We start from the raw sequence: 56945 nt of genomic DNA, 5'->3' as shown, positions 1-56945 counted from the left end.
GAAGAATCGGTCGAGAAGGCATTCGCACAAGCCGGCGCAATCGATATCCTCGTCAACAACGCCGGCCAGGCGCAAGCTGCGCCCTTCACTCACACCGACATGGCGCTCTGGCAGCGCATGCTCGACGTGAACCTCACCGGCGTCTTCCTCGGCACGCGCGCCGTGTTGCCCGGCATGCTCGAGCGCGGCCACGGCCGCATCGTCAATGTCGCGAGCACGGCGGGGCAAATCGGCTACGCCTATGTCGCCGCTTACTGCGCCGCGAAACATGGCGTGATCGGCCTGACGCGCTCACTCGCACTGGAAGTCGCGACGAAAGGCGTCACCGTCAACGCCGTATGCCCCGGCTACACGGAAACCGAACTGCTGCACACGTCGCTTGAACAGATCACCAGCAAGACCTCGCGCACCGAACAGCAGGCGCGCGAAACCTTGCTGCGCACGAATCCGCAGCGTCGCTTCGTGAGCCCTGAGCAGGTCGCCAACGCCGTGCTTTGGCTCTGCCAACCCGGCTCGGACGCGATCACGGGGCAATCCGTTTCCATCTCCGGTGGAGAAGTAATGTGACCAAGTTATCGAACCTTAAAAAGACTACGACGGCTGACGCAAAGCCGCCGCGCAAAGGCGTCGCCAAACCAGCGGAGAACGTCGTGGATCTGGAAATGAGTACCGGCGCCGATAGCCACATGGGTCTGCGTTTGTGGCTGCGCATGTTGACCACGACCAATCTCGTGCAAGCCGAACTGCGCAAGCGCCTGCGCAACGAATTCGACACCACCTTGCCGCGTTTCGATTTGATGGCGCAACTCGAACGTCATCCGGAAGGCCTGAAGATGACCGAGCTGTCGCGCCGTTTGATGGTGACGGGCGGCAATGTGACCGGCATTACGGACCAGCTTGAAAAAGAAGGTCTGGTTTCGCGCGGCACCGATCCCAACGATCGCCGCTCGATCAGCGTGTGCCTCACGCCCGCGGGTCGCAAGGCGTTCGACAAGATGGCCATTGCGCATGAGCAATGGGTTGTCGAACTGTTCGGCGGCTTGAGCCTCGACGAAAAATCGCGCACCCATCAACGCCTCGGCAAACTCAAACAACATCTGCTCGACAGTCTGAAAGACTGATCCGCACGGAACTGGAGACATTCATGACACGATCCAACGCCGACGCCCTACTGGCCGGAAACCGCCTGACGCTCGCCGGTTACGAGGCGCGGCACTTCGGCTGGTCGGTCGCCGACAAGGTCGCGACGATCACACTGAACCGCCCCGAACGCAAAAACCCCCTGACGTTCGAATCGTATGCGGAGTTGCGTGATCTGTTCCGGCAACTCACGTACGCGACCGACGTGAAGGCAATCGTGATTCACGGCGCAGGCGAGAACTTCTGCTCCGGCGGCGACGTGCACGACATCATCGCCCCGCTAATCGATCTGCCGATGCCGGAACTGCTGCTGTTCACGCGCATGACCGGCGATCTGGTCAAAGCGATGCGCCACTGCCCGCAACCCATCATCGCCGCGGTCGACGGCGTCTGCGCCGGCGCCGGTGCGATCCTGGCGATGTCGTCCGACATGCGGCTCGGCACCGCGCGCAGCAAGCTCGCGTTTCTGTTCTCTCGCGTCGGCCTCGCCGGTTGCGATATGGGCGCTTGCGCGATCCTGCCGCGCATCATCGGCCAAGGCCGCGCCGCCGAATTGCTGTTCACCGGCCGCTCAGCGAGTGGCGAGGAAGGCCACGCATGGGGTTTCTATAACCGCCTGTGCGAACCGGCAGCGCTCATCGCAGACGCACAGAAGCTCGCCGCCGATCTCGTCGCCGGTCCGACCTTCGCGCACGGCATCACGAAGAAGATGCTGCACCAGGAATGGAGCATGAGCATCGACGAAGCGATCGAATCGGAAGCGCAAGCACAGGCGATCTGCATGAGCACACGCGATTTCGAACGTGCGTATAGCGCGTTTGCCGCGAAGTCGCGCCCTGTCTTCGAGGGAGATTGAATTGAGCACCAACAGCGATCTGGATCTGCACAGCGCACTGGCCTGGCCGTTTTTCGAACCGCGTCATCGCGAACTGGCCGCGGGTATCGAAGCATGGTGCCGCGCGAATCTCTCGCACGTGGAGCATGACGACGTCGATGCAACCTGCCGCCGTCTGGTCCGCGAACTCGGTTCGGCAGGCTGGCTGAAATATGGTGTCGGCGGCGTTGCCTACGGCGGGAATGGCGACACGATCGACACACGCGCCGTGTGCCTGCTGCGCGAGACACTCGCCAAGCATTCCGGTCTCGCTGATTTCGCTTTGGCGATGCAAGGCCTCGGTTCCGGCGCGATCTCGCTCGGCGGCACGCATGAGCAAAAGACGCGGTACTTGCCGCGTGTGGCGAACGGTACCGCTATCGCCGCGTTCGCGTTGTCGGAGCCGGAAGCAGGATCGGACGTGGCTGCGATGTCCCTCTCAGCGCGCGAAGACGGCGACTTCTACGTACTCGACGGCGACAAGACGTGGATCTCCAACGGCGGCATCGCCGACTTCTACGTGGTGTTCGCCCGAACCGGCGAAGCGCCAGGTGCACGCGGCATCACCGCCTTCATCGTCGATGCCGACACGCCGGGTCTGGAAATCGCCGAACGCATCGATGTGATCGCGCCGCATCCGCTGGCTCGCCTGCACTTTGCCGGCGCACGCGTGCCGCGCAGCCAGATGCTCGGCGCACCCGGCGAAGGTTTCAAACTCGCGATGCGTACGCTGGATATTTTCCGCACATCGGTGGCGGCAGCGTCGTTGGGCTTCGCACGGCATGCAATGGCCGAAGGTCTTTCACGCGCATCGTCGCGCAAGATGTTCGGACAGACGCTCGGCGATTTTCAGTTGACGCAAGCCAAGCTCGCACAGATGGCATTGACGATCGACAGCAGCGCATTGCTGGTCTATCGCGCGGCCTGGCTGCGCGATCAGGGCGAACAGGTCACGCGTGAAGCCGCAATGGCCAAGTGGCACGCAAGCGAAGGCGCGCAACAGGTGATCGACGCCGCCGTGCAACTCTATGGCGGTATGGGCGTGCAAAGCGGCACCGCCGTCGAGATGCTGTACCGCGAAATTCGTGCGTTGCGGATCTATGAAGGCGCGACTGAAGTGCAACAGCTGATTGTCGGCCGCGACCTTCTGAAGGCGCACGCAGCGGACGCCATCAAGGACGCAGCGAAATGAACGCGACCTTCGAACGGCCTGTCCGCATTCGCTTCCAGCACTGCGATCCGGCCGGCATCGTGTTCTTTCCGCAATATCTGGTGATGACCAACGCGTTGGTCGAAGACTGGTTCAACGAAGGCATGCAGATCGACTATGCGCAGATGATCGCGCAACGCCGGGTTGGTTTGCCGATCGTCAAACTCGATTGCGAGTTTTCGCGGCCGAGCCAGATGGGCGAAACGATCATGCTGTCACTCAGCGTCACGAAGGTCGGGCGCCGCTCGATCAGCATCGAGATCGTCGGCCGGCACGGCGGCGAAATCCGCTTCAGCGCGAAACAGGTGCTCGTGACCACATCGCTCGAAAGCGGCACATCCATCGACATTCCCGCAGACATCGCGAGCGCGCTCGCGGCGTTTGTCCCACAACCTGAATCCATCGAGGCGCATCGCTCATGAAAAAAGCTCTCCTTCCCGCCGGTTGGATCAAGCCGCGCGGCTACGCGAACGGCGTTGCAGCAGCCGGCACACAAGTATTCATCGCCGGCCAGATCGGCTGGGACGAACAGGCGCGTTTTCAGACCACCGACTTCGCACAGCAGGCGATTCAGGCGCTCAAGAACATCCTCGCCGTCCTGCACGAAGCGGGCGGCAGGCCCGAGCATCTGGTCCGCCTGACCTGGTACGTCACCGACAAACGCGAATACCTCGCCTCGCTGAAAGATATCGGCCGTGCGTTTCGCGAGCTGATCGGCGACTACGACATCGCGATGAGCGCGATACAGGTCGTCGCGTTGATCGAAGACGAAGCGAAAGTCGAGATCGAAGCCACGGCCGTGGTTCCCCAGTAAGCGCACGAAATACGAAGCACGAAGCACGAAGCACGAAGCAACATAACCCACCAAGCCAACCGAAGCGCATTCAGCCGGCTCAACGCCCGGGAGACCATGATGGAACCGTCAGCACACGTCGATACCTTCGCGCGCGACAATCTTCCGCCGCAGGATCAATGGCCTGTCTTTCTGCTCGACAACCCGGACGTGGCTTACCCGGCGCGCTTCAATTGCGCGACGGAATTGCTCGACAGAACCATCGAAGCGGGACATCGCGACCGTCCGGCGATCTGGTCGGACGTGGACGGGAAACCGCAGGCGACCACTTATAGCGAGTTGCTGGCCTTGGTGAATCGCAACGCGCATGTGCTGGTCGGTGAAATGGGTTTGCAGCCGGGCAACCGCGTGCTGCTGCGTGGACCGAACAGCCTGCACATGGCGGTGACGGCGCTCGCGGCGCTGAAGGCCGGCCTGGTCGTAGTGCCAACCATGCCGCTGCTGCGTGCGAAAGAACTCAAGCAGATCATCGAGAAGGCGCAAGTCAGCGCCGCGCTATGTGACTCGCGCCTGACCGCTGAACTCGCGCGCTGCAACGATCCCAAGGACGAGTTCTACTGCGCGGGTTTGAAACAAACACGCCTGTTTCATGATGATTCCGCCGATTCGCTCGACAGCCTCGCGATCAACAAACCGGACCACTTCACCGCTTGCGACACCGCAGCTGACGACGTCTGCCTGATCGCCTTCACCAGTGGCACGACGGGCGCGCCGAAGGGTTGCATGCACTTTCATCGTGACGTCCTCGCGATGTGCGATCTGTTTCCGCGTCATGTTCTGAAACCTTCATCGAGCGATGTGTTTTGCGGCACACCGCCGCTCGCCTTCACATTCGGCCTCGGTGGTTTGCTGTGCTTTCCGCTGCGAGTGGGTGCGTCGACGGTATTGATCGAGAAGCTCACGCCCGAGACCTTGCTGCAAACCGTCGAGCGTTTTCACGCGACGATCATGTTCACCGCGCCGACGTTCTATCGGCAGATGGCTCCGCTCGTTGCGCATCACGACATTTCAAGCTTGAAGAAAACGGTCTCGGCGGGAGAAGCGTTGCCGGATTCGACGCGCCGCCTATGGCACGACGCAAGCGGCATCGAGATGATCGACGGCATCGGCGGTACAGAATTGATCCATATTTTCATCTCGGCGCAAGGCGATGCGATCCGCCCGCATGCCATCGGTCGCGCGGTGCCGGGTTACGTCGTGCAGGCCGTGGACGACGCCATGCAACCGGTGCCGGCAGGCACAATCGGCAAACTCGCGGTGCGCGGGCCGACGGGCTGCCGCTATCTCGCTGACGAGCGGCAAGCGAAGTTCGTTCGCGACGGCTGGAACCTTCCCGGTGACTCGGTTTATCTCGACGAAGACGGCTACGTGTTCTATCAGGCCCGCGCCGACGACATGATCGTCTCTGCCGGCTACAACATCTCCGGCCCGGAAGTGGAAAGCGTGTTGATGCAACACGACGCGGTGGCCGAATGCGGCGTGATCGGCGTGCCCGACGAGACGCGCGGACAGATCGTCAAGGCCTTCGTGGTGCTGAACCCAGGTTATGCGCCTGACGACAAAATGGTCGCGCAACTGCAGGATTTCGTGAAAAATAGCGTGGCGCCGTATAAATACCCGCGCGTTATCGCCTTCATCGAGGCGCTGCCGCGTACCGAAACCGGCAAGATCAAACGCTTCGAGTTGCGTACGCTCGGGTAGCCCATTATGTAGTCCCTCTTTCCTGTCGGAGACACACCGCATGGCCGCCTCTTTCATCGAAGTCGTCGCCCAGGATGGCGGCCGTTTCAACGCCTACGTCGCGCGTCCGGCGCAAGGCTCGGGCCCGGGGCTCGTGCTCCTGCAGGAAATCTTCGGTATCAACGACTACATGAAATCGATGGCCGACCGCTTCGCAGAAGAAGGTTATGTCGTGCTGGTGCCGGATCTGTTCTGGCGGATCAAGCCAGGCATCTCGCTCGGCTATGGCGAGGCGGATATGAAGCAGGCGCTCGACTATCTCGGGAGCTTCGACGTCGATCTCGCCGTCGACGATATCGCGGCAACGGTCGCCACATTGCGCACGTTGCCCGAACAGGCCGGCAAGGTAGGCACGGTCGGCTACTGTCTCGGCGGCAAACTCGCGTTCCTGAGCGCGGCACGCACCGACGTGGACTGCGCGATCAGCTACTACGGCGTTGGCCTCGAAGCGTATCTGGATGAAGTGCCGGCCGTGCGCTGCCCGATGGTGTTTCACTTCCCTGAAAACGATGCACATTGCCCGCTCGAAACGCGCGAGCGAATCAGCGCCGCATTGCGCACGCGCCCGCAGATCGAGCAATACGTGTACCCCGGTTGCGATCATGCATTCGCCGCACCATCGCGTCCGCAGTACGACAAACCCGCCGCGATGATGGCCTATTCGCGCACGCTTGCCCTGCTCCGTAAGGTGCTGGGTCCGGTCTACGATCTGAACGCGTTGTGGGAAGCGCATTGCTATTACGAGTTCGCCACGCGCGACGTCGACGCCGTCATGCCGACCATGGTCGCGCAACCTTACGTCAACCACGTCCCCACCATGACCGGCGGCGTGGGCCATGACAAGCTCAAGCGTTTCTACACGCATCACTTCGTCAATTCGAATCCTGCCGATACGAAGCTGATTCCGATTTCGCGCACGATCGGCGCGGATCGCATCGTCGATGAATTCATTTTCAGTTGCACGCATAGCTGCGAGATCGATTGGCTGCTACCTGGCGTCGCGCCAACCGGTAAATACTTCGAAGTACCGATGCTGGCCGTGGTGTGCTTTCGCGGCGACAAGCTGTACAACGAGCACATCTATTGGGATCAGGCATCGGTGCTGGTGCAGGTCGGCTTGCTGAATCCCGAGGGACTGCCGGTGGCTGGCATAGAAAGCGCGCGCAAGCTGCTCGATGAAACCTTGCCGTCGAACCAGTTGATGGGCGCAAAGTCGCGCGTGTGAGGGGTGGCCGGGGGGCGAGGACGGAGACAAGCAAATAGAGCCCCGCCTCGGCTCAACACCCCTATGATGTGACGCTTCACCGGCCAACCTCCCTCGACCCATGCTGACCGTCCATCATCTGAACAACTCCCGCTCGCAACGCGTGTTGTGGCTGCTCGAAGAACTCGGCGTGCCCTACGAGATCAAGCGCTACGAGCGCGACCCGAACACGATGCTGGCGCCACCCGAGTTGCGCGCGGTGCATCCGCTCGGCAAGTCGCCCGTCATTACGGACGATGGCCAGACCCTCGCCGAATCCGGCGCAATCATCGAGTATCTGGTCGATAAGTACGGTCAAGGCCGCTTCGCGCCCGCAGCGGGCACACCGGAGCGGCTGCGCTACACGTACTGGATGCACTATGCGGAAGGCTCGGCCATGCCGCCGCTGCTGCTGAAACTGATCGCCCTGCGCATCGCCAGCGCGCCGATGCCGTTCTTCGCCAAGCCCATCGCCCGCAAGATCGCATGGACGCTCCAATCGAGCTTCATCGATCCGCAGTTGAAGCTGCACCTCGGTTTCATCAACAAGGAATTGAGCGCGACCGGCTGGTTCGTCGGCAACGACTTCACGGCGGCCGACGTTCAGATGAGCTTTCCGCTCGAAGCCGCCACCGCACGCGGCGGCATGGAAGGGCAGATTCCCGCCGTCGTCGATTTCCTGAAACGCATTCACGCGCGGCCGGCCTATCAGCGGGCGCTGGAGCGCGGCGGCAAATACGAACTACTGGGCGGCGATTGACGGCCGACCCCGCCCAGGAATTCGTAGTTGTGGCTTAAAACTCGCGGGTGCTAGACTAAAAATCCCCATTGCCATCAACGGGTTGCCGACCGGGCTTCGAATTCGTGCCGAGCGGCGGAACGTCCGGCATTCGCTTGCATCCGCTGGCGCCCGCTTGAGCCTGCTTGAGCTTGATAGACCACGGCAAAGGAGCCCCTGCATGACCCATTCCATCCACGGCAACAAACGCTGGCTGGCGCTGATCGTTCTGTGCCTCGGCGTGCTCATGATCGTGCTCGATACGACCATCGTGAACGTTGCCCTGCCGTCGATCGCCGCGGACCTCGGCTTTAGCGAAACCTCGCTGGTGTGGGTGGTCAATGCATACATGCTTACCTTCGGCGGCTGCCTGCTGCTTGGCGGACGGCTGGGCGATCTCTACGGCCATCGCAAGCTGTTCCTCGGCGGCATCACGCTGTTCACGTTGGCTTCGCTCGCGTGCGGCCTGGCGAATTCGCAAATCCTGCTGGTGTGCGCGCGTGCCGTGCAGGGTTTGGGCGGCGCAGTAGTCTCCGCTGTTTCGCTGTCGCTGATCATGAATCTGTTCACCGAGGCGGGCGAACGGGCGAAAGCGATGGGTATCTACGGTTTCGTCTGCGCGGGCGGCGGGAGCATCGGCGTGTTGCTCGGCGGTCTGCTGACCAACCTGCTGAGCTGGCACTGGATCTTTCTCGTCAACCTGCCGATTGGCATCGCTGTCTACGCGCTGTGCGTGGCGCTCCTGCCGTCGGCACGCGGTCATGCTCATGGCGAACGGCTCGACGTGGCCGGTGCCGTAACGGTCACCGCTTCGCTGATGCTGGCCGTGTACGCGGTCGTGAACGGCAATGAAGCTGGCTGGACCTCGGCGCAGACGCTCGGCCTGCTGTTCGCCGCGCTCGCGTTGCTGGCCGTGTTTCTCGTGATCGAAGCGCGCGTGCAACATCCGTTGATGCCGCTCGGTCTGTTCCGTCTGCGCAATGTCGCGACTGCTAATGTGGTCGGCGTACTGTGGGCAGCGGCGATGTTCGCGTGGTTCTTCATCTCCGCGTTGTATCTGCAGCGCGTGCTCGGTTACCGGCCCTTGCAGGTCGGGCTCGCGTTTTTGCCGGCCAATCTGATCATGGCGTTCTTCTCGTTGGGCCTGTCGGCACGCGTGGTGATGCGCTTCGGCCTGCGCGCGCCGCTTGCCGTCGGGCTGCTGGTCGCGGCGATTGGCCTCGCGCTGTTTGCACGCGCGCCCGTCAACGGCAGCTTCGTGCTCGACGTGCTGCCCGGCATGATCCTGCTCGGCTTCGGCGCGGGCATCGCATTCAATCCCCTGCTGCTGGCCGCCATGAGCGACGTCGATCCAAGCGATTCGGGCCTTGCGTCCGGGATCGTCAATACGTCGTTCATGATGGGTGGAGCGCTCGGTCTCGCGGTGCTCGCAAGTCTGGCGGCAGCGCGCAGTGACGCAATGCAAGCGTCTGAAAACGCGGTAGCAGCGCTCAATAGCGGCTATCACGTGGCGTTCCTGTTCGGTGCGATCTTCGCGGCGGCGGCGGGTGTATTGGGTGGTTTGCTGCTGCGCCCGGGACAACCCGGCGGCGCGAACGCGAACGCGCACGAGGATGCACACGGTGACGGCGGGTCCACTGCAGCACAATCGCATGGCGCGGGTAACGCGGCAGCGACCGAAAACTACTGACCCATCCACCCTGAAACAAGCTCGATCGCGGTCAAGAAGGCGCCCACCGCAAAACCGCAAGCGCGATCAAATGCGCCGCATCGCGCCTGGCTATGCTGGCTTCATGCTGACGTGAGAGCCAATATGAACCCCGTTGGAAAAGCGCTCTGGTTTATCGAAAGCCACTTTGCGCGCGAGTTGACGCTCGACGACATCGCCAACTGTGGATGCGTGTCGCGCTTTCACCTGGCGCGTGCTTTCGAAGCGGCCACGGGGCTTTCGGTCATGCGCTATGTTCGCGCGCGCCGCTTGAGCGAAGCGGCACGACGCCTCGCCGACGGTGCACCCGATATTCTGACCGTCGCCATCGAGGCCGGTTACGGTTCTCACGAAGCATTCACGCGCGCGTTTCGCGAGCAATTCGGACTGACGCCCGAAGCGCTGCGCGCGCGTGGTCACCTCGACAACATTGCTATCGTGGAGCCGATCAAAATGGACGAAACCCTTCTCACGCATCTCGAACCGCCGCGTTTCGAAGACGGCAAACCGTTTCTCGTCGCGGGCCTGAGCGAGCGCTATACAAGCGAGACCTGCGCCGCGATTCCTTCGCAGTGGCAGCGCTTTGGCGAATACTTCGGCAGAGTGCCCGGCCAGGTCGGCAACGTGGCATATGGCGTCTGCTACGACGCCGACGACACCGGCAATATCGACTATCTGTGCGGCGTCGAAGTCAGCGACTTTTCGGCATTGCCTGCCGAACTGAGCCGCTTGCGTATTTCCCCGCAACGCTACGCAGTGTTCAGCCACCGCGAGCACATCTCGACCATACGGCGCACCTGGAACACGATCTGGAATCAGTGGCTGCCGGCATCGGGACACATCCCCGCCGATGCGCCCAACTTCGAGCGCTACGACGAGAAGTTCGATCCGGTCAGCGGCATGGGTGGACTCGAAATCTGGCTACCGTTGAAAGCTTGATTCGAGCGTTGAGCGGCTCGCTCGCGAAACTAGCCGCTCACCTTGAGCAGCACCGGATCGTTGCGATACAGATCGGGAAACATGCGCTTCAGTCCGCTCACCTTCGGCAGATCGTTAATCACGATGTACGGGTAGTCAGGATGCAACGCGAGGAAATTCTGGTGATAGCTTTCCGCCGGATAGAAGCCCTTGAAATCCTCCACGCGCGTGACGATCGGCCCTGAAAACACGTGCGCCTTGTCGAGCTGCGCAATGTATGACTGCGCGACGCTACGCTGCTCAGGATTGGCTGGAAAGATCGCCGAGCGGTATTGCGTGCCGTGATCGGGGCCCTGGTAGTTCAGCTCGGTGGGGTCGTGTGCGACCGAGAAGAAAATCTGCAGCAAACGTCCGTAGGTTATCTGCGTCGGGTCATAGGTGACCTGCACCGATTCGGCATGCCCAGTATCGCCCTCGCTGACGGTTTCATATTGCGCGGTGCCGGCCGCGCCGCCCGTGTATCCCGAGGCGACCTGCTTCACGCCTCGCACGTGTTCGAACACGCCCTGAACACCCCAGAAGCAACCGCCCGCGAACACAGCGGTTTCGCTATGCACGGCGCCGACGCTCTCGTCATGGGCAGGCGGCGGAATCTTCGTCATTGCTTCGGCTGAGTTCGCGATGCGCTGCGCGGCGAAGACGCCTGCCGCAATGGCGACGCAACCCGCGAGCCGGAAAAACGACGAACGCCTGCGCTGGGAAACCTTGCTAGTAGAGGTTGTTTGCATGATGTCAGTCTTTCAATAAGTGGTTGAGTCACGCCGTCAGGCTCGGCTTAGCCAAACGTAAAGGCGAACGCTTGCACGCCCGGATCCAGAAACTCGATCGAGAACGTGTGATCCGCAACGTCGCCGGTTTGCCGCACGAGTTGATAAAGACGCTGCTCGGTAACAGTGCCGGTCCCGTCGGTGGCGACGTCTGTTCCGTGCGCCGCGCCCGGTGCCACGCCATCCACGCTGACGCGGAAGCGAACCGGCTTGCCGTCCTTGCCCGGACCGAGCACCAGATGCAGATCACGCGCATGGAAGCGATAGATGATGCGTCCGGAGGCCGCCGCGAGCGTCGCGTGTTCGGCGCCCACATTCCACGCGCCGGCCAGCCCCCAATCGTTGACAGCGGGCTGTAATGGCGCCTTATAGGTATGAACCTTGTCCTCCGCTGCGCCGCCGGGCGACGTGAAATTCTCGGCACGCTCGTATCCGATATAGGTTTCCGGCGATTGCATGTCGGCGCTGTCGGCCGCTACCTGCACGCCTTGCGCGCCCGTGCCGGTAATGCCGATTGCGACCTTCGACGCATTCGCATGCCCTGCCTCAGTCAGCAATTCCTGAATCACCTTTTCCGATTCCGCATAGTCGCCTTCGCCGAAATGGTGATAGCGAATCTGTCCTTTACCATCGACGAAATAATGGGCCGGCCAGTATTGATTGTTCAGCGCACGCCAGATCGCGTAGTTGTTGTCGATCGCGACGGGATAGTCGACGCCGAGATCGTGGACAGCCTTCTTCACGTTGTCGACATTGCGTTCGAACGCGAATTCCGGTGCATGCACGCCGATGACGACGAGCCCCTGGTCCTTGTACTTCTGCGCCCACGCTTTCACGTACGGCAGCGAACGCAGGCAGTTGATGCAGGAGTACGTCCAGAAATCGACCAGCACAACTTTGCCGCGCAGGTCCTGAACCGTCAGCGGCGGTGAATTCAGCCACTGAACAGCGCCGTTCAAGGTCGGCAGCACACCTTCGACGGGCAACGCAGCCGCGCCGCCTGACGCGCCTTGCGAAGCGCGCATCATCGCGCCGGCGTCGCTTGCATCGGCGGTGGGGTTGGCCGTCATCACGGCGTCGCTACCTGAAGCATTGGCTGGTGCATTGGTCTTATTACCCGCCGCCACCGGATTAGCCGGCGTCGCGCCGGGCGAGAGCTTGTCGACCAGTTTCTGTTCAAGGCCACCGGTAGCGATGGTCGATACACGTGCCAGCACGCCGGTGTCGAGCCCGAGCGAAATCGCCACCACGCCGCACAGCATCGCCGCGCCGATCCCGCGACGGATCCACTCGCCCGCGCCCAGCGAGCGCTTCATCGCCGTGAACACCCGGCCGCCGATCAGCAGCGCCACTGCGAGCGAAGTCGCCGCGCCGGCCGCGTAGGCAACCAGCAGTAGCGTGGTACCGACGCTCGCGCCCCGCAATGCCGCGCCGGTCAGCACCAGGCCGAGAATCGGACCGGCGCACGGCGCCCACAGCAAGCCGGTCGCGATGCCCAGCAGAAAGGACGATCCCGCGCGAACCTGCTGACCGTCGCCCTGCGCGAAATTCGACAGGCGATTGCCGGCGCTCACCAGCGGACGCATCAGATGATCGGCGAAACGCGGCAGCAACAGCGTCAGTCCGAAGATGGCGAGCAAGGCAATTGCAAGCCAGCGGCCATACTGGTTAGCCTGCGTGACCCAACCGCCGCCCACGGCGGCGAGGGTCGCGACGATGGCGAAAGTCAGCGCCATGCCGGCCAGCAATGGCAGCCCGCTGCGCACGAAAGGCTGATCGGCGCGCGCGAAGACAAAGGGCAGCACCGGCAGGATGCACGGACTGAGGATCGTCAGAGCGCCGCCAAGATAGGCAAGAACGATGAGTAGCATGTCGGTTCCGGGCGATGTTTTGAGTCGGTTAGGATGGTTACGCGGCTTGAGTGCGCTGCAGATCAGCGGAAAGTGCCCACATCCTAGGGCGCGAGGGGTGTCAAAGTCCTCACGAAAAGTTAAATTAAATGTGATAACTCGCCGCCCGGAAATTTTGCACAATGGCGCAACGGCCCGTTTTTGCGGGCGCCCTGTCTTTCCACCGCCCTGAACCACGCCCCGAACCACACCCTTACCCGCGGCCAAAGCCCTCCATGGACCCATTGAAGCGCATCCTGATCGTTGAAGACGACGTCGACATCGCCAACGTGCTGAGCCTTCATCTGCGCGACGAGCGCTACGAAGTCGTGCACAGCGCCGACGGCAGCGAAGGGCTGCGCCTGCTGGAGCAAGGCGGCTGGGACGCGCTGATCCTCGACCTGATGCTGCCCGGCGTCGACGGCCTGGAAATCTGCCGGCGCGCCCGCGCGATGACGCGCTACACGCCGATCATCATCACCAGCGCGCGTTCGAGCGAAGTACACCGGATCCTCGGCCTCGAACTCGGTGCCGACGACTACCTGGCCAAGCCGTTCTCCGTGCTCGAGCTGGTTGCGCGCGTCAAAGCTTTGTTGCGGCGCGTCGAAGCCATGGCAAAAGACTCGCGCATCGACGCGGGCAGTCTGCAACTCGCCGGACTCACGATCGATCCGCTGACGCGCGAGGCGACAGTGGACGGCAAGCCGATTGAACTGACGCCGCGTGAATTCGACCTGCTGTATTACTTCGCGCAGCATCCCGGCAAAGTGTTCTCGCGGATGGACCTGCTCAATGCCGTGTGGGGCTATCAACACGAGGGTTACGAACACACGGTCAACACCCACATCAACCGCCTGCGCGCGAAGATCGAGACCGACCCCGCCCAGCCCGAGCGCATCCTGACCGTCTGGGGACGCGGCTACAAGCTGGCTATGCCTGGCAATCCAGGCGACGGGCCCACGCCCGCCAGCGCACCTCAGGACGCGCCGTGAACCTGACACTAACCCAGCGGCTCTCGATCGTCTTCTCAGCATTGCTGCTGGCGTGCTGCGGCGCGTCGGCGTGGCTGCAGATCCGTTCGAGCGACCTGCACGAAAAGGAAGTCGTGCAGCGCCTGTCAAAGGATCTCGCCAACCATATCGCGCATCGCACCACGCTGATGGACGCGAACGGCCTGCGGCCCGACGCGGTGCGCCAGCTGTTCGGCCAGTTGATGATGGTGAATCCGAGCGTCGAGGTGTATCTGCTTGACAATCAGGGGCGCATCGAGGGCGACGACGCCCCCGTGGGCCACGTCAAGCGCGCTCAGGTAGATCTCGCGCCGATCCGGCAATTTATCGCCGGGGACGCGTTGCCGATTCTCGGCGACGACCCGCGCAGCGTCGACGGGAAAAAAGTGTTTAGCGCCGCGCCGCTGCAACTGAACGGGCAGCCGCCGTCCGGTTATATCTACGTGGTCCTGCTCGGCGAGGAACACGACGCGCTCGCCGCGCGCGTAGCCGCCAGCTCGGTGCTGCGTACCACCCTCTGGTCGATGGCGCTGGTCGCGCTGCTGGGATTGCTTGCGGGGTTGACGGCATTCGGCCTGATCACGCGGCCGCTACGCCGCCTCACCGACGCCATGCGCCGTTTCGATGCCGACGGCGAGCCGGACACCCAGCCGACGGTCCCACGCTCGTCGCCTGCCGGACGGCGCGACGAAATCGGCGTACTCGAAGCGACGTTCGCGCAGATGGCCAACCGCATCGGCGAGCAGTGGCGCGCGCTGACGCGCCAGGATCAACAGCGGCGCGAACTGATCGCCAATATTTCGCACGACCTGCGCACGCCATTGACCTCGCTGCATGGGTACCTCGAGACGTTGTCGCTCAAAGCCGAGACGCTCGGCGAAACCGAGCGCAAACGCTATCTGGCGATTGCGCTTGCGCAGAGCGTCAAGGTCGGGCGGCTCGCGCAGGCGCTATTCGAACTGGCCCGGCTCGAACACGGGAACGTACAACCCGCACTCGAGCCGTTCTCGCTGGTCGATCTGGTCCAGGACGTCTTCCAGAAATTCGAGTTGCCGGCCGAGGCGCGGCACATCCAGTTGCGCGCCGATTTTCCACCTCGTCTGCCGGCGGTCTACGCCGACCTGGGGATGATCGAGCGCGTGCTGACGAACCTGCTCGACAACGCGATTCGCCACACGCCCGCCGGCGGGTCGATCGACATCGATCTCGCGCACAAGGACGGCAAGGTATCGGTCACGGTGAGCGACACGGGTCCCGGCATTCCAGCGGAGCAGCGCGAAGGGCTGTTCGAACGTCCGTTCAGTTCAGGTGGCGCGCATCGCGGCGGCGGACTCGGTCTGCTGATCGTGCAGCGCATGCTGCAGTTGCATCACAGCCAGATACGCCTGCTCGAACGTGAGGGAACGGGCACGGCATTCTGTTTCGAGCTGGCGACCACCGAAAAGCCGGCTGTCGCCGGTATCCCGCTCTGACGATCGTACGGCGGCTTGGCGTATCGGGCGCGATCAGACCAGTAATCCTCATAGAACGACCCGAACGGCCGCGTCGGATGCGCGAGCTGGATTTCGAGAATCCACAGGCCGGCGTCCGGACAGTCCGCGAAATCGCCCAGATTGCCTGCTTTGTAGATCGCATGCGGAAAGTCGCTGACGCGGTGACCCTTGATGTCCAGATTCAGGCGCCATCCGAGTGCCGCTGCGCGTTCTGCTGCAAAGTCATATAGCGCTTTGCCACCGGCACGCGTCGAGCGCCAGTGATGCTCCACTTCGTCGAACACGGTCTTTGCGGCGTCGGCGCACGCCTTCATCTCCGCATCATGGCCGACCACGAAGGTCGCGCCCGCATCGCCTTCGTGCTGATCCCAAACCACGCCCAGGTCGACGAAGAAAATATCGTCGTCCTTGAGTCGCGGATCGCCATCCGATTGCTGCTTGAACGTCTTCAGCGTGTTCTCGCCGAAGCGCACCAACACCGGATGCCAGATGCGATCCATGCCCAGCTCGTTCAATACGTTCTTGCATTCGGCCGTCGCCTCCGACTCGAGCATGCCGGGCTGAATCCGCTGCGCCAACTGCTCCACCACGTCCCACGTCCGGCGCTGGGCATATTTCATCGACTCGAGCACGTATTTGCTTCCGACCGCCTGTTTCGCCGCTGCTTCCATCCATCTTCTCCGATTGTGTCCGTTCGAATATAACGATCGAATGCATCGGTGTCCACGTTCTGTTTCTGCCGGTTGCGTGTCGCGGAGACGGCCATGTCTCGCGAAACGGTGTGCGTCGATCCGTTCAGGGCAAGCGCAGTCGCTATATTCCATGTGATATAACGAGGCGGGCATGTGCAAACGGCACCTGCCGGTATTCGGGGAGCGCGATGTTCATCCGTCAACTTCATTATCTGGTCACGCTTGCGCAGGAACAGCATTTCGCCAAGGCTGCCGAGCTGAGCCATGTTTCGCAACCGGCGCTGTCCTCGGCGATTCGAAGCCTCGAGGCAGAATTGGGCCTGGTCATTGTCCGGCGCGGCAGGCGTTTCATCGGCTTCACCGAGGAAGGCGAGCGGGTGCTTGGCTGGGCCCGTCAGACACTCGCCACACTCGAACATATGCGCCAGGACGCGTCGGCCGCTCAGGTGCGCTTGACCGGTACGATCCGCATCGGCGTCATTCCGACGACGATGCCTATCGTCGGTTTGTTGCTGGGAGCGTGCCGGGCCGATCACGCCGCGATCCGATACTCCGCACGCTCGCTCAGCGCCGACACGATCCTGCGTCAGCTGGACGACTATGAACTCGATGTCGGGTTCACCTATCTGGACGATCGCGTTCAGGCTGGTTTTGCCGTGCTCCCGCTGTATCGCGAACGCTACTTTCTGCTGTCCCCTCCTGACTCGCCTGCTGACCCTGCTCTGAACCGTTGGGACGCGCTCGGCGAGCTGCCTTTCTGCCTGCTGGGCACCTCGATGCAGAACCGCCAGGTCATCAATGCTGCCTTTCGCCGCGCCGGTGTTCAACCGACCGTCGTGCTCGAAACAGATTCCTTGCTCGCGCTGTATTCGAACGTACAGCACGCCGGCTTATACAGCATCTTGCCGCACAGTCTTTTGAGCGTGCTCGACACCCGGACCAGCATCAGCGCAACGCCGCTGTTGCCCGAGCTGACACGTGAGATTGGCCTGATTACGCGCAATTCTCCATCGATGCCACCGCTGGCAGCCGCCATGTGGAGCGCGGCAGAACGACTCGATCTGCAGCAATCGTTCGATGCATTGCTACAGAAGACGGATATCGCAGCCCTGCAATAAACCAGGTTTGATAAGTACAGGTTATCAGCCAATCCGTCCAAACGATTGGACCGGGTCCACTTCCCTCACAGACACTGTGCCGGTCGATGTCACGCATCGATCCACCCGGCAGCTGCATGACGCCGGATCACAATTGCACTGAGTGGAGTGAGACAAGATGGCCAAGGTTCTTTGTGTACTGTATGACGACCCGGTCGGCGGCATGCCGAAAAAGTATGCGCGCGACGACATTCCGGCAATCACCCGCTATCACGATGGTCAGACAGCGCCCACGCCCGAGGCGATCGATTTCACGCCGGGACAGTTGCTCGGCAGCGTCTCCGGCGAACTGGGGCTGCGTCGTTTTCTCGAATCGCAAGGACATACGCTGGTCGTCACGTCCGACAAGGACGGCCCGAACTCAGTGTTCGAACGTGAACTGCACGATGCAGAGGTCGTCATTTCGCAGCCGTTCTGGCCGGCCTATCTGACGGCGGAACGCATTGCCAAAGCACCCAAGCTCAAGCTCGCCTTGACCGCCGGCATCGGCTCCGATCACGTCGATTTGCAAGCGGCGATTGAACGCGGCATCACGGTCGCCGAGGTGACGTACTGCAACAGCATCAGCGTCGCGGAACACGTGGTGATGATGATCCTCTCCCAGGTCCGCAACTATCTCCCTTCGCATGAGTGGGTGAAGCAAGGCGGCTGGAATATCGCCGATTGCGTCGAGCGGGCATATGACCTCGAAGGCATGCACGTCGGCACGGTTGCAGCCGGGCGCATCGGCGCTGCGGTGCTGCGCAGGCTCAAGGCTTTCGACGTCAAACTTCACTACACGGACCGGCATCGTCTGCCGGCGGATGTGGAACGCGAACTGGGTGCGACCTGGCATCCGGATGTCGAATCGATGGTGAAGGTATGCGATGTCGTGACGATCAACTGTCCGCTGCATCCAGAAACCGAGCACCTGTTCGACGAAAAAATGATCGCGAAGATGAAGCGCGGCGCGTACATCATCAACACGGCGCGCGGCAAGATCTGCGACCGCGACGCGATTGTTCGCGCGCTCGAAAGCGGACAACTGGCAGGCTATGCGGGCGATGTGTGGTTCCCGCAACCGGCGCCGCGCGATCATCCGTGGCGCACGATGCCGCATCAAGGGATGACGCCGCACACGTCGGGTACGACCTTGTCCGCCCAGACGCGATACGCGGCCGGCACACGCGAAATTCTTGAGTGCTGGTTCGAAAAACGGCCGATTCGTGACGAGTATCTGATTGTCGACGGCGGACAACTCGCGGGCGTGGGCGCCCATTCGTACTCGGCGGGCAACGCGACGAAGGGTTCCGAAGAAGCCAGCCGCTTCAAGGCTGCCTGATCCTGTTGCCGCATGCCGTCAGGCGCGGACCCATCGCGCGGACGGCATGCGGCCCATGCCGGAGTATCCATGCAACAAAGTGTTCCTGGGTCGGCGGCGGTCGGCTCACGCCCCACGTTTCGTCATGTCGCCATGCCGGCTGTACTAGGTTTTCTAGGCGGCACCATTGCAATCGCCGTGCTCGGCACGCTCGGCAAACTCACCGGCTTGCCGCTGTTGATCGCACCATTCGGTGCTTCGAGCGTACTGTTGTTTGCGGCCCCTGATAGCGCCTTTGCCCAACCGAGAAACCTCGTGTTCGGGCATCTGATCGCCTCGACAGTCGGGCTGGCGGTTTTCTGGATCGCAGGCGCAGGAATCTGGCAGGCTGCGTTGGCCGTCGGCGCCGCGATTGCCGCCATGCAACTGACCAGGACGGTGCATCCCCCCGCAGGCGCCGATCCGCTCGTGATCATGCTGGCGGGTGGGATGTCTCCACGCTTTCTGATTTTGCCCATCCTGGCCGGTGTGCTGGTGTTGCAGGTGATCGCGCTGCTGTTCAACAACATTGTCCGCAAGCGTGTCGCGCGGTAATTAGTCGCAGCGCAGCGGCGGATTCCCCCTAGAACCTGCCTACAGGGACAGCCTTTTTTGTTATACGCTATAGGAGCGACCCGCAGCGCGTCCCGATGTCTTTCCTGCATCCCGGCTATTTGGGAGCGTCTCTGAATCTGCTGCGCCCGCAGACGGCCCTTCGGCGCGATATGGTGCAATACGGTGTAAGCGGCCGAAGGGTAGTCTCTAGTCAGACCAATTGCCACTCAACACCCAGGCAGCCCAGGGGACGTCACGCCGACCGCGGCACGGGTACCTCGGTGCACTCACCTATGGAGACTGATGATGTCGATTCGACTAGGAGAAAACGCTCCCGATTTCACTGCTGAAACCACCGAAGGGACGATCCATTTTCACGAATGGATCGGAGACCATTGGGCGATCCTGTTTTCGCATCCGAAGGATTTCACCCCGGTTTGTACGACGGAACTCGGCTACCTGGCGGGTCTCAAGCCAGAATTCGATAAGCGCAACACAAAAATTATCGGGCTCAGCATCGATCCCATCGGCGATCACAAGGAGTGGGTCAAGGATATCGCGGAGACGCAGGGCCACGCGGTCAACTACCCGTTGATCGGCGACTCGGACCTGACGGTCGCGAAGCTCTACGACATGATTCATCCCGAAGCGAGCGGCGGCGGCCCGCGCACCGCGGTGGACAACGCGACCGTTCGCTCCGTGTTTATCATCGGGCCGGACAAGAAGGTCAAAGCCATGCTCGTCTATCCGATGAGTGCAGGCCGCAATTTCGACGAAGTGCTGCGGTTGCTCGACGCCCTGCAACTCAACGCGAAACATACGGTGGCGACGCCGGTAAACTGGAAGCCGGGTGAAGACGTGATCATTCCAACGTCCGTTTCCAACGATGCCGCAATGCAAAAATATCCTGAGGGTTTCAAAACCGTGAAGCCTTATCTGCGATACGTTACGCAACCGAAGTAAAAGCGCTCATTGATTGGAGCGACGAGCGCCAGATAGTGTCGAAGTGCGGCGGCCGATGCGAGTCCGGGTGCATCCACGCGCCCGGCCCGCCGAACGGGGTGCGTCTAAATCGACTGCCTGCGGTACGGTTTGGCGACACTCCATGAGCCGCGATCCTTAACCGCTCGCAAAAGCGGGCCGCGGGGTGAAATCGTGTTGATCTTCCGGCAGCTATTCGATCAGCAATCCTCAACCTACACGTATCTTCTTGCCGATAGCGCAACGCGAGAGGCCGTGCTGGTCGATCCGGTATTCGAACAGGTGCGCCGGGACGCTGCCCTGATCGAAGAACTTGGATTGCATCTGCTTTACACCATCGACACTCACGTCCACGCCGATCACGTGACCGGTGCATGGATGCTGAATCGCCGCACAGGTAGCCGGATTGCGATCTCGACCGCAAGCGGCGCCGAAGGTGCGGACCGCTATCTGAACCACGGCGACAAGGTCGAGTTCGGCGCAAGGTACTTGTCCATACGCGCCACGCCGGGTCATACCGATGGATGCATCACACTCGTACTCGACAACGAGACCATGGCGTTTACCGGCGACTGCCTGTTGATCAGAGGCACGGGTCGAACGGATTTCCAGCGCGGTGACGCGCACGCCATGTTTCGCGCGGTCCACAACAACATCTTTACGCTGCCCGCCGCGTGCCTGCTTTACCCGGCTCACGACTATCGCGGTTTAACGGTCACCAGCGTGGATGAGGAGCGACGCTTCAATCCGCGTCTTGGCGGTGAATTGTGTGAAGACGATTTCGCCGGATACATGACGAACCTGCGCCTGCCGCATCCGAAGCAGATCGACGTGGCGGTACCCGCAAACCTGAAATGCGGCCTGGCGGCAAGCTACCCCGCGCAGATGGCGGAGCCCGATTGGGCGCCACTGACATGCAGCTTTGCGGGCATCTGGGAAATCAACGCCCAGTGGCTCGAGGAAAATCTGCGGGCAGTCGAGATCGTCGACGTGCGCGAGCCCGACGAGTTCAGCGGGCCGCTGGGGCGCATCCCCGTTGCGAAGCTCATTCCATTGGGCGAGCTCGCCGGGCGTATCGCCGAACTCACGAAGGAACGCCCGATCGTGACCGTCTGCCGGGCCGGCGGACGGTCGGCACAAGCCACGATCATGCTGCGGCAAGCCGGATTCGAGCAGGTTGCCAACCTGCCCGGCGGCATGCTCCGCTGGCGCGCGGAAGGCCGCGTCGTTGAAAACGCCAGCATGTGACGGAATCGTCAATCGTCGGCTGATGGCGATCCATCGGCCACGCCGCGTCTGATTTAACGCTTCACGCGTGCTCCTGCTTCCATTGCCGATAACGCCGCGTCAGGCGGCGCGTGCGCAGTTGATCCATGATCAACGTTAAGACCGCGGAATACTGAGCGGGCGCAGTACGTCCCGTGCCGAGCGATCGCAGACGGCGTTTGACGAGCGCCATGCGCGCGATTGCCGCAAGTGCCCGGTCGCGCCACTCGACCGGCTGCATGTGCGCCCCCAGATCGGCGCCTGCCTGCCAGCGTGCCGGCAGATCGGGCATCACGGCAAGCGCCGTGGCCATGCCGACGACGGCGACACCACTGTTCAGCACCTGCTCGGCCACAGCGCGGCGCCGGATGCCACCGGTGGTCATGACAGGCATCGTGGCGACACCGGCCAGATCCTTGGCGAATTCGAGGAAATAGGCTTCGCGCGCGAGGGTGCGCCCGTCGGCAGTGTCGCCCTGCATCGCAGGGCTTTCGTAGCTGCCGCCCGATAGCTCGACCAGGTCGACCGACAGGTCATTCAGCCACAGCACGACTTGCCGGGCGTCCTCTTCCGAAAAGCCACCGCGCTGAAAATCAGCGGAGTTCAGTTTGACGGCCACGCAAAAACCCGGCGAAACCCTTGCGCGTACCGAACGCACCACGTCCAGCAACAGACGGGCACGGTTGGCAAGATTGCCGCCCCAACGGTCGGCGCGGCGATTGGTCAGCGGCGAAAGGAATTGCGAAATCAAATAGCCATGTGCGGCGTGAATTTCCACGCCCGTAAACCCCGCCTGCTCGGCAGCGTGCGCCGTCGCCGCAAAGCGGCCGATGGTCTCGCTTATCTCAGCCTCGCTCATGGCGCTCGGCTGCGCGAACAGCTTGCTGTGTTTGCCGAGCGCCATCGGCACAGCCGAAGGCGCCCACGCCGTGCCGCCCATTGCCGCGAGCACCTGCCGGCCTGGATGATTGATTTGCATCCACACCTGGGCACCACGGCTGCGGGCCGCCTGTGACCACTGCGTGAAGGGTGCGAGAGGCGTATTGGCCTCAAGCACGATCCCGCCTGGCCCGGTTAGCGCCCGGCCGTCGATCATCACGTTGCCCGTGACGATAAGACCTGCGCCACCTTCGGCCCACGAACGGTATAGGCGATGGATCGTCTCGCCAGGCAGTTGCCCCGCGTCGGCAAGATTCTCTTCCATCGCCGCTTTGGCGAGACGGTTGGGCAGCCAGCTGCCGTTGGGCAACTGCACGGGTGTGAACAGCGAAGTAGTCATGGCGGAGTCAGCATACAAAAGGAGCGATGCCGCTATACTAAGATTCAAGTCAACTTGAAGGTCAAGCGATTATGAGAATCGGCGAACTCGCGGAAAAAACCGGCCTCGCACCGTCCGCCATCCGCTTCTACGAGCAGAGCGGCTTGCTGCCCGAGCCGGAGCGCAGTCCCAACGGTTATCGCGTCTACTCTGAGCAGGCCATTGGGCGCCTGCGCGTGGTGCAGTTGGCGCAGAACCTGGGCTTTCCGCTCGACAGGCTGCGCGAGGCCTTCTCTGGTGACGAGCTTTATCCGAAAGAGGATTTGCTGCACAAACTCGATACGCGGCTCGAGGAGATCGAGCAACTCATGACCGCCCTGCGTCTGCAGCGAAAGACGCTACGCACGCTTCGCACCACGCTCAGCGAAGCGTGGGCTCAAGGAAAGTGTGTCGATGGCGAGGAATTGGCCAATCAGCTCCTGGCACAACAGCAGGAACCGTCGCGCCGGTCAAAGACCCGACACGAATGAAGCAGGCCGCGCGCGCACCACGATCAAAGCTTATTTGTTGAACGGCGCCTTTTCCGGTTCAGCTGCGTACTTGTCGCGGATGGCGTTCACGCAGTGCGTGAAGCGCGTGCGGAAACCCACGGGGTCGGTGCTCGGCGGTGTGAGTCCGTCCGAAGTCACGCTCCATCCGTCGGACGTACGGATGACATCAAGATCGAAGGACGGACCCGGCTCGTTCTCGAGAATCACCGTTTCGCGCACATCCCGGCCTCCCGCGCGGATGATCGCCATACACCCCTGGCGGAGCCCGCCCGAAGCATGCGTGTTGCCGCTACCCGGAGCGGGGTTGTCCGGCGCTGCGCCGTACATCCGCATTGATTCGAATTGGGGCGGCGTCCCGGTGGTAACGAATGCGGCGTCGGCCTCGGATATCCCGTCACTACAGCCGGTTACCAAGGTAGAGATCGCAGCCAACATGACGCCGGCGGAAGCGCGTCGGAGACTCGATGTGGCGTAGCGTGGCATGGTTGGTCTTGGAATTTATAGTACGTAGCGGTAAGCGGCATTTTAGGGCAAGTCGGCATTCGCCGGACCATGCAATGCTTAAGAAAACCTTATGCAATACAAACTATTACGTGATTTTCTCACCGTTGCATAAATCGTCAGTGCGTTATGGAATCGAAAGCGTCGGTTCATCCAGGCGACTCAATTCCACTGCACATTCATCCCCGATTACCAAATGTTTCGTAACAACCAAAAGGACGAGAGATGAAGACGATCAGGAGATGGAAGCGTACACAAAGCGCCTTTGGCGCGAGCGTTGCCTTGCTGGCCGGACTGTACTCGCTGGGTGCAGCGGCAAGCGATGAACACGATCACGAGCATGAGTCAGTGAAACATGTGCTGCTGATTAGCTTCGACGGCTTGCATGAGCAGGACGTCGCACGCTGTATCGGTTCGAATGCATGCCCCAATCTTGCGTTGCTGGCCAAGTCGGGCACGACTTACACCAACGCGCACACGCCACATCTTTCGGATTCGTTCCCGGGCCTCGCGGCGCTCGTCACCGGTGGCTCGCCCAAATCCGCGGGCCTCTTCTACGACGTATCGTATGACCGCACGCTCTACGCGCCGTCCGATAGCAGTTGCACCGGCAAGCAAGGCTGGAACGTCGTATTCGACGAGACCACTGGCATCGACGGCGAGAACGGCGGCGCTCTGACCCATCTCAACGGTGGCGGCGCGTTCAATCCGCAAGCCATCCCGCATGCGTTGGTCAATGGCGTCTGTACGCCCGTCTATCCGCACAATTATGTGAAGACCAACACGATCTTCGAAGTGGTCAAACAAAACGTGAAAGGCGCTCGCACCGCATGGGCGGACAAACATGCGTGGGGCTACGACTGGCTCAATGGACCGTCCGGCACAGGCGTCGACGATCTTTCGCGCACCGAGATCAACTCGATTGATCCGGCTACCAATACGAACTACATCGACATCTACACGCACACGGAAAAGTTCGACAATCTGCACGTGCAGTCGCTGATCAATGAAATCGACGGTAAGGATTCGACCGGCCAATCCAGCGCCGACATACCGACGGTGTTCGGCACCAACTTCCAGACACTGAGCGTCGCCCAGAAGGCAACGGTCGCAAATGGCGGCGGCTATCTGGATGCGAGCTTCACGCCGGGTCCGCAGGTAAGCGGCGCGATTGCTTATCTGGACAACGCCTTGGGTCGCATCGTGTCCGAACTCAAGCAGCACAACCTTTATTCGTCGACGGCGATCATCGTCACGGCGAAGCATGGGCAGTCGCCGACCGATCATTCGAAGCTGGTCAAGAACGGCGACACGCTTTCGAAACTGCTTGAAGCAAACAACTATCTGGACCCGAACGGCAACTTCGGGCAGAACAGTACGAAAAGCGGCAACCTCAATGACGGAACGGGGCTCGTCGATACGGGTTTCGTGCAGACCGACGACGTCGGCCTGATCTGGTTGCGAGATCAAAGCCAATTGCCGGCAGTCGTGAAGACCCTGAAAGACAACCTGAGCTGCAACGCGCCCGGCATCTGTGCGGACGGTCCGCAGGCGTACATTCTGTACGGCCCGCAGTTGAACGGGTGGTTTGGCGATCCGGCACGCGGACGCACGCCTGACATCGTCGTCCAGCCGAACCCGGGGGTCATCTATACCTCGAGTACGGCTAAAGACGAAGAGCACGGCGGCAACGCGCCCGACGACAGCCATCTTGGTCTCGTGGTCTACGTGCCTCACGCCCATCACGCTGGCCGGACCAACGACGAGCGTGTATCGACCACGCAGGTCGCACCGACGATCCTGCGTTTGCTCGACCTGGAACCTGAACTGCTGCACTCGGTCGCTGTTGAAGGAACGCGTGCGCTACCGGGCTACGATCGCGAGCGCTTCTAGGCGATTGGAAGCGAGTGCGCGGCTAGTACCGCGCACTCGCTTCACCGACGATGCCGTTTTTAACTACTCGAAGTCGTTTCTGACGACGTCGTTGGAGACGTAGACAGCACCTTGATCGACTCCCAACGCGGATGCAGGAGCCGCAACATAGCGAGAATCGCGCTCTTGGTATCTTCTGACACGGTTAGCACGTCACTTCCTGTCTGAACCGCTTTCTTGCCATGTTGGCAATACTGATACTCCACGCGAACCGTTACTGACATGATTACGATTTCCTTCCTGTTAAGACTGATATCTGGTGAGTGATCGACGGTTGATCGCTATCAGTCATTCCCGGTTCGACTCGATTCGATTGACGAATCCGCAATCCAGCAAGATCTGACACAAGTCTTCGGGCGAGCAGGATGATCCCGCCACTTCGCTCATCCGCGCGAGAACATCAGAGAACGAAGCAAGTACGCGCCAACTGTCATAGTAAGCATGCAGTTGCGGCACGACCTCGTTGCCCAGTTTTTCCCAGCGGACGGAAAGCATGCCGACCGTTCCGCCGCCCTCCACCCGGTAGAGACCGAAGGTGACGGCCGAGACGACGGACATCACCCGGCAATAGGAAGCCGGGTTCACATAGAATTCACGCCTGAGACGCTCATCGTTGCTCATCGCCGTTCTCCCCCGAGTTTTTACGGTTGTAACCCGTATAACGGCGCGCAGATGTCGAAGCTTGAGTCTTGCAGGCGTCATTTGCCTCGCAACGTGAACACACTCAATAATCAGACGAGAAGCCACACCGGGATGACCAGTGCGGCTACCATTCTCTATCGCTAGCGTTCAATGTCGTTGCACTGCGGCACGAAGCTTTGTTCATGCAAGATCGCGTCCCAACTACGCCCTGCTTTGGAGCAAAAGTAAATGCGAAGCCGCGCAATCAGCATTGCTCGTCAATTCAACGCCCGATATCGGCTCTTTAATTGCCTGGATCTCTTCAAAGAAGGCATCCCGAACATCAGATGCCATCAAGAGATTTACGTCCGCGTAATCGATGCGCCGCCATCGACGAGCGAAGCAGTACCGGTCACGAAGGACGAGTCATCCGACGCGAGATACAGCACCGAACGGGCGAGTTCTTCCGGCCGTGCGACTCGCTTGAGCGCATGCAAGCCGGTCACGAAGGCTTGCGACTCAGCGGTGTCGTTCATGTCGCGATACATCGGCGTGTCCACGGCACCAGGCAGAATGGCGTTGACGCGCACACCTTGCGGGCCATACTCGGCAGCCAGCGCTTGTGTCAGCCCAATCAAACCGGCCTTGCTCGCGGCGTATGCCGCCGTGCCCGGGAAAGCGAATGAGTAGCCAACGAACGTCGACGTGAAGATAACCGACCCGCCACCGTGCTTCGCCATCTCGGGGATCTGGTGCTTCGCACCCAAAAAGGCGCTCGTCAGATTGGTCGCCAAAGCAGCCGACCAGCCCGCTTCCGACACGCCCGAGGTCGGGCCCATTTCGCCCAGCGTGCCGGCGTTGTTATAGGCAATGTCGAGCCGGCCGAAGCGGCTCACGGCGAGCGCGACCAGCGCTTTCGCGTAGTCCTCTGACTGCACGTCGCCCGCCAGAAACGCGGCCTCGCCGCCTTCGCTGGCAATTTCGGCTGCGAGCGTTTCAAGTTCAGCTTCGCGGCGCGCCGCGATCACCACTTTTGCGCCTTCCGCGGCGAACAGTTTTGCGGTGGCACGGCCAATTCCCGCGCTGGCGCCGGTCACGATCGCGACTTTTCCTGATAAGCGTTGCATGTTCAATCTCCTGCTGCAGTGTGTTGACCAGTGCCCAGTGCCTTGGTCCGTGAGAAGCAATATAGGCTTCAGTCACTATCGCAGGAAGGCTCAAAACATGGGTATATCATTCAGCATTTGTGAATGATCGGGGAAAGACATGGACCGGCTGCGTGCTTATGAAGTCTTCGTGACCGTGGTGAGCCGCGGCAGCTTCACGCGCGCCGCCGATGCGCTCGAGACGTCGCCCGCCAACGTGACCCGCTACGTGAATGAGCTGGAAGCGCACCTGGGCACACGTCTGCTGAATCGCACCTCGCGCAGGCTTTCGCTGACCGAGGGCGGCGAGACGCTTTACGCTCGCTGCAAATCGATTCTCGACGACGTCGCCGAGACTGAGGGGCTTGTATCATCGGCATCGGTCGAACCGCGCGGCCGATTGCGCATCAATGCGCCTGTGAGCTTCGGCATTTTGCATCTGGCGCCGCTATGGCCCGAGTTCATGCGGAAATATCCCGGCGTGGAACTCGATGTCGCGCTGATTGACCGCGTCGTCGATATCGTCGAGGAAGGCTACGACCTCGCCATTCGCATCTCACGCGCCGGTTCGACCAGCCACGCAGCACGCAAGCTGGCGACATCGAGAAACATTCTTTGTGCGTCGCCGGAGTACCTGGCGCGTTGCGGATACCCTGCTGAGCCAGCCGACTTGATCGAGCATCAATGCATCGGCTACTCGTACGCCGCCACCGGCGACGAGTGGCAACTCATGGACAGTGAGCGCAAAGCGCACACCGTGAAGGTCAACTGCCACATGCATACCAACAACGGCGATACCGCACGTGCGGCTGCGCTCGCCGGGCAAGGCGTGATCTGGCAGCCCACCTTTCTTATCGGTAACGACCTGCGCGCCGGCAAGCTGGTTCAGGTATTGCCTGACTATCGCTTGCCTGACATCGACGTACTTGCGCTGTATCCGAGCCGTCGGCATCTGAGTGCAAAGATACGCGCGGTGGTCGATTTTCTGGTCGAGGCGTTCGGCGGCGTGCCGCCGTGGGATCGGGATGACGGAGGTTGAACGAAGGTCACGTCGCCCCCGCTCACGATTTGCCACTACCCGGCGCGGCTGAAGCTCGATACTGCTGCCACCGGATACACGCCGATTTGCCTGCGACGCGTATCCGGCAAGCAGTCACTCACCCACCGAACACTTCCGTCATCTGCGCATTGAAGTTATTGACGAAGGCGTGCTCGCCGGGTCCCGGGTTCGCGCGGAACGCCTTCGCCCCTTCAACCAGTACCTCATCCGCGTCCGTTCCGAGGACAGCGATCGTTTCGTCGATGAAGGCGTCAAGCGGCATTGCCTGTTCGGCCTCGCGGCTGTTCATGAGGTCCGTGCGCACCCAGGGCGGTGCGATTTCGAGTACGCGAACCTTCGTGTCCCGCAGCATGAAGCGTTGCGAGAGGACGTACGAATGCAGCGCCGCCTTGGTCGACGAATACACCGACGTCACGGCCAACGGAACGAAAGCGAGGACCGAGCTTGTATAGGCGACGACAGCGTCGTTCCGGGTCTTGAGATGATCGAGCAGCGCCGACGTCATGCGGATCGGCCCGATGAGATTGGTCGTGACGGTGGACACCAGCAGCGCGTCGTCGATGTGGCCGCCCGCCTGGTCGGGCTCCATGATCCCAGCGTTGTTGATCAGCACGTTGAGGTCGGGATAGTCCGCAATCAGTTGCGCCGCTACCTTCTCGATGCTGGCCGGATCGGCAATGTCGAGCTCGATTGCAGACATGCCGGGATTCGCTGCCACTACCTCGTCGAGATGTCCGCGCCGGCGGCCGCTGATGATGACCTTGTTGCCGCGCTTGTGGAGTGCTTCGGCAAGCCCGCGGCCAATGCCAGAACCACCGCCCGTGATGAAAATCGTGTTTCCGGTGAGTTTCATGATCGTATTCCTGATGAAGTTGATTTGCTGTAGATGAGGTTGGCGTGGTCAGGCAGGGAAGCTGTCGCCGAACATCGGCAGACCGCTCGCTGATTCGGCCCGGGTCGCTTCGTCCTGAAGCACGTCCCAATGCTCGGCGAGCTTGCCGTTTTCAAAGCGGACGACGTCCGCTGCGACCCACGCAGCAGGCCGGCCGTGTCCCGAGAAGCGCCCATGTGCAATGACGTAGTCGCCTTCGGCCAGGATCAGTTGGTTCTCATAGCGCAAGGTGTCGGGCAGCGTGCGAATCAGGTCGAACAGGCCATCCCGTCCCGGCGCGATATGAGCGCTATGTTGGATGTAGCGATCGGACCAGAAGCGCTCGGCCGCTGCGTAGTCGCGCTTGTTGAACAGGGTGTCGAATGCTTCCAGCACGAGCGCCTTGTTCTGTTCAGGGGTTGTCTTCGTCATGGTGATGCCCTCTTTCAAGAGTGAGGTGACGACGCGTTCAGGCGTCGAATAACCGTGGTGCCTCCTGTTGCCTGGACACTCAGGTAAAGAAGGCTATACTTAAGACAATGGTGAATGACATTGTCATTGAAGTGGATTGTGGGTGGCCATCGTGGCGATGTCAATGGTGATCACCATTGTATTTTTTGATGAGTCTTATTGGGTCGCTATCGACCAAAGGGGGGAAAGTGGGTGTTTCCAGGCAGCAAGCGATGGAAAACCGGCACGCAATCGTGGCCGCGGCTGAAAAGCTGTTTCGCGAGCGTGGCGTCGATGCGGTCGGTCTCGCCGAGTTGATGAAGGCGGCGGGCTTTACGCAGGGCGGTTTCTACAACCACTTCAAATCGAAAGACGCGCTGGTCGCCGCGGTGATGGAAAAGGCGATGGAAGAAGGGGGAGAGGCTTATGCCGCCCTGATCGACGGCGCGAAGTCATCTGGCGCTGACCCGGTCAAGTACAACATTGAGTGGTACCTGTCGCCCGAGCATCGCGCGAATATTGAGGCGGGGTGCCCCTGGTCGGGTTTTGTAGGCGACGCCCGCCGATTCGACGACGTCGCACGCGGCGCTTACGCAGAGGGGCTCGCGGTGAACCTCGACCGATTCGCCAAGGTCATCGAAGAGACCGAGGGGATCAGCGAAGGCGGTCGCAGCAAGGCGATCACTTTGTTTAGTCAGATGGTCGGCGCGCTGCTGCTTTCGCGGGCTGTTGCAGATGTTGATCCGGCGCTCGCGGATGAAATTCTTGACGAGGGTCGCCGGCATCTTCTCGCTGCGGTGGAGACGCAGGCTGAAACTCAATCGCGCGGACACTCGCGGCGGCGTTAGCTCAATGTGTAGTGCAGCGGTGTGCGTCAGTCATCGATATCGACAGGCACGCCCAATCCAACCTTCACGCGGCTCATGCTCACGAGCGTCTTGAAGCGCTTCACATTGTTATTGGAAAAGAACAACTGCCGGGTCAGGTCGTTGTATTGCTCCATGTCCCGCACTGTGAAGATCAAGACGAAATCCCATTCCCCCGCGACGTAGTAGCACTGCTGGATCTGCGGGCATTGCTCAAAGGTTCGCTTCATCGAATCGAGTAGGTCGATCTGCTCGCTCTCGACTTCCACCATGGAGACGATGGTGAGAGGACAGCCCACCTTTTCGGGCGCGACGATCGCTGTGTACCGGTCAATCACGCCGTCTTCGGCGAGGCGGCGCAAACGGCGGTTCACCGCGGCAGTTGAGAGGTTAACCCGGGCGCCAAGTTCGTTTTGCGGGAGTTGAGCGTCCTGCTGGACCTCGGCTAACAGCTTGCGATCGAAAGCGTCGAGAGTGATAGCCATGAGGCGGGTCCTTGTGCGAAAGCGAGAAATTATTGCGCCGGAGCCCCAGATTTAGGGATTAATTTGAGCACGTCAAGCAATATTATTTTGGCATTGGTTGACGTATCGATTCCCCGTGGCGGGAAATCTGATGGTCCTGCCCGACATTCATTCACAGGAGCCGCACCGCAATGCTGATCGCGAACGAGCGCGCGTCGCACACCGACTACCCGAACGAGCTGAAGGTAGTTCTCAACGTGGAGGCCGCCGAACAGAGCCGCGCATGGCTCAAGAACTGGGCGCTTCTCGGTTCGTCCGCTACCCCGCTATGGGATCTTCCCGATGCGGCGGCGCGACTTGGCGTGGCGCGTCTGTGCATCAAAGACGAATCCGTCCGTTCACCGCTCGGTAGCTTCAAGGCGCTGGGCGCGCCTATTGCGCTCGTGCGCCTGATTTTGCGTTTGTGGCCCGAGCACAATCTCGATCCGAAGGGTTTGATCGAGGGGCACTACAAGGACATGCTCACGAACTTCGTCGTGATCAGCGCGACCGACGGCAACCATGGCAAAGCCCTGGCCGCAGCGGCACAAACACTCGGATGCAATTGCGTGATCGTCCTGCACGCCAACGTGAGCGCTGAACGCGAGCGGGCCATCGCCGCATACGGTGCGCAGATCATTCGTATCAAGGGCAACTACGACGAGTCGGTGGAAGAAGCTGCGCGCCTTGCAAAAGACAACGGTTGGCATGTGGTCTCAGACACATCCTATGAAGGATATGAAGCCATTCCTCGCGACGTCATGCAGGGCTACGGCGCGATCGCGGCCGAGATCGTCGAGCAATCCGAAAGTCATGCCGACGAATGCGCCTTCACCCATATATTTCTGCAGGGCGGTGTCGGCGGTCTTGCTGCCGGAGTCGCCAGCTATCTTTGGGAGATTCATGGCAGCAAACGTCCGCGCTTCGTTGTCGTCGAGCCGCAGCAGGCAGACTGCCTGTATCAAAGTGCACGCGAAGGCCGGGCGGCGAAAGCAACCGGCTCCGTCGATTCCATCATGGCGGGCCTTGCATGCGGCGAAGCTTCACCGCTCGCGTGGAAAATCCTCGAGTCGTGCGTAGACGATTTCATGACGATCAGCGACAAAGACGCGATTACCGCGATGCGCCGGCTCGCGGCTGGAACGGATGCGGATGTTCCGCTGATAGTCGGTGAATCCGGCGCAGCGGGCTACGCGGGCCTCGAAGTCCTCATGCAGGATTCGCAACTGGCACGCGCCGCCGGCCTGGACAAAGATTCGCGCGTTCTCGTGATCAGCACCGAGGGAGCAACGGCGCCGTCGGTCTACCGCGAATGCGTGGGCGAAACGGCCGACTCGGTGCTTTCACGTCAGGCTCAATGGCTCGAAGCCGCGGTTCGATAAGACAAGCTGAATGGTCACCGAAAAAGAGGTAGACGTTATGGAAATCGCCTTGCAATCGCAGTTGAAGAGTTGGCGTCAGCATCTGCACCAGAACCCGGAAACCGGCTTCGAGGAAGTCGCGACTTCGGACTATGTCGCGCGCGCCTTGAAGTCTCTCGGCCTCGACGTGCACCGAGGAATCGGCGGCACCGGACTCGTCGCCAATCTCACGGTCGGCAACGGCCGTGGCGTGATTGGTCTGCGTGCGGACATGGATGCACTGAATATCGCGGAGAACGCACCGGACCGCCCGTATGCCTCGCGAACGCAAGGCAAGATGCACGCCTGCGGACACGACGGACATATGTCGATGATTCTCGGGGCCGCGCGTCTGCTGGCCGAAACGAAGAATTTCAACGGCACCGTACGATTCATTTTTCAACCGGCCGAAGAACATGGCCGCGGTGCGAAAGCGATGATGAACGACGGGCTTTTCGATCGATATCCCGTCGACGCAATCTTTGGCGCGCACAATATGCCGGGCATGGCCGCCGGGACCTTCGCGACACGCGCGGGCGGCATCATGGCCAGCGAAGACAATTTCGTCATCCATATCAAAGCCCGCGGCACGCATGCAGCGAGACCGCACATGGGCGTCGATCCGATTGTGATCGCGTCGCAAATCGTGCTGGCATTGCAGACAATCGTGTCCCGCAACCTCGATCCAAGCCTGCAGGCGGTGATCTCCTGCACGGAGTTCATTACGGATGGCATCCGCAACGTCATCCCGTCGAACGTAACGATCAAGGGCGACACACGCAGCTACATTCCCGAAGTCCGGACCATGCTGGCAAACCGCATGCGAGAAATCAGCGAAGGGATCTGCCACGCGCACGGGGCTGAATGTGCGTTCGAATACACGCACGAATTCGCGCCTACGGTGAATTCACCGGAATATGTGGACCTTGCCGTTTCGGCCGCGCGCAATATCGTAGGCGCAGATAACGTCGACGCCGGCGTGCAACCCATGATGATCTCCGAGGATTTCGGCGCGTTCCTTCAGGCAGTACCGGGCAACTTCATTTTCATCGGCAATGGCGAGACGGGGAAGGAAGGGAGTACTCCGCTCCACAACGCCACCTACGATTTCAACGACGAGATATTGCTCACCGGTGCGCGATATTTTGCTGAAATCGCGCGGCTCGCGCTCCCTTCTGCCTGAGCTACGTCCCCTTGCTGCCCGGCATCAGAGACCGGCGCTGGCCGCGGTTTTTGATGAGCGTCAGGCGGGGGAATCACCCGCCTTCGCAGCCTTTATGGCGGCGCACTCAAGCATGGCTTCGCCGATCACGTTTTCTCCCCGCTCGTTGAGAGCAGCGCCGGCCCCTTCGATATCCCGCACTTCCTTGTTCTGGCCGAGCTTGATCTTCCCGACCAGGCGCGTGATTTCGATCTCAACGCCGACGATCGCCTTGAGCATCATATCGATGTAGTCGGCGGTGCTGTCCGTCATCTTCCACGGACGAGTCTGGGAGGCTTCATGAGTCCGTGTGAGGCGAGCGACCAGCCCGCGAACATAGCGTTCGTCATCGCGGATGGTCACCCGGCCGTGCGCGTGGACCACCCTGTAGTTCCATGTCGGCACCTGCTTGTGCAACTCGTGCTTGCTCGGATACCAGTTGGGCGAGATGTAAGCGTCGCCCGCGCGAAACACGACTAGTACCTCGTCCCCGTTGGCCACGTCCTGCCAGACCGGATTGGCGCGAGCCACGTGAGCATGAAGGACGCCGTACGCGCCCTCGCCGGCTTTCAGATCAAACGGAATGTGGTTGGCGTCCAGACCGCTTTTGCCATGCGTGATCAGCGTGCCGAACGGATTCTCTGTGATCAGCGAGTGCAGCACCTCGGTGCGCGGTTCATCAAAATGAGTGGGTACGTACATAGGGGCTCCGTGATGAGTGCAGCGATGCGCTAACCCTCATTGCAGGCAACGCCGGTGCGGCAGGCCTGGAAAGAATTGTGGCGGCAAACTGGTTTATATTGTAGAACCAGTTTGGATCATTTTCTTTGGACCAGAAAGCCATGGCTCGCAAACCGAAAGCGGTGGACGTTCCGGCGATCGGCATGCTGGATCGAGCCGCGGGCCATTTGGGCCGCCAGCTCGCCCAGGCACTCCGCGAGGCCGTCCGCCGTGGCGACCTCAAACCCGGTGAAGTGCTCCCCTCCACGCGCACCTTAGCTGCGTCCTTGCATGTTGCACGGGGAACCGTCGTCGAGGCATTCGAGCAACTGATCGCCGAAGGCTTTCTGCAATCGCAGCCTGGCTCCGACACGCGCGTGGCGCAGTCGTTGACGCTCCCTGCCGATGCCCGAGGGCGGTTCTCATCCGTTGAAACTGCCCCGCTTCCAGAACGCGCCCATCTTTTCGCACAGGTTGCACGTCAATTTTCTGCCGTGCCGCAAGCGCCTTTTGCAGTTTCAGTACCCATTGGCCCTGCCGCTCCGGACGATATCTGGCGCCGGCTCGGCAACCGGCTGCGCGCCCGCGGACCCGGCGCGCCGGCGGGGTATGGCGACCCACAAGGAGCGTTGGCGCTGCGCGAAGCAGTGGCCGACTACGTCAGGAAATCGCGCTCGGTTCGTTGCGAGGCGGACCAGGTGATCATTACGAGCGGCACTCAACAAGGCCTTTACCTGTCATGCCAGGTGCTACTCGATGGCGACGCGTCGGCGTGGGTGGAGGACCCGGCGTATCGGGGCATTACGGCTATTCTGGAAAGCACCGGTCGCCCGGAACGCATGATCCGGGTACCCGTCGATGCGGAGGGCCTCAACGTCGATGAGGGTATCAAGCTGGCACCACACGCACGGGCGGCATTCGTCACGTCGTCGCACCAATATCCTCTCGGAATGCCATTGAGTATGGCGCGGCGCAACGCGCTGTTGGCGTGGGCCCGCGCGAACAACGCCTGGGTGGTCGAAGACGACTACGACAGCGAACTGCGTTATGCGGGACATCCGTTTCCGTCGCTTCAGGGACTCGATCCCAATCGGGTGGTTTATCTCGGCACCTTTAGCAAGATCCTGTTTCCGTCATTGCGGCTCGGCTATGCGGTTGTCCCGCAGAACCTCGTGGAGGCATTCTGCGGCGCGCGCGTGCTCATGGATCGCAATCCCCCGAACGCAGATCAGCATGTACTGGCGGCTTTCATCGCGGAAGGCCATCTGGATCGTCACATCCGGCGTATTCGTGGCGTCTATGCGGACCGCCGCGCGTGCATCATCGAAACGCTCGAGCGACTGCTGCCGAAAGAGGTCGCCTGGTTGCAGCCGAGCGATCAGGGCATGCACCTTGTGCTTTGGCTCGGAGGGAATGTCGACGACAGGTTGGTCGCGTCGTTAGCGGGCGAACGCGGCGTTGCTGTACGAGCGGTGTCGCCCATGTATTCCAATGGAAAAGGTCCAATGGGTTTGATACTGGGTCTGGGTGGTTTCAGCGACGCCGAAATTGAAATTGCCACTCAACATCTCGCCGGGTGTATCGCGGCTGCGGCAAAAGCGGCGCGCCGTGCGAATCCGCAGGGCGCCGCGACCGTTAAAGCGTAACCCGCGCACTAGCCTTGCTGCGCTTGCCAGCCGATGCCAAGACTCTTCTGCAGTGACACAAAGTCCTTGAGCAATTCGGCCTGTCCCGCGACTACATTCTGCTGCGCGGTGAATTCTTCGCGTTGCGTGTCGAGCAGATCGATCAGCGTGGCGACACCGGCGGAATAGCGCTGCCGCATCAGCGTGGCCGAGTGGCTTGCTGAGGTTTCCACCTTTTGCAGTGTGACGACATGATCGCGCTGATGCCCATAGCGCGAGAGCGACGAGTTCGCGTCCTGCAGCGCACCGAGCACGGCCTTCGTATAACGCGCCTCGGCTTCGTCGCGCGATGCCTCGGCTGCGTGCACGCTGCCCAGTGTGCGGCCAAAATCGAACGCGTTCCATTGCAGATACGGCGCGGTGATCCAACTGAAATTGTTCTTGCGCACGAGATGCCCCGGATCGCCCGCGCTGAAGCCGATATCGCCGAGCAACGTCACCTTCGGGAAAAAATCCGCGATGTGTTCGCCGATCTGCGCATTGCTCGACGCAAGCCGCCGCTCCGCCGCGCGAATGTCGGGACGCTGCTGCAACATCGCCGACGGATCGCCGATCGCCACTGTCCCGGGCAACGCCGGCAGCGGCCGTGTACCTGCGAGTTGCTGGTCTAGCGCGCCGGGCTCACGGCCGGTCAGTACGGCGAGACGATCGAGCGAATCGGTCAGTTGCGCGTCAAGCGGAATCAGCGTTGCGCGTGTGTTTTCAACCTGCGTACTCAGGCGTTCCACATCGAGGTCTGCTGCCGTGCCACGCTCCCGGCGCTGCTGCGTGAGCGTCAACATCTTCTGTTCGGTCTCAGCCTGACGCCGCGCGAGTTCAAGCCGCGTCTGCTGGTCGCGCAGTTCGATGTAGACCTGCGCAACCTCAGCCGCGAGCGACACCTGGGTGTCCGCGAGATCGGCGTCGACGGCTTCCGCATCCGCGGACGCCGCTTCGATAGCACGCCGCGTGCCGCCAAACAGATCGATTTCCCATGTAGCGTCGAAGCCTGCGGTGTAGAGCTGCAACGGGCCGCGACCCGACGATGTGCTACTGCCTGAGCTGAGCGAACTCAGATCAGGCGAGCGCATGCGCAGCGCTGCAGCATCGCCGGAGATTTTCGGCAATTCGTTCGCACGTTGCTTCTGCAGTTGTGAACGCGATTCCCGCAAGCGGGCCTGCGCAATATGCACGTCGGGACTATGCGCAAAGGCCGCGGCAATGAGATCGTTCAACTGCGGATCGTTGAATGCGAGCCACCACTGGTTCGGCGCGGGCGTCGCGGTCGTACCGGCAGCCGGCGCACGCACGAAGGTCGCGCTGCTGCGGGCGTCCTGCGCAACCGGCGGCGCGCCGTGATAATCCGGGCCGACCGTGCAACCCGACAAGGCGGACAAAAGCACGGCGGCGGCCAGTGCGATAGACGAGGGACGGTTGAACATCATGGTGTGATGAAAAAACATTAGTGTCCGGCGGAAGAAGGCGGCGGTGCGTTCCGGCTGGGTGTTTTCAGAAGCAGCGCAAGCGGAATGCAGGCGATCAGCGCGATGCCGAGCAGATAGAAGGTCTCCGAATAGGTCATCACGATGGCCTGCTGCTGGATTTGCGCGCCGAGTTGCCCAAGCGCGCGCACCTGCGAGTACGCCATGTCGCCCGTATGGGCGAACCAGTTCGCCGCGTTCGCCGTCAGGCTCTCCTGCCCAATCAGCGAATTGGCACTGACCGACTCGCGGATCATCGCGGTATGAAAGGTCGTGCGCCGGTCGATCACGGTACCGATGATCGCAAGGCCGATCGATCCGCCTAGGTTGCGCGCCATGTTGTAGAGACCGGCGGCGTCGCCGGAATCTTCGCGCGACACGGCCGCCATCGACGCTTGATTGAGCGGCATCATCGCGAGCATCTGGGCGGTGCCGCGTATCAGTTGCGACCAGATGAAATCGTGCCCGACGCTCTGCGCCGTCAACTCAATGTCGATCATGCAACTGATTGCATACAACACCAGCCCGGTAATCACCAGCACGCGGAAATCGACCTTGCCGAGCAGCCGCGGCAGGATCGGCATGATCATGAAGGCGGGCAGCCCGGAAAGCAGCATGATCGCGCCGGACTGTTCCGCGTTGTAGCCCGCGACCACCCCGAGAAACTGCGGCAGCAGATACGACACACCATAAAGCGCTGCGCCGACCGCGGACACAATCACGATCACGCTGGCGTAATTCGGGTTGCGCATCAGACCCAGGCGCACGATCGGCTTCTTTGCGGTCATTTGCGAGGCGGCGATCAGGATCATGCCGAAGACCGACACGCAGGTGAGCGACACGATCATCGACGATTCGAACCAGCGCTCGCGCTGGCCTTCTTCGAGCACGACCGTGAGCGAACTAAGGCCGATCGCGAGACCGACGATGCCAAGCCAGTCCGCCTTGAAAAACGCCTCCCAGTGCGGCCGGTCTGACGGCAGGCCGACGATCAACAGGGTCATCAGCGCAAGGCAGATCGGCAGATTCATGAAGAAGCACCAGCTCCAGCTGATGTTCTCCGCGAGCCAGCCACCGACAACCGGTCCAAGCAGCGGCCCCAGCAACACGATCAAGCCGAACATGGTCATGCCGACCGGCATCTGCGATAGCGGCAAGCGTGTGCGGATGATGGTCTGCGCCGTCGGAATCAGCGCGCCGCCCGTGAAGCCCTGGCCGATGCGGCCTGCGATCATCATGGGTAAGGTGTGTGACCAGCCGCACATCATCGAAAAGGCAATGAAAAGCGCCGCATTGGTGAGCAGAAAGTTGCGCAGGCCGAACACGCGAGTAAGCCACGCCGCCAGCGGAATCATCACGATTTCCGACATCAGATAGCCGGTCGAAATCCAGGTGCCTTCCGTACCGGTGGCGCCGATTTCGCCCTGGATCTGCGGCAGCGCGGAGTTCGTGATCGAGATGTCGAGCGTTGCCATCAGGGCGCCGAGCGCGCCCGCGGCGACGGCGATCCAGTCGCCGACGCTGGCACGCTCTTCCCCGCGCGGTGCGGCGGCGGGAGTTGCGGTTCCCGATTCAGCCACGATGGTTCTCGCTGTCGATACGTGCGTCACGATCGCGCGCCGAACGTGTGTCGACATCCACGGTTACTGACAGCCCCGGCAAGAGCACGCTGCGCGTCTCCGTGCCCGTGTCGATGCGAATCCGCACGGGCACGCGCTGCACGATCTTGGTGAAGTTGCCCGTGGCATTTTCCGGCGGCAGCAATGCGAATTGCGAGCCCGTGCCTGGCGAGAAACTGTCGATCATGCCGTGCAGCGTATGACCGGGCAACGCGTCGACATGCATTTCCACCGGCTGACCGACGCGCATCCCGCCCACCTGCGTTTCCTTGAAGTTCGCCAGCAAATAGGTGCTTTGGACCGGCACGACCGTCAGCATCCGCGTGCCGGGTTGCACGTACTGACCCACGCGCACGGTGCGATCGCCGACCTTGCCGCCGAGGACACTGCGCACCACGGTGTTGTCGAGATCGAGTTGCGATTGCTGGGCGCTAGCCTGGGCCGCTTCGAGTTGCGCACGCGCCTGAGCGAGCTGCGCGGTAGCCGAACCGATCTGCGAGCGTGCTGCCTCGACCGCCGCCGCATTCGCGGCGAGCGTGGCATTCGCCTGATCGCGGCTACTGGTCAATTCCGCCAACCGTTCGCTGCTTTCAGCGCCGGTGGCGACGAGCGGCGCGTAGCGCCGCACTTCGTCGCTCGCATGCTGCGCACTAACGCGCGCCACCTGCTGCTGCGCCTGGGCCTGCGCAATGTTGGACTGCTGCTGTTTGATGTCGGCCTGCGCGCGTTCGATGTCGGCCTTGCGGGCATCGATCGTGGCCCGCGCCTGGTCGAGCGCGACCTGATACTGGCGGGCGTCGAGATGAACAAGCGGATCGCCCGGCTTCACGACCTGGTTGTCCGCGACGTAAACTTCCGTAACGTAACCGGCAATCTTGGGCGCCACGGTGACGCTGTCGGCCTGCAGATAGGCGTCGTCGGTGCTTTCGATGAAGCGGCCCACGGTCCACCAGCGGGCGAGCCAGACGGCGCCGACGATCAGCGCGACGACGCCGAGCGCGATCAGCACCGTGCGCCGGCTGGGACGCCTCGCGCCTGCTGCGGGCGAATCTTCGGCGGGTATCGGGCGGGAGGGAGAGCCTGCAGTCGCTGACATCGTATCGGTCCAATTGTTTCCACGTGGCACAATTATTCCAGTTGATCAAATTGTGTCAAGTGATATATTTCTTACGAATTCCCGCACTACGTGTAATGGAGAAAGATGCATGAGCACCGCAAAGAAGCTGCGCCGCTCGCCGGAGGGCGGCTATGCACGCGGCGACGAAACGCGGCACCGGATCATCGAGGCGGCGATCGAACTGTTTGGCGAACATGGTTTCGAGGGCGCGTCGACACGCGACATCGCGGCCCGCGCCGGCGTCAATGCGCCCGCGCTGCAGTACTACTTCGAGAATAAGGAAGGGGTGTATCGCGCCTGCGTCGAGATGCTCGCCGACGACGCATGGGAGACATTCGGCCCGGCCATCGAACATGCGCAGGAAGCGCTGCGTGAAAACGCCGACACGCCGGCGTTGATCGACGCCTTCATCGGCATTCAGACGGCGATCGCGCACGGCGCTTTCGTCAAGGCAAGCAAGCCCGGCCGGCGGATGTTCTTCGCCCGCGAACAGGCGGGACACGAACCTCAGAGCGCCATGCAGATTTTCGGCTGCAGGATCCGCCAGCCGCTCAACGACGTCAGCGTGGCGCTAGTGGCGCGAATTTCCGGGCGCGCTGTCGACGATCCGGTCATCTTGATCCGCACCTTCAGCCTGCATGGACAACTGGTGATTTTTCACCTCGCGCATCCGTCCAAACTGTCGATGCTCGGCTGGAAGAGCATCGACGCAGAGAAGGCGGCACTGCTCACGGCGACCGTCCGCGATCAGAGTCGCACGCTGCTCGAGCATTGGAGCCGGGAACGTGACGAGGCGCACACGCCTCCCGCGCAAACCACGAGCAAAGGAAAGCCGCGCAAGCAGCAGTGATCTCATGCCGGCGCCCAGATCACTGCCTGCCGACCCATTGGGCAAGATGCCATTACAATCCAGCACTTCGAACCGACAACGGTGATTTGCGCCATGAGATATCCCCTTGCATTGACACTCGCCGCGGTCATTGCAACCGCCAGCACGATCGCGACCGCCCAAACCTCCGCGGGCAGCGACACACCCAAACTGCAGTGCGCCATCGGGTATGTCACCGGCGTCGGCGGATCGGCGCAGAGTTTTCGTGAATATCTTGCGACCCCCGACCGGGACAAATATCGCTACGTTGCTGACAACCCCATTCAATGCAAGGTGTCCGACGAAGGTCGCGCGTCAGCCTGTACCGGCGTGACAAACCTTCGGAATGAAAAAGTCAGCGTGTACGACGACGTCGACAATGCGACGATGGCCGTGGTCGCGCGCGTGGAACTCGAGCACGGGACCTACCCGGTGATCATCGTCGTGCGACGGCAGGATGTGAAGTGCGAGGAGTGAGCGCTGTCTAGCGCGTCATTGACAATCGCCGGTCGGGTTCGAGCAGCAACCCAGCCGGCGAAGAGACGATTACGACTCGAAGACGCCGTTGTGATCAACGGCGTTTCATTTTGATCACGCGCGAAATCTGACCAAGCGTGAATCCGGTGTTCTGCACGTATTTGGCGTAGTCGAGCGGCGCAGTGAACGATTCATCGGTGACGTACTCGCCCATGTAGCGGAATCGATCGGTTGCTGTTCGGACAAAAACAGGAAGCGGCTCGGTCTGTCGCGCGAGCGTCCGGCCGGCCGCACGCGCAGCGGCGCTGCTATCGCAGACGATCACATCCGGGGCATAAGGGTTGAGGTCCTGACGCAATCGCGCAGCGACAACCTTGCCGCCCTTCGTAGGCAAGAATGCCTGCTTGCATCCGCCCGTCACCCTGTGAATGTCTTCCCGGGAATACTCTTTTCCAATTTCAAACATGATTTTTCTCCGAAGAATGACGCCTGGCTGTAGAGCAGCGGCGTCAAGCGGAGCGATGATATCGAGCTGTGTCTAAAGTCGTTGTATAAAGAGCGAGCTTCTTGATAAAGAAGGTAGGTGGGTCGAGCACAATAGCGAAACGTGCGCTTGGATATGCTGAATTTACGGCACACGCCCCTCGGTTTTATAAATTCGTTATACCGTTGATGACAGAATTTCGAGGTCGCAGAGCGAGGGTCTAAATGATTCGGCCGGAATCCCCCTCTCTGTCTCCGCAGTCATACCGTTCGCGTTTTTTCGTAGACGGTTGCCGCAAGCGCTTGTAGGAACACGCCGAGGTGTTTGGGGGCGAAAATCGCACGACGTGCATGGATCGGCCATACGCCAAGGATCTGTTTCTACGAGTGCTTGCGACAGCGTTGCGCTACTCGCGACGAAGGAATCTGCCCAGTATCAAGTTGCCCCGACGATTCAATGCATGTGGGACCGAACAACGGCGTCTTTCGGAGGTGTCCGATCCACCGGCACCTCGTCGGCGGACTCCAACGCATCGATGCTCGAGTCAGTGCGGTTGAGCATCGCGCGGGCCTTGTTCATATCGAGCGCCCCTTCCCATCGAGCGACCACAATCGTCGCCACCCCGTTGCCGATCAGGTTCGTGACGGCACGAGCTTCGTTAAGGAAGCGATCGACGCCTAGCAGCAGCACCAGTCCAGACACAGGGATTTTGTGCATCGAGGCCAGCGTGGCAGCCAGCGCGACGAATCCGGCTCCGGCCACACCCGCAGACCCTTTGGATGTCAGCAGCAATACACCAAGGAGCAGCAACTGATCCCCGATCGTCAAGTGGATATTCATCGCTTGCGCAACGAACATCGAGGCCATGGTCAGATAGATGGCCGTGCCGTCGGCGTTAAAGGTGTAGCCCGTAGGTAGCACCATCCCGACCACGGGGCGTGAACACCCCAGCTTCTCCATTTTGATGAGCATCTGCGGCAGCACCGCTTCAGTCGAAGCCGTACCGAGGGTAATGAAGATCTCGTCCTTGATGTAGCGAAGATACTTCCACAGAGACAGTCCGCTCATCCGCATGACAGCACCAAGCACAACGACCACGAAGAAGATCGAGGTCAGGTAGAGGCACAGCATTAGTTGGCCGAACGATGCCAGCGTGCCAATTCCGTACTTCGCAATGGTAAATGCCATGCCGCCAAAGGCGCCGATGGGCGCGACATACATCACGATTCGCACGACACCGAACATGCCCTGAAGGAACATGTCGAGCATATCGACGAACGGCGCGGTGCGAGGACCAAGCCTGGCGAGGGAGATGGCGAGCAGGAGCGAAAAGAAGATGATGGGCAGGATATCCCCATTTGCGAACGCTCCGACAATGCTGTTCGGAACGATGCTCATGAAGAAATCGAGCATGCCATGCTGCTGTGCCGCATGGGTGTAGCTGGAAATGGCCGAACTGTCGATATGCGCGGGGTCAATGTTCATACCGCTGCCCGGCTTGATGACGTTCACGATTACAAGGCCAACAGCGAGCGCAATCGTCGATGCAATTTCGAAGTAGACGACCGCCTTGACGCCAACGCGACCGGCCGCGTGAAGATCATTCATGCGTGCAATGCCGACGACAACGGACGCGAAAATGATCGGCGCAAGCAGCATCCGGATCAGCTTGATGAACAGATCGCCGAGCGGTTTGAGCTGAGAACCGATGTCGGGGTAGAAATGGCCAACGAGGACGCCGGCAACAATGCCAATCAGAACCTGTACGTAGAGCTTGGAAAGAGATTTTCCGATCTTTGAAACCCGCATGACTGTCTCCTATGCGTGGCATCTTTTAATGAAAGTCAGAACCAGTCGCCGCAGCGGGTTCTACCGCTGCGGCGAGCACGAACTGACTTCGCGTGCGTTCGTTTTGTCTATTCTTATGAACGCTGCGCCGGCGCTTTTGTCGGCGCGTTTTGCCGTTTGAAGGCTTATGCGGACAGCTTTTGCATTTCGGCGAAAAGATCCGCTTTTCCTTCGAAGCCGATGCCGGGCAGATCCGGCATGGTGATGAAGCCGTTCTCCACCTTCACGCCGTCGGGAAAGCCGCCATAAGGCTGGAACAGGTCCGGATACGATTCATTGCCACCTAGACCGAGTCCAGCCGCAATGTTCAACGACATCTGGTGTCCGCCGTGCGGAATACAGCGGCTCGGCGACCAGCCGTGCTGACGCAGCATGTCGAGCGTGCGCAGATACTCCACCAGGCCATAGCTCAGCGCGCAGTCGAACTGCAACCAGTCCCGATCCGGACGCATCCCGCCGTAACGGATCAGGTTGCGTGCGTCCTGCATCGAGAACAGGTCTTCGCCAGTCGCCATCGGCTTGTCGTAGTAGTTGCGCAGCGTAGCCTGCAACTCGTAGTCGAGCGGGTCGCCCGGTTCTTCGTACCAGAACAGGTCGTATTGCGACAGCGCCTTCGCGTACTGGATCGCGGTGTCGAGGTCGAAGCGGCCATTGGCATCGACAGCGAGTTTCTGACCATCACCGAGTACGCTCAGGATCGAGTCGATGCGGCGCAGATCTTCATCGAGCGAAGCGCCGCCGATCTTCTTCTTCACCACCGTATAGCCTCGGTCGATGTAGCTGCGCATTTCGTCTTTCAGCTTCTCGTGATCCTGGCCCGGGTAGTAGTAACCACCGGCCGCGTACACGAAGATCTTGCGATCGGGTTGGCCATTGCCGTAACGGTCGGCCAGTAACTGGAACAGCGGCTTGCCTTCGATCTTCGCCACCGCATCCCAGATCGCCATGTCGATCGTGCCGATGGCGACCGAGCGCTCGCCATGACCGCCCGGCTTTTCGTTCGTGAACATGGTCGCCCAGATCTTGTGCGGATCGAGGTTGTCGCCGGCATCGTTGACGAGCGTGGCGGGATCGGCTTCGAGAATGCGCGGAATGAAACGCTCGCGCATCAGCTTGCCCTGGCCGTAGCGGCCGTTGGAGTTGAAGCCGTAACCCACAACCGGCTTTCCGTCCCGGATGACATCCGTCACCACGGCGACGAGACTCAGCGTCATCTTGCTGAAGTCAATATAGGCATTCCGGATCGGGGAACTGATCGGAACGGTTTTTTCGCGGATTTCAACGATTCTCATGACGGTGTCTCCTGAGTTTTGGGCACGTTTTGCATGCGTCCGGCTGCAATGGAAACTAGCTTATCCGCGAAAGGAGAGATTAGAATTCACTTCAATTCATTTCATTTTTTACTTTAGGTGAACAACTGAAGTGACAACTGACTCAGCCTCCGACTTCGAGTTTTTCATCCTCCTCGCCAGACTCAAGAGCTTGTCGGGCGCGGCGCGGGCGCTCGATCTCACCCCGCCGGCCGCGACCAAACGCCTGGGGCTGATGGAACAAAGACTGGGGGCGCGCTTAGTCAACCGGACAACGCGGAGTGTCAGCCTGACGCCCGAGGGCGAGACCTATCTGCGCTACGCGACACAGATCGTCGGGCAAGTCCGGCAGATGGAGGACGAGATATCGGGGGCTCGATCCGATCCCCACGGGCTGTTACGCGTGAATGCGACGCTCGGCTTCGGGCGCACGACCATCGCGCCGCTTGTGTCCGAATTCGCGAAGCGCTTTCCCAACGTGGAGATCCAGTTCGAAGTAACCGACCGGCCTATCGATCTGGTGGAGGAAGCGTTCGATATGGCGATCCGTTTTGGCGAGCTCCCCGACAGCCGGCTTAGCGCCCGGCGCATCATGAGCAATCGTCGTTTTCTTTGCGCCTCCCCGAAATACCTCGAGCGGTTCGGGACACCGGAGCGTGTAGAAGATCTCGTTCGGCACCGTTGCATCATTCATCGGCAGAACGATGATGCCTATGGCGTGTGGCGGTATATGCAGGGGGACCACACCGAAGCGTTGAAAGTCAAAGGCGCGCTATCGAGCAATGATGGCGATATTGTGCTGAGGTGGGCGCTCGACGGGCATGGGATATTGATTCGTTCCGAATGGGATCTCGCGAAGTATGTCCAAAGTGGGCGGCTCAAACTGGTCTTGCCGGAAACGGTGCTGCCCTCAGCGGACCTCTTCGTCTACTATCCGAGCCAGCGAAACCAGACGGCCCGCGCCCGCGCATTCATCGACTTTCTGATCGATCGGTTTCAAGCACCGTTTATACCTGTCGAAACTGGCGCTTCGATCTACGATCAGAAAAAGAAAGCGGGCCGCAAGCCATAAGTCACGCAGACGCGAACAATGCAGCGGCCCAATCGGCAAACACCCTCACCTTGGTGCTATATCGTCGGCTAGGCGGATACGCGATATAGATCTCAAGCGGGTCCGGTCGCCATCGCGCGAGAATGGGGACAAGTTTCTTTTGCTTGATGAAAGGGCGAGCCATGAAGTCCAACGTGTGGACGATCCCCAACCCGGCAAGTGCAGTTGCAATGTGTGAATTGCTCTCGCTGACAAGAACGTCATTGCGCACACGGCCAAGCGTGATCGTCTCCTCGTCCTTGCAGAATACAAGGGGCTGCGTCACACCCGTACTGGCAGAAAAATATCCCGCAACAGGCAGCTTGTTATCCACGATTTCCTGAGGATGTTTCGGCGTGCCGTACTTCGCGAGATACGCGGGACTCGCACATGTGGTCCACGCAAGCTTCCCGATCGGATGCGTCACCAGATCCGGATCGTCGGCCGTACTGCGAATTGCGCAGTCTATGTTTTCGGCGACAAGATCCGCGGTACGGTCAGTGACGCTTAGTTGAACCTGTATGTCCGGATAACGCTCGAGAAAGGTCGGCAACGCGGGAATAAGAATGCCGCTTGCTGTCGATCCGCCAGCGTCGACTCTGAGCACACCACGTGGGCTCGCCTCCTCCCGACCCAGCGTCGCCTCGATGTCATCGAGCTCGCTTAGAAGTTGCCGCATGCGCTCATAGTAAGCCGCGCCATAGGTCGTCACACTGACGCGCCGCGTATTGCGCTCCAGCAGCTTTACGCCAAGGTGCGCTTCCAGTGACTGGACCCATTTGCTTGCCGTGGCGTTGGGCATATTCAGAGAAAGGGCCGCCCGCCCAAAGCCTCCTGTCTCGACAACGCGAACAAAAATACGGATGGCCTGCAGATGGTCCATGGATCTACCTCGTAGATTATCCATCCAGGTGAATAGATAAACCACAATATACATATTTATCTGCACGGGTGTTTAAACTAAGCTGGGCTCACTGATTCACGTAACCGATCCACGTAACTGAACCACACAGCTCAAGCAGGAGCCCTGAAATGACAACGTCTCTCTACGACAACATCCATTCGACCAAGCATGCGGGAAAGGTGGCGCTCGTAACCGGCGGCAGCACCGGAATCGGCCTCGCTACCGCCAAACGCCTCGCTCGCGAAGGTGCAACGGTGTTTATCACTGGTCGACGCCAGGCGGAATTAGACGCTGCGGTATCTGAAATCGGGCACGGGGCACGCGCGATTCGTGGCGACATTTCGTCGGCCGAAGACCTTAAGAAAGTCGTCGACACGGTGTCCGCGGAACATCAACGGATAGACATTCTCTTTGCCAATGCGGGCGGCGGCGAGTTCTCCCCGCTTGGACAGATCACCGAAGCGCAATTCGACAAGTACTTCGACATCAACGTGAAAGGCACCTTGCAAACCGTGCAGAGCGCATTGCCGTTCATGCGGGCCGGCAGCGCCATCGTGATCACAGGATCGATCACATCGATACAAGGGGTACCGGCGTTCGGTGTCTACGCCGCCACCAAGGCTGCCTTGCGCTCCTTCGCACGCACCTGGGCATCGGATCTCAAAGGCCGCGACATCCGCGTCAATGTGGTCGCGCCAGGTGTCGTCGTCACGCCTGCGTACAAGACCGAACTCAAGCTGAGCGACGAACAGATCGAAGCCTATTGCAAGGAGGTTGCCGAAACGACACCGCTTGGCCGTGTCGGCAGCACCGATGAAATCGCCAAGGCGGTTTCCTTTCTCGCCTCCGACGATGCCAGCTATATCACCGGGATAGAACTGTTCGTTGATGGCGGACGCGTGCAAGTCTGATTTGTTCAGCGCCGTATTGATGGCGGCTGGACATTAGAAACCATCTGGCTGTCTGAGGGTGTCTTCGTCGATCCGGACGGTGAGAAACGCCGCAGGCGCGGCCAGTCCGCGCGAGCTAAGCCGCCGGATCGCCCGAATTCGCCCGCTGCATACCTGCCTCGCGTGCCGCACGCCGTTGCCGGCGTTCCAGCCGATCCTCCTGCAACACCCGCCGCCCGGTGCGCGAAGCGAGCACCAGCGTGATCGCTAGCAACCCCGTACCGAGCAGGTAGCTCGGTGGAATGAAGTGCCCGTCCGTGAAACGCGCCACCAGCGAGATATAGAACGGCGCCAACCCGCCAAACAGCATGACCGAGGTGTTATACGAAATAGCCACGCCGGTGGAGCGCCCCTGCACGGTGAAAATCTTGACCAGCATCCCTGGATGCGCGGCGCCTTGCAGCGTCAGGAATAGGATGCCGACAACCCGTACGATCATCAGACGGTTCTCGGTGGGGTCGGCCAGCAAATACGCGAACAACGGAAAGACGCAGATCAGCCAGCCCACGATAAAGAAGAAGAACAGCCGATACGCGCCGACACGGTCCGCCACCATGCCGAACACCGGCGACAGAACGCACATCACGATACTCGTGACGAATATCCCCTGCAGCGACGAACTGAGTGACAGATGCAACTGAACCTGCGCGTAGGTCGGCAGATAGGCATTCCACACATAATTCAGCGACGTGCCGGCGATCATCACGCCCATCGCGCACACTACGGCATCGCCGTTCTCGCGCACAAAGTCACGTAACCGCTCGCCCATGGGCGCCCGTGCCGCGGGGCGTGCCTGCAAGCGGGTGAATTCATCCGATTCGGCGACATGATGGCGGATGTAGAAGCCGATTGGCCCGACCAGCGCGCCGATCATGAACGGCACGCGCCATCCCCAACTATCCAGTTCCGCATGCGACAGGTGACGCGACAGCAGGTAACTGCATCCCGAAGACAACATCGCGGCGATCCCGATCGACAGCATATTGAAGCTGCCGTAAAACATCTTCCGGTTGGGCGGCGCGACCTCGTAAATCGTCACCGACGACAGCGCGAATTGCGCGCCCACCGCGAAGCCTTGCACCAGGCGGCCGATCACCACCAGCAGAGGCGCGACGAGCCCAAGGGTCGCGAAGCCCGGGGTCAGCCCCAGGATCAGCGAGCCCACCGACATCAGCACCATGATCCACGACAGTACCTTCACCCGCCCGACCCGGTCAGCGGCCATGCCCATCGCCACGCCGCCGATCGGACGGACCAGGAAACCGACCGCGAAGGTCGCGAACGTTAGCAGCAGTGCACTGCTGCGATCGACGTTAGGAAAAAACACCCGTGCGATTGTGCTCGAAAAATAGGAGTACACCATGAAGTCGAACCACTCGAAGGTGCCTCCTATCACCGTCGATACGATGGTTTTCCAGACCTTCCCTGAGTCGCTTTGGGCGTTCATGTGTTTATCCTCCGGCCCGCAGGGCGCGCAACGTCTGCGCAAAGAACTCCTGAACCACCTCGACGACTTGCATGCCGTTGTGGGCGATATTTGCCATCTCATCGAAACGCACGCGAATGCCGGCGGCCTCAAACGACGCCTTCAGCGTACGCAGCCGCTCCGGGCGCGTTGCGCCGGCATCGTTGATACCTGGCATGTACATCGGGCTATCTTCGGATACCGTGATTTCCCAGGTTTCCAGATCCGCCCGGCCCACCACCATCTGCACCGGCACACGTTGCAAGGTGGCCAGATCGAACGGCTTGCCGAAGTGGCGCTCGAAACCGCCCGTGCCTAGCCACCAGTCCTTCGTGTCATCGAGCACGGTAACGTTGCCCGGTGCGCCGATCGATGCGGCCCAGAGCCGCTCCGGATGCGCATACGCAAAGCGGTTCACGTACTGGCCGCCACCCGAATAGCCGAACAGTGCGAACTTGTCGAAGCGCTTGCCATAACGCTCGCCCACTTCGGTCACCATGTCGAGCAGCACTTTGTCGTAGCGGATATCGCCTTCGATCAGACGCTTGAAGCCGCTACGCTCGCCATCGCCGCGCACGCCCACCGGAAACAGCGGACACAGCACGATGCATCGGTTCCAACGGCCGAACGGCGCGAACGAATCGCGATACTGCGTGAACTGACGTCCCGTGCCATGCATCACGACGACCAGTTCGACGTCGTTGCCGGGTGTTAGGACTTCAGGCGGCACGTACAGCACGTACGGAAAGCGCGGATCGTGGCGACTCGCGTACACGGTGGTCGAGCCCAGGTCGTACAGCGCCTGCGCTTTCTCATGACCCGGAGCGGATCGCGTCTCTGCTTCGAACATCTGTCATTCCTCTCTGACGATTTCAGCGGTGTCGTGTATGCCTCGCGCTGCGAGGCACGCGTGTTTATTCACAGCTCAAGCCGCTTCGGCGAGCGGCTCGTGGTGCAGGCTGTAACGGGTAAAGATGCGATTGAGCGCGGGCATCGGTGCGACATCCATTTCCCCAGCGGCCGGCACCATGACGATCATCGCGACCGTCGCGGTCATCGTGTGACGTGTACCCGGACGCGGCGGACGGCACACCGAAAACGGCGTGGCGAACGCGTCGAACAGCGCGGCCTTGACCGCATCGCGATCCACCTTCGGTGCGGCCGTCAGCAACTGACGTACGCGCCAGTCGCGGTAATAGCTGTCCGGTGAGCTCTCGCAACCGGTATCCAGCAACTTGGTGCGGGCGACCGGGCTGATCCAATGATTCGCATGCACGATCATCTGGTCGTCGTCGGGATAGATCGGGAAAGCTTCGTTCGGCGCGCATTCGAAATCGATGCCGAAGCCCTCGGCCATCCCGAGCATGATGTTGTTCGAACACGATTTCGGCGTGGTGGCGATCACCCGCAACGCGTTCGCAAACACCGGCTCTTCCAGCACGCGCCGGCGCAGCAACGACAGCGGCACGCCCAGTTGCGTGAAGTCGCGCTCGGACTCGAGATAGTTCGCGGTGATCGACACGCCCGCGGCATTGAGGCCACTGCGTGCGAGGCCGCCCGCTTCGACGAAGGTCAGGAAATCGGGGCCGTCGTCGTTGCGTACGCGCAAGACGATGCCCGTATCGACGCAATCGGCCTTCCAATCCCAGTTCTGCGCATGGATCAACTGCCCGGTCGACGTGCGCGACGGCAACACCAGCACGCCGGTACAGCCGTCTTCGTCGTCGGCTTGCAGCGCCATTTCGGCTCGCGCCTTGGCCAGCACCTCGGTACGGGCATTGATCATTACGATGTCTTCGAACAGCACTTCAGCGCCGGTGGCGATGCCGCGCATCTCGTCCAGGTACTCCGGTTGAAATTCGCCGATGACCTGTTCGAGCGAGCGGATCAGCGCCGTCTGCGATGCTTCGCTGTAGCCGAGATTGCGCAGCGTCTGGCCGTAGCGGGATGCGCTCAGGCGCACACGCGCCGCCGCCGCACGACCATATTGCAAGCCGCGTTCATACGGTTTGCCGGACACGCTGACGAATGGAAACTGCTGGATTTGCGACATGTGTGGGACTCCTCACCCTGGCTGCCGCCGACGACATGAAGCGGGACTAAGCCCGCGCTAACGCCATCGGCCTTATTTGTGACAGATCGATTTTCATTGGCCACAAACAAAATAAAAAGCGTTATTTTCTTTACCGAAAGGAAAGAAAAATTTTCGTTTCGTGCGATCATGCAACGCACGGAGACGGGAAAAAATGGTGCATCCGAGCACATCCCGAGGGCCCTGAAGGAGATCCCGCATGAGTGAAATTCGAATGCTGCGGACGTTTCTCGCCATCGAGAAACACGGCACCATGGCGGCGGCCGCCGATCGCATGGCGCTCACGCACGCCGCGGTCGGCGCGCAGATGCGTACGCTGGAGCGCGTGTGTCAGCGGCAGTTGTTCGACCGCAGCGGGCGCAGCATCCAGTTGAACGATGCCGGCCGTTCGATCATCGAGCAGGCGCGCATGGTGGTGGCCGCGTACGACTCGCTGTTGCGCGGCGTGGCCGACAAACTCAACATCGAAGGCTCGATCACGATCGGCTCGACCGCGTCGTCGATGGGGTTTCTGGCAGCCAACGTGATCCAGCTGAGGGTCTCCTACCCTGGCCTGAAGGTACGTCTCACGCACGGCGACAGCGCCGAATTGGGGCGCCAGGTGCGCGCCGGGGAAATCGATGCGGCGGTGATCGTCAGCGAACCCCGGGTGACCACGCTACCCGAGTTGTGGGAGCGCCTTTACGACGAACCATTGGTATTGCTGGTCAATCCGGCGATCGCCGCCGACGATGCGTCGGTGACCTCATTGCTGAAGCGTCACCCGTTCATCGGCTTCGAAGCCGCATCGCTGACAGGCACCCATGTGGCGAGCCTGCTTCGGCGGCTGCGCGCCGAGGTCAACCCTATTCTGGAAATGAATTCGATCGCCGCGATCGCGGATCTGGTGCGGCAGAACGTGGGCGTGTCGATCGTGCCGCGTTTGCGGCACGCCGCCTGGGACGAAGATCCGCTGCTGTCGGTGAGGCCGATTCCGGGCACGGCGTGGCGCCGGCATATCGGATGGTATGAATTCGGGCGGCAACCGCTGGCCACCGCGATCGTCAAGAATCAATTGCTCGCGGCGCTGGCCGAATAGCGGCTCAGCGCCCGAGTTGCGACACGCCGCTCAGATGGCGTCATTCGGCCGATGCTCATCCGTATCTACGCAGCACACCAACACCTCCGCATCTTCCTTGCCGAGGCTCAGGTAAACGTGCCCGATCGAGCTGTCGAAATACAGGCTATCGCCCGGCATCAACTTGAATGACTTGCCTTTTTCAAAGCGCAATTCCAGTTGGCCTGCCAACACAAAGACGAACTCCTCGCCTGAATGCCGGATGTACTCCGGGAAGTCCGAGACAGCGCGGGCGCGAATGTGCGCGCGCATCGGCACCATCCGCTTGCCGGTCAGATTGTTGGCGAGCATGCCGTACTCGTAGTTCGGCGTGTCGTAGATCTCCTGTTTGCCGTTCGCCGTGAAGGACGGTTTCATCACGCGCGCCGGCTGATTGAGTTTGCGGCTGCGCCTGAAAATCGCGTCGAACTCCAGTTCAAGCGAATGTGCCAACGCCGCAAATTTGTCGTAAGTCAGGGCGATATCGCCGCGCTCGGCCTTTGAGATCGTCGACACGGCGATGCCGGAGCGCTCGGACAATTCCGTCAGCGTCAGCCCGCGCGCCTTGCGCGCCTGCCGCAAATGGCCGCCTACGAGTTTGTGGTCGAGCGCAGGCGGCGCCTCATGCACCTCGTGCCTCTCATGCGGCACCTCGGCCTGGTTGTCCCTCACTGCTGCTTTGGCCATTTCACTCACTTCCACAGAAAATTTTCTCACATACGAGAATTTATTTTTTCTCGTATATGATAACTCACGTCGATTCCACCCTTTCTGTGGGAACCCTATCGTGTCCACCCTTGCTCTGAGTAAGTCCGGTCTGACGAAAACCCACGTTATCACCGCCACGACGATCGGCACGGCGCTCGAATTCTACGACTTCACGATCTACAGTTTCTTCGCGATCCAGATCGGGCAACTGTTCTTTCCGGGCGCTTCGCCGGTCAATCAGTTCCTGCTGTCGATCGGTGTGTTCGGCGTAGGTTTCGTAGTGCGGCCGTTGGGCGGAATCGTGATCGGCGCCTACGCGGACCGCGCGGGCCGCAAGAAGGCGATGGTCCTCACCATCATGCTGATGGCGCTGAGTTGCGCGATGATCGCTTGTGCGCCGACCTACGCCGTGGCAGGGCTCGCGGCGCCATTGATCGTGCTGAGCGCGCGCCTGATCCAGGGTTTCGCCGCAGGCGGCGAGTTCGGCCCGGGCACCACCCTGCTGGTCGAATATGCGACCGACAACACACGCGCCTTCTTCGCCAGCTGGAACTTCGCGGCCACTGCCGCCGGTCTCGTGCTCGGTGCGCTCGTGGCCACGCTGATCAACGCCACGCTGCCCAAACAGGCGATCCTCGACTGGGGCTGGCGGATTCCTTTCCTGCTCGGCATCGTCGCCGCGCCGGCCGGCATGCTGATCCGCAAGCGGCTCGAAGAAACGCTCGCCGAGCGCAAACCCGGCGAAGCGCCGCCGCGCGGCGCGTTGAAAGCGGCGCTGACCACGCATCTGAATCTGACCATACTCGGCACGTTTGCCGAGCTGGGCGGCTCCGTGTCCGTCTACATCACGGCGTTTTTCCTGCCGAGCCACGCGGTGCGTACATTGCATCTCTCCTCCACCGCGGCTGTCACGTCGGGCATTGTCAGCTCGCTTGTATTGTTCGCGGCGGCGCCGCTGGCCGGCATGCTCGCGGACCGCTTCAGCCGCAAGCGCGTACTGGTTATTTCGCGCGTCGTGATGCTGCTGCTCGTCTATCCAGCCTTTGCCTTCCTCAGCGCACATCCGTCGATGACCGCGCTGTGCATCGTATCGGCCGTGCTCGCTGTGTTTGTCGCGGGACAGATCGTGCCGGTGCTCGTGATGATCCCGGAACTCTTTCCGAAGCATGTCCGCGCAACCGGTATTGCGCTGACCTACGTAGTGAGCGCATCGTTCTTTGGCGGCTTCTCGCCGTTCATCGCAAGCTGGCTGGTCGCGCAAACCGGCAACCCGCTCGCGCCGGCCTGGTATGTGGCCGCCGCGTGCGCCATCTCGCTGGTGCCGGTAATCTGGCTGAAGGACCGTACGGGCGAAGCGCTCGCCTGATGAATCGAGGATGCAATGAGTCACGATAATGAACTGGTTGGACGCAGCGCCGTTGAGCTGCGCCGCATGATCGGCGCGAAAGAGATTTCGCCGGTCGAACTGCTCGACGCCTGCATTGCGCGTATCGAGGCAATCAATCCCGCAGTCAATGCCGTGACCGCGACGGACTTCCCGGCCGCGCGAGAAGCCGCGAAGCGCGCCGAAAAGCAGGTGCTCGACGGCGAAGCGCTCGGTTTGCTGCATGGCTTGCCGCTCGGCGTCAAAGACCTCGAAAATACAGCCGGTCTGCTGACGACTTATGGCTCGCCCATGTCGCGCGGCAACGTTCCCACGCAAGACGTGGTGCTGGTGGAGCGCCTGCGCGCCGCCGGCGCGATCGTCACCGCGAAGACCAACGTGCCGGAGCTCGGCGCGGGCGCCAATACGCGCAATCCGGTATGGGGCGCAACGGGCAATCCTTTCAACACCACACTGAACGCGGGAGGCTCGTCAGGCGGTTCGGCCGCCGCGCTCGCGTGCGACATGCTGCCGGTCTGCACCGGTTCCGATACCGGCGGATCCTTGCGGATTCCGGCGTCGAAATGCGGCGTGGTGGGTTTTCGTCCGACGCCGGGCCTCGTGCCGAATTCGCGCAAGCTGGTCGGCTGGTCGCCGATCTCGGTGGTCGGGCCGATGGGCCGTACCGTCGCCGAGGCCTGCCTGCAGCTCGCCGCAAGCGCGGGCATCTCCGCCGGCGATCCGCTCAGCTTTCACGTCGATCCGCTGGCCTTCGCGCGGCCTGACGATATCGACCTCGGCTCGCTGCGAGTCGGCTGGACTGAAGACTTCGGCAGTTGCGACGTCGACGACGAAATCCGCAAAGTGTTCCGCGAGCGCATCGCGCTGATTGCGCCGTCGTTCCGTTCCTGCGAGCAGGTGAGTTTCGATCTTGGCGACGTACACCGTTGCTTCGACGTAATCCGTGCGGAGAGCTTTGTCGCCGGTCTGCACGATGCCTATACGCGCGATCCGAACCTGCTCGGACCCAACACGCGGGCGAACTACGAAATGGGCGCGAGCATGAGCCTCGGCGACAGCGCCTGGGCACAAGCCGAGCAGACCCGTATTTTCAAACGCTTCCAGAGTGCGTTCGAACAGTACGACGTGATCCTCTCGCCCACCACGCCGGTTTCACCGTTCCCCTGGCAACAACTGTACGCAGCGCAGATCGATGGACGCGAACAGGACAACTACTATCGCTGGCTCGCGCTGACCTACGTCGTCACACTCACGACGCATCCCGCCGTGTCGCTGCCCTGCGGTGTCGATCATGCGGGCATGCCGTTCGGCTTGCAGATCGTCGGCCCGTTTCATGGCGATCGGAAAACGCTCGCCGTCGCGCACGCCTTGGAACAGGTCTTCGATCAGTCGCCGGTCTTGCGCCGGCCGCGTCCCGATCTGTCGAAGCTCACGCAGGCTGATCCGTCGTTGAAGTCGATCGTGACGGCTCCGCCTCTTTTCAACGAGTCCGGCCCGAATGGCGCCGGCATTTCGACGGTCTAAACACATCACATGTCGAACCCAATCAAACGTCTGCAAACGAACGCGCGCATGAGCCAGGTGGTGATCGCCAACGGCGTGGTGTATCTGGCCGGCCAGGTGCCTGACACGGCCA

The 56945-nt window shown here is 61.1% G+C and carries 56 protein-coding genes (2 of these 56 running past the window's edge); 34 read left to right on the top strand and 22 right to left on the bottom strand.

From position 1 onward, the window contains the following. The 11 genes from BM438_RS20655 to BM438_RS20605 form a co-directional block, all read left to right on the top strand. Positions 1–567, top strand: partial view of an SDR family NAD(P)-dependent oxidoreductase gene (locus tag BM438_RS20655; RefSeq protein ID WP_093636907.1) — the 3' portion only. 207 nt of this gene lie to the left of the window's left edge; only the last 567 of its 774 coding nucleotides appear in the window; its start codon lies beyond the left edge, outside the window; it ends in the stop codon at positions 565–567. Further along, a complete protein-coding gene (locus BM438_RS20650) occupies positions 564–1121 on the top strand; it encodes a MarR family winged helix-turn-helix transcriptional regulator (RefSeq protein ID WP_054033708.1) in 558 nt (185 codons plus the stop codon). Before BM438_RS20655 ends, BM438_RS20650 begins: the two co-directional genes overlap by 4 nt. 23 nt (positions 1122–1144) lie before the next feature. Then, entirely contained in the window at positions 1145–1996 is an 852-nt protein-coding gene (locus tag BM438_RS20645) for an enoyl-CoA hydratase family protein (protein ID WP_093636904.1), read from the top strand. A 1-nt stretch (position 1997) separates the two neighbouring features. Beyond that, positions 1998–3206 carry an acyl-CoA dehydrogenase family protein gene (locus tag BM438_RS20640; RefSeq protein ID WP_093636901.1) on the top strand — a complete coding sequence of 403 codons (1209 nt, stop codon included), beginning with the start codon at positions 1998–2000 and terminating at the stop codon, positions 3204–3206. Next, the gene (locus tag BM438_RS20635; RefSeq protein ID WP_093636898.1) at positions 3203–3646 is read left to right on the top strand and encodes an acyl-CoA thioesterase; all 444 of its coding nucleotides are present in this window, start codon (positions 3203–3205) and stop codon (positions 3644–3646) included. The genes BM438_RS20640 and BM438_RS20635 overlap by 4 nt, the downstream gene beginning before the upstream one ends. Further along, positions 3643–4038 (top strand): RidA family protein, encoded by a 396-nt coding sequence (locus BM438_RS20630; protein ID WP_093636895.1) that lies wholly within the window; start codon positions 3643–3645, stop codon positions 4036–4038. The genes BM438_RS20635 and BM438_RS20630 overlap by 4 nt, the downstream gene beginning before the upstream one ends. A gap of 99 nt (positions 4039–4137) precedes the next feature. Next, a complete protein-coding gene (locus tag BM438_RS20625; protein ID WP_093636892.1) occupies positions 4138–5778 on the top strand; it encodes an AMP-binding protein in 1641 nt (546 codons plus the stop codon). A 40-nt stretch (positions 5779–5818) separates the two neighbouring features. After that, positions 5819–7042, top strand: a complete 1224-nt coding sequence (locus tag BM438_RS20620) for a dienelactone hydrolase family protein (RefSeq protein ID WP_093636890.1) — start codon at positions 5819–5821, stop codon at positions 7040–7042. A 100-nt stretch (positions 7043–7142) separates the two neighbouring features. After that, positions 7143–7820 carry a glutathione S-transferase family protein gene (locus BM438_RS20615; RefSeq protein ID WP_093636887.1) on the top strand — a complete coding sequence of 226 codons (678 nt, stop codon included), beginning with the start codon at positions 7143–7145 and terminating at the stop codon, positions 7818–7820. Positions 7821–8019: 199 nt separating this feature from the next. Next, entirely contained in the window at positions 8020–9528 is a 1509-nt protein-coding gene (locus BM438_RS20610; protein ID WP_093636884.1) for a DHA2 family efflux MFS transporter permease subunit, read from the top strand. Between the two features lie 123 nt (positions 9529–9651). Continuing rightward, positions 9652–10485, top strand: coding sequence for an AraC family transcriptional regulator (locus BM438_RS20605; protein WP_093636881.1), 834 nt, complete (start codon positions 9652–9654; stop codon positions 10483–10485). A 29-nt stretch (positions 10486–10514) separates the two neighbouring features. Here the strand turns inward: BM438_RS20605 and msrA are convergent, their stop codons facing one another. Together msrA and BM438_RS20595 are read right to left on the bottom strand one after the other, a co-directional pair. Next, positions 10515–11252, bottom strand: coding sequence for a peptide-methionine (S)-S-oxide reductase MsrA (gene msrA, locus BM438_RS20600; RefSeq protein WP_093636879.1), 738 nt, complete (start codon positions 11250–11252; stop codon positions 10515–10517). Positions 11253–11299: 47 nt separating this feature from the next. Next, a complete protein-coding gene (locus tag BM438_RS20595; RefSeq protein ID WP_093636876.1) occupies positions 11300–13162 on the bottom strand; it encodes a cytochrome c biogenesis protein DipZ in 1863 nt (620 codons plus the stop codon). Between the two features lie 254 nt (positions 13163–13416). Between BM438_RS20595 and BM438_RS20590 the strand changes: the two genes are divergently transcribed. Together BM438_RS20590 and BM438_RS20585 are read left to right on the top strand one after the other, a co-directional pair. Further along, positions 13417–14172 (top strand): response regulator transcription factor, encoded by a 756-nt coding sequence (locus BM438_RS20590; RefSeq protein ID WP_093636872.1) that lies wholly within the window; start codon positions 13417–13419, stop codon positions 14170–14172. Beyond that, complete coding sequence (locus BM438_RS20585; RefSeq protein ID WP_093636869.1) at positions 14169–15662, top strand: sensor histidine kinase; 1494 nt, start codon at positions 14169–14171, stop codon at positions 15660–15662. The genes BM438_RS20590 and BM438_RS20585 overlap by 4 nt, the downstream gene beginning before the upstream one ends. Here BM438_RS20585 and BM438_RS20580 read toward each other — a convergent pair. Next, the gene (locus BM438_RS20580) at positions 15560–16354 is read right to left on the bottom strand and encodes a M24 family metallopeptidase (RefSeq protein WP_093636866.1); all 795 of its coding nucleotides are present in this window, start codon (positions 16352–16354) and stop codon (positions 15560–15562) included. The genes BM438_RS20585 and BM438_RS20580 overlap by 103 nt on opposite strands. Before the next feature lie 209 nt (positions 16355–16563). On the opposite strand from BM438_RS20580, the gene BM438_RS20575 reads away from it, so the two are divergent. The 5 genes from BM438_RS20575 (at position 16564) to BM438_RS20555 (ending at position 21655) form a co-directional block, all read left to right on the top strand. Then, the gene (locus BM438_RS20575) at positions 16564–17493 is read left to right on the top strand and encodes a LysR family transcriptional regulator (RefSeq protein WP_093636863.1); all 930 of its coding nucleotides are present in this window, start codon (positions 16564–16566) and stop codon (positions 17491–17493) included. A gap of 157 nt (positions 17494–17650) precedes the next feature. After that, positions 17651–18853, top strand: coding sequence for an NAD-dependent formate dehydrogenase (locus BM438_RS20570; protein ID WP_093636860.1), 1203 nt, complete (start codon positions 17651–17653; stop codon positions 18851–18853). Between the two features lie 69 nt (positions 18854–18922). Continuing rightward, positions 18923–19426 carry an HPP family protein gene (locus tag BM438_RS20565; RefSeq protein WP_093636857.1) on the top strand — a complete coding sequence of 168 codons (504 nt, stop codon included), beginning with the start codon at positions 18923–18925 and terminating at the stop codon, positions 19424–19426. Between the two features lie 306 nt (positions 19427–19732). Further along, entirely contained in the window at positions 19733–20389 is a 657-nt protein-coding gene (locus BM438_RS20560) for a peroxiredoxin (protein ID WP_093636854.1), read from the top strand. 195 nt (positions 20390–20584) lie between these two features. Beyond that, positions 20585–21655 carry a rhodanese-like domain-containing protein gene (locus tag BM438_RS20555; RefSeq protein WP_093637189.1) on the top strand — a complete coding sequence of 357 codons (1071 nt, stop codon included), beginning with the start codon at positions 20585–20587 and terminating at the stop codon, positions 21653–21655. A 61-nt stretch (positions 21656–21716) separates the two neighbouring features. Here the strand turns inward: BM438_RS20555 and BM438_RS20550 are convergent, their stop codons facing one another. Next, on the bottom strand, positions 21717–22952 hold the full coding sequence (locus BM438_RS20550) for an NADH:flavin oxidoreductase/NADH oxidase family protein (protein ID WP_208620680.1): 1236 nt from the start codon (positions 22950–22952) through the stop codon (positions 21717–21719). Positions 22953–23023: 71 nt separating this feature from the next. Here BM438_RS20550 and BM438_RS20545 point away from each other — a divergent pair, with 71 nt between their 5' ends. Then, positions 23024–23461 (top strand): MerR family transcriptional regulator, encoded by a 438-nt coding sequence (locus tag BM438_RS20545; protein ID WP_093636851.1) that lies wholly within the window; start codon positions 23024–23026, stop codon positions 23459–23461. Positions 23462–23491: 30 nt separating this feature from the next. Here the strand turns inward: BM438_RS20545 and BM438_RS20540 are convergent, their stop codons facing one another. Then, positions 23492–23917 (bottom strand): hypothetical protein, encoded by a 426-nt coding sequence (locus BM438_RS20540; RefSeq protein WP_143131730.1) that lies wholly within the window; start codon positions 23915–23917, stop codon positions 23492–23494. Positions 23918–24208: 291 nt separating this feature from the next. Between BM438_RS20540 and BM438_RS20535 the strand changes: the two genes are divergently transcribed. Then, entirely contained in the window at positions 24209–25876 is a 1668-nt protein-coding gene (locus tag BM438_RS20535; protein ID WP_093636844.1) for an alkaline phosphatase family protein, read from the top strand. Positions 25877–26203: 327 nt separating this feature from the next. Here BM438_RS20535 and BM438_RS20525 read toward each other — a convergent pair whose 3' ends face one another. Together BM438_RS20525 and BM438_RS20520 are read right to left on the bottom strand one after the other, a co-directional pair. After that, the gene (locus tag BM438_RS20525; protein ID WP_093636838.1) at positions 26204–26536 is read right to left on the bottom strand and encodes a hypothetical protein; all 333 of its coding nucleotides are present in this window, start codon (positions 26534–26536) and stop codon (positions 26204–26206) included. Positions 26537–26898: 362 nt separating this feature from the next. Next, a complete protein-coding gene (locus tag BM438_RS20520) occupies positions 26899–27663 on the bottom strand; it encodes an SDR family oxidoreductase (RefSeq protein WP_093636835.1) in 765 nt (254 codons plus the stop codon). Positions 27664–27802: 139 nt separating this feature from the next. Here BM438_RS20520 and BM438_RS20515 point away from each other — a divergent pair, with 139 nt between their 5' ends. Beyond that, positions 27803–28720 (top strand): LysR family transcriptional regulator, encoded by a 918-nt coding sequence (locus BM438_RS20515; protein ID WP_093636832.1) that lies wholly within the window; start codon positions 27803–27805, stop codon positions 28718–28720. 118 nt (positions 28721–28838) lie between these two features. On the opposite strand, the gene BM438_RS20510 is transcribed toward BM438_RS20515, so the two are convergent. Next, on the bottom strand, positions 28839–29594 hold the full coding sequence (locus BM438_RS20510; protein WP_093636829.1) for an SDR family oxidoreductase: 756 nt from the start codon (positions 29592–29594) through the stop codon (positions 28839–28841). A gap of 48 nt (positions 29595–29642) precedes the next feature. Further along, a complete protein-coding gene (locus tag BM438_RS20505; protein WP_093636827.1) occupies positions 29643–30044 on the bottom strand; it encodes a nuclear transport factor 2 family protein in 402 nt (133 codons plus the stop codon). A 227-nt stretch (positions 30045–30271) separates the two neighbouring features. On the opposite strand from BM438_RS20505, the gene BM438_RS20500 reads away from it, so the two are divergent. Then, complete coding sequence (locus tag BM438_RS20500) at positions 30272–30910, top strand: TetR/AcrR family transcriptional regulator (protein WP_093636824.1); 639 nt, start codon at positions 30272–30274, stop codon at positions 30908–30910. A 26-nt stretch (positions 30911–30936) separates the two neighbouring features. On the opposite strand, the gene BM438_RS20495 is transcribed toward BM438_RS20500, so the two are convergent. Further along, complete coding sequence (locus BM438_RS20495; RefSeq protein WP_093636822.1) at positions 30937–31413, bottom strand: Lrp/AsnC family transcriptional regulator; 477 nt, start codon at positions 31411–31413, stop codon at positions 30937–30939. 170 nt (positions 31414–31583) lie between these two features. On the opposite strand from BM438_RS20495, the gene BM438_RS20490 reads away from it, so the two are divergent. Together BM438_RS20490 and BM438_RS20485 are read left to right on the top strand one after the other, a co-directional pair. Further along, on the top strand, positions 31584–32813 hold the full coding sequence (locus BM438_RS20490) for a diaminopropionate ammonia-lyase (RefSeq protein WP_093636819.1): 1230 nt from the start codon (positions 31584–31586) through the stop codon (positions 32811–32813). A 37-nt stretch (positions 32814–32850) separates the two neighbouring features. After that, on the top strand, positions 32851–34014 hold the full coding sequence (locus tag BM438_RS20485) for a M20 aminoacylase family protein (protein WP_093637183.1): 1164 nt from the start codon (positions 32851–32853) through the stop codon (positions 34012–34014). 60 nt (positions 34015–34074) lie between these two features. Here BM438_RS20485 and BM438_RS20480 read toward each other — a convergent pair whose 3' ends face one another. Next, positions 34075–34734 carry an FMN-binding negative transcriptional regulator gene (locus BM438_RS20480; RefSeq protein WP_093636816.1) on the bottom strand — a complete coding sequence of 220 codons (660 nt, stop codon included), beginning with the start codon at positions 34732–34734 and terminating at the stop codon, positions 34075–34077. A gap of 140 nt (positions 34735–34874) precedes the next feature. Here BM438_RS20480 and pdxR point away from each other — a divergent pair, with 140 nt between their 5' ends. Then, a complete protein-coding gene (gene pdxR / locus BM438_RS20475; RefSeq protein WP_093636813.1) occupies positions 34875–36398 on the top strand; it encodes a MocR-like pyridoxine biosynthesis transcription factor PdxR in 1524 nt (507 codons plus the stop codon). 8 nt (positions 36399–36406) lie between these two features. Here the strand turns inward: pdxR and BM438_RS20470 are convergent, their stop codons facing one another. From BM438_RS20470 to BM438_RS20460, 3 genes are read right to left on the bottom strand one after another with little or no spacing between them, the layout of a single operon-like run. Continuing rightward, entirely contained in the window at positions 36407–37861 is a 1455-nt protein-coding gene (locus BM438_RS20470) for an efflux transporter outer membrane subunit (RefSeq protein WP_093637180.1), read from the bottom strand. A 17-nt stretch (positions 37862–37878) separates the two neighbouring features. Next, positions 37879–39477 (bottom strand): MDR family MFS transporter, encoded by a 1599-nt coding sequence (locus BM438_RS20465; RefSeq protein WP_093636810.1) that lies wholly within the window; start codon positions 39475–39477, stop codon positions 37879–37881. Beyond that, positions 39470–40612 carry an HlyD family secretion protein gene (locus tag BM438_RS20460; RefSeq protein WP_244179406.1) on the bottom strand — a complete coding sequence of 381 codons (1143 nt, stop codon included), beginning with the start codon at positions 40610–40612 and terminating at the stop codon, positions 39470–39472. The genes BM438_RS20465 and BM438_RS20460 overlap by 8 nt, the downstream gene beginning before the upstream one ends. A 109-nt stretch (positions 40613–40721) precedes the next feature. On the opposite strand from BM438_RS20460, the gene BM438_RS20455 reads away from it, so the two are divergent. Both BM438_RS20455 and BM438_RS20450 read left to right on the top strand, forming a co-directional pair. Next, complete coding sequence (locus BM438_RS20455; RefSeq protein ID WP_093636804.1) at positions 40722–41483, top strand: CerR family C-terminal domain-containing protein; 762 nt, start codon at positions 40722–40724, stop codon at positions 41481–41483. 93 nt (positions 41484–41576) lie between these two features. Further along, positions 41577–41978 carry a hypothetical protein gene (locus BM438_RS20450; protein ID WP_093636802.1) on the top strand — a complete coding sequence of 134 codons (402 nt, stop codon included), beginning with the start codon at positions 41577–41579 and terminating at the stop codon, positions 41976–41978. Between the two features lie 94 nt (positions 41979–42072). Here BM438_RS20450 and BM438_RS20445 read toward each other — a convergent pair whose 3' ends face one another. Beyond that, on the bottom strand, positions 42073–42444 hold the full coding sequence (locus tag BM438_RS20445) for a DUF6697 family protein (protein ID WP_054033757.1): 372 nt from the start codon (positions 42442–42444) through the stop codon (positions 42073–42075). A gap of 471 nt (positions 42445–42915) precedes the next feature. Next, on the bottom strand, positions 42916–44271 hold the full coding sequence (dctA, locus tag BM438_RS20440) for a C4-dicarboxylate transporter DctA (protein ID WP_093636799.1): 1356 nt from the start codon (positions 44269–44271) through the stop codon (positions 42916–42918). Between dctA and BM438_RS45570 the strand changes: the two genes are divergently transcribed. Next, the gene (locus BM438_RS45570) at positions 44270–44431 is read left to right on the top strand and encodes a hypothetical protein (RefSeq protein WP_167378426.1); all 162 of its coding nucleotides are present in this window, start codon (positions 44270–44272) and stop codon (positions 44429–44431) included. The genes dctA and BM438_RS45570 overlap by 2 nt on opposite strands. A gap of 4 nt (positions 44432–44435) precedes the next feature. On the opposite strand, the gene BM438_RS20435 is transcribed toward BM438_RS45570, so the two are convergent. Next, a complete protein-coding gene (locus tag BM438_RS20435) occupies positions 44436–45602 on the bottom strand; it encodes a mandelate racemase/muconate lactonizing enzyme family protein (RefSeq protein ID WP_054033760.1) in 1167 nt (388 codons plus the stop codon). Positions 45603–45732: 130 nt separating this feature from the next. On the opposite strand from BM438_RS20435, the gene BM438_RS20430 reads away from it, so the two are divergent. After that, on the top strand, positions 45733–46692 hold the full coding sequence (locus tag BM438_RS20430) for a LysR family transcriptional regulator (RefSeq protein ID WP_093636796.1): 960 nt from the start codon (positions 45733–45735) through the stop codon (positions 46690–46692). Position 46693: 1 nt separating this feature from the next. On the opposite strand, the gene BM438_RS20425 is transcribed toward BM438_RS20430, so the two are convergent. Continuing rightward, a complete protein-coding gene (locus BM438_RS20425; protein ID WP_093636793.1) occupies positions 46694–47593 on the bottom strand; it encodes a LysR family transcriptional regulator in 900 nt (299 codons plus the stop codon). Positions 47594–47742: 149 nt separating this feature from the next. On the opposite strand from BM438_RS20425, the gene BM438_RS20420 reads away from it, so the two are divergent. After that, positions 47743–48525, top strand: coding sequence for an SDR family NAD(P)-dependent oxidoreductase (locus BM438_RS20420; RefSeq protein ID WP_093636790.1), 783 nt, complete (start codon positions 47743–47745; stop codon positions 48523–48525). Between the two features lie 115 nt (positions 48526–48640). On the opposite strand, the gene BM438_RS20415 is transcribed toward BM438_RS20420, so the two are convergent. The 3 genes from BM438_RS20415 to BM438_RS20405 form a co-directional block, all read right to left on the bottom strand. Then, on the bottom strand, positions 48641–50011 hold the full coding sequence (locus BM438_RS20415; RefSeq protein ID WP_093636787.1) for an MFS transporter: 1371 nt from the start codon (positions 50009–50011) through the stop codon (positions 48641–48643). A gap of 4 nt (positions 50012–50015) precedes the next feature. Then, the gene (locus BM438_RS20410; RefSeq protein WP_093637177.1) at positions 50016–50768 is read right to left on the bottom strand and encodes an alpha/beta hydrolase; all 753 of its coding nucleotides are present in this window, start codon (positions 50766–50768) and stop codon (positions 50016–50018) included. Between the two features lie 186 nt (positions 50769–50954). Beyond that, positions 50955–52082 (bottom strand): C45 family autoproteolytic acyltransferase/hydrolase, encoded by a 1128-nt coding sequence (locus tag BM438_RS20405; RefSeq protein WP_093636784.1) that lies wholly within the window; start codon positions 52080–52082, stop codon positions 50955–50957. A gap of 238 nt (positions 52083–52320) precedes the next feature. Here BM438_RS20405 and BM438_RS20400 point away from each other — a divergent pair, with 238 nt between their 5' ends. Beyond that, complete coding sequence (locus tag BM438_RS20400; RefSeq protein ID WP_234486616.1) at positions 52321–53199, top strand: LysR family transcriptional regulator; 879 nt, start codon at positions 52321–52323, stop codon at positions 53197–53199. A gap of 30 nt (positions 53200–53229) precedes the next feature. Here BM438_RS20400 and BM438_RS20395 read toward each other — a convergent pair whose 3' ends face one another. Next, positions 53230–53904 (bottom strand): helix-turn-helix domain-containing protein, encoded by a 675-nt coding sequence (locus BM438_RS20395; RefSeq protein ID WP_093636781.1) that lies wholly within the window; start codon positions 53902–53904, stop codon positions 53230–53232. A gap of 100 nt (positions 53905–54004) precedes the next feature. Between BM438_RS20395 and BM438_RS20390 the strand changes: the two genes are divergently transcribed. The 3 genes in view from BM438_RS20390 to BM438_RS20380 are tightly spaced (at most 15 nt apart) and all read left to right on the top strand, a layout consistent with a single transcriptional unit that may run on beyond the window. Beyond that, positions 54005–55291 carry an MFS transporter gene (locus BM438_RS20390; protein WP_093636779.1) on the top strand — a complete coding sequence of 429 codons (1287 nt, stop codon included), beginning with the start codon at positions 54005–54007 and terminating at the stop codon, positions 55289–55291. Positions 55292–55306: 15 nt separating this feature from the next. Beyond that, a complete protein-coding gene (locus BM438_RS20385) occupies positions 55307–56833 on the top strand; it encodes an amidase (protein ID WP_093636776.1) in 1527 nt (508 codons plus the stop codon). A 9-nt stretch (positions 56834–56842) separates the two neighbouring features. Further along, positions 56843–56945: the 5' portion of a RidA family protein gene (locus BM438_RS20380; protein WP_093636773.1), read on the top strand. The gene runs 254 nt beyond the window's last position; the window shows 103 of its 357 coding nt (coding positions 1–103); it begins with the start codon at positions 56843–56845; its stop codon lies off the right edge, out of view.

Origin of the sequence: Paraburkholderia aspalathi, from assembly GCF_900116445.1 — a bacterium.
GTDB classification, from domain to species: Bacteria; Pseudomonadota; Gammaproteobacteria; order Burkholderiales; family Burkholderiaceae; genus Paraburkholderia; species Paraburkholderia aspalathi.
This window is presented reverse-complemented; position numbering and strand designations above follow the sequence as displayed.

Bases quoted from the DNA above. Each gene is read 5' to 3' on its own strand.
- BM438_RS20645 (WP_093636904.1), top strand. From the start codon at position 1,145: ATGACACGATCCAACGCCGACGCCCTACTGGCCGGAAACCGCCTGACG.
- BM438_RS20635 (WP_093636898.1), top strand. From the start codon at position 3,203: ATGAACGCGACCTTCGAACGGCCTGTCCGCATTCGCTTCCAGCACTGC.
- BM438_RS20630 (WP_093636895.1), top strand. From the start codon at position 3,643: ATGAAAAAAGCTCTCCTTCCCGCCGGTTGGATCAAGCCGCGCGGCTAC.
- BM438_RS20625 (WP_093636892.1), top strand. From the start codon at position 4,138: ATGGAACCGTCAGCACACGTCGATACCTTCGCGCGCGACAATCTTCCG.
- BM438_RS20620 (WP_093636890.1), top strand. From the start codon at position 5,819: ATGGCCGCCTCTTTCATCGAAGTCGTCGCCCAGGATGGCGGCCGTTTC.
- BM438_RS20615 (WP_093636887.1), top strand. From the start codon at position 7,143: ATGCTGACCGTCCATCATCTGAACAACTCCCGCTCGCAACGCGTGTTG.
- BM438_RS20610 (WP_093636884.1), top strand. From the start codon at position 8,020: ATGACCCATTCCATCCACGGCAACAAACGCTGGCTGGCGCTGATCGTT.
- BM438_RS20605 (WP_093636881.1), top strand. From the start codon at position 9,652: ATGAACCCCGTTGGAAAAGCGCTCTGGTTTATCGAAAGCCACTTTGCG.
- msrA (WP_093636879.1), bottom strand. From the start codon at position 11,252: ATGCAAACAACCTCTACTAGCAAGGTTTCCCAGCGCAGGCGTTCGTCG.
- BM438_RS20595 (WP_093636876.1), bottom strand. From the start codon at position 13,162: ATGCTACTCATCGTTCTTGCCTATCTTGGCGGCGCTCTGACGATCCTC.
- BM438_RS20590 (WP_093636872.1), top strand. From the start codon at position 13,417: ATGGACCCATTGAAGCGCATCCTGATCGTTGAAGACGACGTCGACATC.
- BM438_RS20580 (WP_093636866.1), bottom strand. From the start codon at position 16,354: ATGGAAGCAGCGGCGAAACAGGCGGTCGGAAGCAAATACGTGCTCGAG.
- BM438_RS20575 (WP_093636863.1), top strand. From the start codon at position 16,564: ATGTTCATCCGTCAACTTCATTATCTGGTCACGCTTGCGCAGGAACAG.
- BM438_RS20570 (WP_093636860.1), top strand. From the start codon at position 17,651: ATGGCCAAGGTTCTTTGTGTACTGTATGACGACCCGGTCGGCGGCATG.
- BM438_RS20565 (WP_093636857.1), top strand. From the start codon at position 18,923: ATGCAACAAAGTGTTCCTGGGTCGGCGGCGGTCGGCTCACGCCCCACG.
- BM438_RS20560 (WP_093636854.1), top strand. From the start codon at position 19,733: ATGTCGATTCGACTAGGAGAAAACGCTCCCGATTTCACTGCTGAAACC.
- BM438_RS20550 (WP_208620680.1), bottom strand. From the start codon at position 22,952: ATGACTACTTCGCTGTTCACACCCGTGCAGTTGCCCAACGGCAGCTGG.
- BM438_RS20545 (WP_093636851.1), top strand. From the start codon at position 23,024: ATGAGAATCGGCGAACTCGCGGAAAAAACCGGCCTCGCACCGTCCGCC.
- BM438_RS20540 (WP_143131730.1), bottom strand. From the start codon at position 23,917: ATGTTGGCTGCGATCTCTACCTTGGTAACCGGCTGTAGTGACGGGATA.
- BM438_RS20535 (WP_093636844.1), top strand. From the start codon at position 24,209: ATGAAGACGATCAGGAGATGGAAGCGTACACAAAGCGCCTTTGGCGCG.
- BM438_RS20525 (WP_093636838.1), bottom strand. From the start codon at position 26,536: ATGAGCAACGATGAGCGTCTCAGGCGTGAATTCTATGTGAACCCGGCT.
- BM438_RS20520 (WP_093636835.1), bottom strand. From the start codon at position 27,663: ATGCAACGCTTATCAGGAAAAGTCGCGATCGTGACCGGCGCCAGCGCG.
- BM438_RS20515 (WP_093636832.1), top strand. From the start codon at position 27,803: ATGGACCGGCTGCGTGCTTATGAAGTCTTCGTGACCGTGGTGAGCCGC.
- BM438_RS20510 (WP_093636829.1), bottom strand. From the start codon at position 29,594: ATGAAACTCACCGGAAACACGATTTTCATCACGGGCGGTGGTTCTGGC.
- BM438_RS20505 (WP_093636827.1), bottom strand. From the start codon at position 30,044: ATGACGAAGACAACCCCTGAACAGAACAAGGCGCTCGTGCTGGAAGCA.
- BM438_RS20495 (WP_093636822.1), bottom strand. From the start codon at position 31,413: ATGGCTATCACTCTCGACGCTTTCGATCGCAAGCTGTTAGCCGAGGTC.
- BM438_RS20490 (WP_093636819.1), top strand. From the start codon at position 31,584: ATGCTGATCGCGAACGAGCGCGCGTCGCACACCGACTACCCGAACGAG.
- BM438_RS20485 (WP_093637183.1), top strand. From the start codon at position 32,851: ATGGAAATCGCCTTGCAATCGCAGTTGAAGAGTTGGCGTCAGCATCTG.
- BM438_RS20480 (WP_093636816.1), bottom strand. From the start codon at position 34,734: ATGTACGTACCCACTCATTTTGATGAACCGCGCACCGAGGTGCTGCAC.
- pdxR (WP_093636813.1), top strand. From the start codon at position 34,875: ATGGCTCGCAAACCGAAAGCGGTGGACGTTCCGGCGATCGGCATGCTG.
- BM438_RS20470 (WP_093637180.1), bottom strand. From the start codon at position 37,861: ATGATGTTCAACCGTCCCTCGTCTATCGCACTGGCCGCCGCCGTGCTT.
- BM438_RS20460 (WP_244179406.1), bottom strand. From the start codon at position 40,612: ATGTCAGCGACTGCAGGCTCTCCCTCCCGCCCGATACCCGCCGAAGAT.
- BM438_RS20455 (WP_093636804.1), top strand. From the start codon at position 40,722: ATGAGCACCGCAAAGAAGCTGCGCCGCTCGCCGGAGGGCGGCTATGCA.
- BM438_RS20450 (WP_093636802.1), top strand. From the start codon at position 41,577: ATGAGATATCCCCTTGCATTGACACTCGCCGCGGTCATTGCAACCGCC.
- BM438_RS20445 (WP_054033757.1), bottom strand. From the start codon at position 42,444: ATGTTTGAAATTGGAAAAGAGTATTCCCGGGAAGACATTCACAGGGTG.
- BM438_RS45570 (WP_167378426.1), top strand. From the start codon at position 44,270: ATGACTGTCTCCTATGCGTGGCATCTTTTAATGAAAGTCAGAACCAGT.
- dctA (WP_093636799.1), bottom strand. From the start codon at position 44,271: ATGCGGGTTTCAAAGATCGGAAAATCTCTTTCCAAGCTCTACGTACAG.
- BM438_RS20435 (WP_054033760.1), bottom strand. From the start codon at position 45,602: ATGAGAATCGTTGAAATCCGCGAAAAAACCGTTCCGATCAGTTCCCCG.
- BM438_RS20425 (WP_093636793.1), bottom strand. From the start codon at position 47,593: ATGGACCATCTGCAGGCCATCCGTATTTTTGTTCGCGTTGTCGAGACA.
- BM438_RS20420 (WP_093636790.1), top strand. From the start codon at position 47,743: ATGACAACGTCTCTCTACGACAACATCCATTCGACCAAGCATGCGGGA.
- BM438_RS20415 (WP_093636787.1), bottom strand. From the start codon at position 50,011: ATGAACGCCCAAAGCGACTCAGGGAAGGTCTGGAAAACCATCGTATCG.
- BM438_RS20405 (WP_093636784.1), bottom strand. From the start codon at position 52,082: ATGTCGCAAATCCAGCAGTTTCCATTCGTCAGCGTGTCCGGCAAACCG.
- BM438_RS20400 (WP_234486616.1), top strand. From the start codon at position 52,321: ATGAGTGAAATTCGAATGCTGCGGACGTTTCTCGCCATCGAGAAACAC.
- BM438_RS20395 (WP_093636781.1), bottom strand. From the start codon at position 53,904: ATGGCCAAAGCAGCAGTGAGGGACAACCAGGCCGAGGTGCCGCATGAG.
- BM438_RS20385 (WP_093636776.1), top strand. From the start codon at position 55,307: ATGAGTCACGATAATGAACTGGTTGGACGCAGCGCCGTTGAGCTGCGC.